This window comes from uncultured Succiniclasticum sp. (genome assembly GCF_902793885.1).
Classification (GTDB): Bacteria; Bacillota; Negativicutes; order Acidaminococcales; family Acidaminococcaceae; genus Succiniclasticum.
Genome location: NZ_CADBFF010000004.1, coordinates 1 through 57,671, shown reverse-complemented (window position 1 = coordinate 57,671; position 57,671 = coordinate 1). Strand labels below are relative to the sequence as shown.

General features: G+C 47.5%; 49 protein-coding genes and 5 tRNA genes (1 of these 54 running past the window's edge). 3 read left to right on the top strand and 51 right to left on the bottom strand.

From position 1 onward, the window contains the following. From nusG to QZV31_RS03015, 27 genes are all read right to left on the bottom strand, one after another. Positions 1-475 carry the 5' portion of a transcription termination/antitermination protein NusG gene (nusG, locus tag QZV31_RS03145; protein WP_295357980.1) on the bottom strand. It extends 134 nt beyond the left edge of the window, so only the first 475 of its 609 coding nucleotides appear in the window; it begins with the start codon at positions 473-475; its stop codon lies off the left edge, out of view. 39 nt (positions 476-514) lie between these two features. Further along, the gene (gene secE, locus QZV31_RS03140) at positions 515-739 is read right to left on the bottom strand and encodes a preprotein translocase subunit SecE (RefSeq protein ID WP_295357978.1); all 225 of its coding nucleotides are present in this window, start codon (positions 737-739) and stop codon (positions 515-517) included. 41 nt (positions 740-780) lie between these two features. Continuing rightward, positions 781-930 (bottom strand): 50S ribosomal protein L33, encoded by a 150-nt coding sequence (gene rpmG / locus QZV31_RS03135; RefSeq protein WP_093729277.1) that lies wholly within the window; start codon positions 928-930, stop codon positions 781-783. Between the two features lie 256 nt (positions 931-1,186). Continuing rightward, positions 1,187-1,263: transfer RNA gene (locus tag QZV31_RS03130), tRNA-Met, on the bottom strand. 6 nt (positions 1,264-1,269) lie between these two features. Beyond that, positions 1,270-1,345: transfer RNA gene (locus QZV31_RS03125), tRNA-Thr, on the bottom strand. Between the two features lie 16 nt (positions 1,346-1,361). After that, positions 1,362-1,437: transfer RNA gene (locus QZV31_RS03120), tRNA-Met, on the bottom strand. Between the two features lie 10 nt (positions 1,438-1,447). Further along, a tRNA-Tyr gene (locus QZV31_RS03115) sits at positions 1,448-1,532 on the bottom strand. A 12-nt stretch (positions 1,533-1,544) separates the two neighbouring features. Then, positions 1,545-1,620: transfer RNA gene (locus QZV31_RS03110), tRNA-Thr, on the bottom strand. Positions 1,621-1,745: 125 nt separating this feature from the next. Next, positions 1,746-2,849: an ATP-dependent 6-phosphofructokinase gene (locus tag QZV31_RS03105; RefSeq protein ID WP_295357973.1), complete on the bottom strand. Its 1,104-nt coding sequence runs from the start codon at positions 2,847-2,849 to the stop codon at positions 1,746-1,748. Positions 2,850-2,864: 15 nt separating this feature from the next. After that, positions 2,865-3,323 (bottom strand): BREX-3 system P-loop-containing protein BrxF, encoded by a 459-nt coding sequence (gene brxF, locus QZV31_RS03100; RefSeq protein WP_093729279.1) that lies wholly within the window; start codon positions 3,321-3,323, stop codon positions 2,865-2,867. Between the two features lie 170 nt (positions 3,324-3,493). Then, the gene (gene sigH / locus QZV31_RS03095; protein ID WP_093729280.1) at positions 3,494-4,222 is read right to left on the bottom strand and encodes an RNA polymerase sporulation sigma factor SigH; all 729 of its coding nucleotides are present in this window, start codon (positions 4,220-4,222) and stop codon (positions 3,494-3,496) included. A 158-nt stretch (positions 4,223-4,380) separates the two neighbouring features. Further along, complete coding sequence (locus QZV31_RS03090; protein ID WP_093729281.1) at positions 4,381-4,893, bottom strand: NYN domain-containing protein; 513 nt, start codon at positions 4,891-4,893, stop codon at positions 4,381-4,383. Beyond that, a complete protein-coding gene (rlmB, locus tag QZV31_RS03085) occupies positions 4,890-5,639 on the bottom strand; it encodes a 23S rRNA (guanosine(2251)-2'-O)-methyltransferase RlmB (protein WP_295357966.1) in 750 nt (249 codons plus the stop codon). The genes QZV31_RS03090 and rlmB overlap by 4 nt, the downstream gene beginning before the upstream one ends. Before the next feature lie 63 nt (positions 5,640-5,702). Next, positions 5,703-6,443: an FAD-dependent thymidylate synthase gene (gene thyX / locus QZV31_RS03080; protein ID WP_295357963.1), complete on the bottom strand. Its 741-nt coding sequence runs from the start codon at positions 6,441-6,443 to the stop codon at positions 5,703-5,705. 158 nt (positions 6,444-6,601) lie between these two features. Next, positions 6,602-7,069 carry a ribonuclease III domain-containing protein gene (locus tag QZV31_RS03075; RefSeq protein WP_295357960.1) on the bottom strand — a complete coding sequence of 156 codons (468 nt, stop codon included), beginning with the start codon at positions 7,067-7,069 and terminating at the stop codon, positions 6,602-6,604. Next, positions 7,066-8,511 carry a cysteine--tRNA ligase gene (cysS, locus tag QZV31_RS03070; protein WP_295357958.1) on the bottom strand — a complete coding sequence of 482 codons (1,446 nt, stop codon included), beginning with the start codon at positions 8,509-8,511 and terminating at the stop codon, positions 7,066-7,068. The genes QZV31_RS03075 and cysS overlap by 4 nt, the downstream gene beginning before the upstream one ends. Before the next feature lie 117 nt (positions 8,512-8,628). Then, positions 8,629-10,101: a glutamate--tRNA ligase gene (gltX, locus tag QZV31_RS03065; RefSeq protein WP_295357956.1), complete on the bottom strand. Its 1,473-nt coding sequence runs from the start codon at positions 10,099-10,101 to the stop codon at positions 8,629-8,631. 129 nt (positions 10,102-10,230) lie between these two features. Beyond that, positions 10,231-10,725 (bottom strand): 2-C-methyl-D-erythritol 2,4-cyclodiphosphate synthase, encoded by a 495-nt coding sequence (gene ispF, locus QZV31_RS03060; RefSeq protein WP_295357954.1) that lies wholly within the window; start codon positions 10,723-10,725, stop codon positions 10,231-10,233. Positions 10,726-10,803: 78 nt separating this feature from the next. Continuing rightward, positions 10,804-11,517 (bottom strand): 2-C-methyl-D-erythritol 4-phosphate cytidylyltransferase, encoded by a 714-nt coding sequence (gene ispD / locus QZV31_RS03055; protein WP_295357952.1) that lies wholly within the window; start codon positions 11,515-11,517, stop codon positions 10,804-10,806. Next, positions 11,514-12,716, bottom strand: coding sequence for a PIN domain-containing protein (locus tag QZV31_RS03050; RefSeq protein WP_295357950.1), 1,203 nt, complete (start codon positions 12,714-12,716; stop codon positions 11,514-11,516). The genes ispD and QZV31_RS03050 overlap by 4 nt, the downstream gene beginning before the upstream one ends. A 200-nt stretch (positions 12,717-12,916) precedes the next feature. Continuing rightward, complete coding sequence (locus QZV31_RS03045) at positions 12,917-13,405, bottom strand: CarD family transcriptional regulator (protein WP_093729287.1); 489 nt, start codon at positions 13,403-13,405, stop codon at positions 12,917-12,919. 166 nt (positions 13,406-13,571) lie between these two features. Then, entirely contained in the window at positions 13,572-14,936 is a 1,365-nt protein-coding gene (radA, locus tag QZV31_RS03040) for a DNA repair protein RadA (protein ID WP_295357944.1), read from the bottom strand. Then, complete coding sequence (locus QZV31_RS03035) at positions 14,929-17,493, bottom strand: ATP-dependent Clp protease ATP-binding subunit (protein ID WP_295357942.1); 2,565 nt, start codon at positions 17,491-17,493, stop codon at positions 14,929-14,931. Before QZV31_RS03035 ends, radA begins: the two co-directional genes overlap by 8 nt. 96 nt (positions 17,494-17,589) lie before the next feature. Further along, a complete protein-coding gene (locus QZV31_RS03030) occupies positions 17,590-17,997 on the bottom strand; it encodes a CtsR family transcriptional regulator (protein WP_093729289.1) in 408 nt (135 codons plus the stop codon). A gap of 468 nt (positions 17,998-18,465) precedes the next feature. After that, positions 18,466-19,908: a glucose-6-phosphate isomerase gene (locus tag QZV31_RS03025; protein WP_295357937.1), complete on the bottom strand. Its 1,443-nt coding sequence runs from the start codon at positions 19,906-19,908 to the stop codon at positions 18,466-18,468. 128 nt (positions 19,909-20,036) lie between these two features. Then, positions 20,037-20,738 carry a hypothetical protein gene (locus QZV31_RS03020; RefSeq protein WP_295357936.1) on the bottom strand — a complete coding sequence of 234 codons (702 nt, stop codon included), beginning with the start codon at positions 20,736-20,738 and terminating at the stop codon, positions 20,037-20,039. A gap of 196 nt (positions 20,739-20,934) precedes the next feature. Next, the gene (locus QZV31_RS03015) at positions 20,935-23,085 is read right to left on the bottom strand and encodes an ATP-dependent RecD-like DNA helicase (RefSeq protein ID WP_295357933.1); all 2,151 of its coding nucleotides are present in this window, start codon (positions 23,083-23,085) and stop codon (positions 20,935-20,937) included. Between the two features lie 225 nt (positions 23,086-23,310). On the opposite strand from QZV31_RS03015, the gene QZV31_RS03010 reads away from it, so the two are divergent. Beyond that, positions 23,311-23,763 carry an S-adenosylmethionine decarboxylase gene (locus tag QZV31_RS03010; RefSeq protein ID WP_295357930.1) on the top strand — a complete coding sequence of 151 codons (453 nt, stop codon included), beginning with the start codon at positions 23,311-23,313 and terminating at the stop codon, positions 23,761-23,763. An 89-nt stretch (positions 23,764-23,852) separates the two neighbouring features. Here the strand turns inward: QZV31_RS03010 and QZV31_RS03005 are convergent, their stop codons facing one another. The 17 genes from QZV31_RS03005 to QZV31_RS02925 form a co-directional block, all read right to left on the bottom strand. Beyond that, the gene (locus QZV31_RS03005) at positions 23,853-24,308 is read right to left on the bottom strand and encodes a hypothetical protein (RefSeq protein WP_295357927.1); all 456 of its coding nucleotides are present in this window, start codon (positions 24,306-24,308) and stop codon (positions 23,853-23,855) included. A 131-nt stretch (positions 24,309-24,439) separates the two neighbouring features. Next, complete coding sequence (pyrR, locus tag QZV31_RS03000) at positions 24,440-24,991, bottom strand: bifunctional pyr operon transcriptional regulator/uracil phosphoribosyltransferase PyrR (RefSeq protein ID WP_295357925.1); 552 nt, start codon at positions 24,989-24,991, stop codon at positions 24,440-24,442. Between the two features lie 138 nt (positions 24,992-25,129). Next, positions 25,130-26,053, bottom strand: coding sequence for an RluA family pseudouridine synthase (locus QZV31_RS02995; protein WP_366508680.1), 924 nt, complete (start codon positions 26,051-26,053; stop codon positions 25,130-25,132). Between the two features lie 74 nt (positions 26,054-26,127). Then, complete coding sequence (lspA, locus tag QZV31_RS02990; protein WP_295357919.1) at positions 26,128-26,571, bottom strand: signal peptidase II; 444 nt, start codon at positions 26,569-26,571, stop codon at positions 26,128-26,130. A 124-nt stretch (positions 26,572-26,695) separates the two neighbouring features. After that, positions 26,696-27,835 (bottom strand): acyl-CoA dehydrogenase family protein, encoded by a 1,140-nt coding sequence (locus QZV31_RS02985; RefSeq protein ID WP_093729297.1) that lies wholly within the window; start codon positions 27,833-27,835, stop codon positions 26,696-26,698. 220 nt (positions 27,836-28,055) lie between these two features. Further along, positions 28,056-29,960, bottom strand: a complete 1,905-nt coding sequence (locus QZV31_RS02980; RefSeq protein ID WP_295357914.1) for a glutamine synthetase — start codon at positions 29,958-29,960, stop codon at positions 28,056-28,058. A 174-nt stretch (positions 29,961-30,134) separates the two neighbouring features. After that, entirely contained in the window at positions 30,135-31,262 is a 1,128-nt protein-coding gene (gene holA / locus QZV31_RS02975; RefSeq protein ID WP_295357911.1) for a DNA polymerase III subunit delta, read from the bottom strand. Positions 31,263-31,617: 355 nt separating this feature from the next. Further along, complete coding sequence (locus QZV31_RS02970) at positions 31,618-34,092, bottom strand: DNA internalization-related competence protein ComEC/Rec2 (protein WP_295357908.1); 2,475 nt, start codon at positions 34,090-34,092, stop codon at positions 31,618-31,620. 40 nt (positions 34,093-34,132) lie between these two features. Then, positions 34,133-34,891, bottom strand: coding sequence for an SLBB domain-containing protein (locus QZV31_RS02965; protein WP_295357905.1), 759 nt, complete (start codon positions 34,889-34,891; stop codon positions 34,133-34,135). 732 nt (positions 34,892-35,623) lie between these two features. Continuing rightward, the gene (gene leuS / locus QZV31_RS02960; RefSeq protein WP_295357903.1) at positions 35,624-38,128 is read right to left on the bottom strand and encodes a leucine--tRNA ligase; all 2,505 of its coding nucleotides are present in this window, start codon (positions 38,126-38,128) and stop codon (positions 35,624-35,626) included. A 430-nt stretch (positions 38,129-38,558) separates the two neighbouring features. Continuing rightward, complete coding sequence (locus QZV31_RS02955; RefSeq protein ID WP_295357900.1) at positions 38,559-40,658, bottom strand: clostripain-related cysteine peptidase; 2,100 nt, start codon at positions 40,656-40,658, stop codon at positions 38,559-38,561. A 37-nt stretch (positions 40,659-40,695) separates the two neighbouring features. Further along, a complete protein-coding gene (locus tag QZV31_RS02950; RefSeq protein ID WP_295357898.1) occupies positions 40,696-41,193 on the bottom strand; it encodes a hypothetical protein in 498 nt (165 codons plus the stop codon). Between the two features lie 87 nt (positions 41,194-41,280). Next, the gene (locus QZV31_RS02945) at positions 41,281-41,967 is read right to left on the bottom strand and encodes a zinc-ribbon domain-containing protein (RefSeq protein ID WP_295357895.1); all 687 of its coding nucleotides are present in this window, start codon (positions 41,965-41,967) and stop codon (positions 41,281-41,283) included. Between the two features lie 204 nt (positions 41,968-42,171). Beyond that, positions 42,172-42,537 (bottom strand): hypothetical protein, encoded by a 366-nt coding sequence (locus QZV31_RS02940; RefSeq protein ID WP_295357893.1) that lies wholly within the window; start codon positions 42,535-42,537, stop codon positions 42,172-42,174. A 241-nt stretch (positions 42,538-42,778) separates the two neighbouring features. Beyond that, positions 42,779-43,501, bottom strand: coding sequence for a hypothetical protein (locus QZV31_RS02935; protein WP_295357890.1), 723 nt, complete (start codon positions 43,499-43,501; stop codon positions 42,779-42,781). A gap of 439 nt (positions 43,502-43,940) precedes the next feature. Beyond that, a complete protein-coding gene (locus QZV31_RS02930; RefSeq protein WP_295357888.1) occupies positions 43,941-44,801 on the bottom strand; it encodes an Rpn family recombination-promoting nuclease/putative transposase in 861 nt (286 codons plus the stop codon). Between the two features lie 651 nt (positions 44,802-45,452). Further along, positions 45,453-46,178: a hypothetical protein gene (locus tag QZV31_RS02925; protein ID WP_295357885.1), complete on the bottom strand. Its 726-nt coding sequence runs from the start codon at positions 46,176-46,178 to the stop codon at positions 45,453-45,455. 425 nt (positions 46,179-46,603) lie between these two features. On the opposite strand from QZV31_RS02925, the gene QZV31_RS02920 reads away from it, so the two are divergent. Together QZV31_RS02920 and QZV31_RS02915 are read left to right on the top strand one after the other, a co-directional pair. Then, positions 46,604-48,106: a phage/plasmid primase, P4 family gene (locus QZV31_RS02920; RefSeq protein ID WP_295357882.1), complete on the top strand. Its 1,503-nt coding sequence runs from the start codon at positions 46,604-46,606 to the stop codon at positions 48,104-48,106. Positions 48,107-48,603: 497 nt separating this feature from the next. Further along, entirely contained in the window at positions 48,604-49,482 is an 879-nt protein-coding gene (locus QZV31_RS02915; protein ID WP_295357879.1) for a hypothetical protein, read from the top strand. 1 nt (position 49,483) lies between these two features. Here the strand turns inward: QZV31_RS02915 and QZV31_RS02910 are convergent, their stop codons facing one another. The 7 genes from QZV31_RS02910 to QZV31_RS02880 all read right to left on the bottom strand — a co-directional run. Next, positions 49,484-50,314: a zinc ribbon domain-containing protein gene (locus tag QZV31_RS02910; protein WP_295357876.1), complete on the bottom strand. Its 831-nt coding sequence runs from the start codon at positions 50,312-50,314 to the stop codon at positions 49,484-49,486. Positions 50,315-50,353: 39 nt separating this feature from the next. After that, positions 50,354-50,758, bottom strand: a complete 405-nt coding sequence (locus QZV31_RS02905) for a winged helix-turn-helix domain-containing protein (protein WP_295357873.1) — start codon at positions 50,756-50,758, stop codon at positions 50,354-50,356. Positions 50,759-50,865: 107 nt separating this feature from the next. Then, entirely contained in the window at positions 50,866-54,168 is a 3,303-nt protein-coding gene (locus tag QZV31_RS02900; RefSeq protein WP_295357870.1) for a DEAD/DEAH box helicase family protein, read from the bottom strand. 94 nt (positions 54,169-54,262) lie between these two features. Then, positions 54,263-55,423: a restriction endonuclease subunit S gene (locus QZV31_RS02895; RefSeq protein ID WP_295357867.1), complete on the bottom strand. Its 1,161-nt coding sequence runs from the start codon at positions 55,421-55,423 to the stop codon at positions 54,263-54,265. Between the two features lie 25 nt (positions 55,424-55,448). Continuing rightward, a complete protein-coding gene (xerA, locus tag QZV31_RS02890; RefSeq protein ID WP_295357863.1) occupies positions 55,449-56,417 on the bottom strand; it encodes a site-specific tyrosine recombinase/integron integrase in 969 nt (322 codons plus the stop codon). A 66-nt stretch (positions 56,418-56,483) separates the two neighbouring features. After that, positions 56,484-57,104, bottom strand: a complete 621-nt coding sequence (locus QZV31_RS02885) for a restriction endonuclease subunit S (RefSeq protein WP_295357860.1) — start codon at positions 57,102-57,104, stop codon at positions 56,484-56,486. Beyond that, positions 57,031-57,671, bottom strand: a 641-nt coding sequence (locus QZV31_RS02880; RefSeq protein ID WP_295357857.1) for a restriction endonuclease subunit S, incomplete at its 5' end; no start/stop codon positions are given. The genes QZV31_RS02885 and QZV31_RS02880, both read right to left, overlap by 74 nt.

The following is a 57,671-nucleotide window of genomic DNA, read 5'->3' as shown; positions in this document are numbered from 1 at the left end:
CTGTCTTTAAGCGGACTCTCTGTTGTAATTGCAAATTAATCTGAGGCTTCGCCTTCGGCTGGGAATCAGAATCTTCCTCTTCCTGCAGCCCCTGACCATTGATGCTGCCGGTCATAATCCGTTTGACTTCTTCATCCGACAATGGAACCGGCTGCTTATTGTCAGGACCCACAAACCCTGTTACGCCGGGAGTATTTCTGACGACATACCAGGTGCGGTCATCAATAATCATCTCAACCAGCACATAACCCGGAAAAACCTTACGGGTTACGATCCGCTTGGTACCATTTTCATCAGCTACGACTTCATTCTCCATCGGAATCATGATATGGAAGATCCTGTCGCTCATCCCCAGAGAATGAACCTTACGTTCCAGATTTGCGCTGACCTTATTCTCATAACCGGAATAAGTATGGATGACATACCAATGCCGTTTTCCTTTTTCCAGCGTTTCAGCATTTTTGTTTTCGTCCATTTTTTCAGCGGGAGTAAACTCCCTTCCTCCTTGTACCTCTTACCGTAAGATGGATCTGATCAGAACAGAGAAGAACGTATCGGCTACCCAGATACAAACTGCTACCAATACTACCGCAATCAATACTACAATAGTATTCATGAACAGTTCCTCTTTTGTTGGCCATGTAACTTTCTGCAGCTCTGCCTTTGATTCTTTTATGAATCCCGTAACCTTTCCCACCGTACTTATTTCATTGGTTGAAGTAGTTTCCGGAACGGTCATTATTTCACATCCTTGCTATCCAGACACCGCCAAATCAAGAATTATTTGGTTTCTTTATGAGTTGTATGCTTTTTGCAGAACTTGCAATACTTTTTAATCTCGATACGGTCGGGATCATTCTTTTTGTTTTTGTTGGTCTGATAATTTCTCTGTTTGCATTCCGTGCAGGCCAAAGTAATTAACGTACGCATTCTTGCCACCTCTTTCCAACTATAAAAATACAGCAAACTAAATTGTCACTGAATGATAATACCACAGTTACCTTTTTCTGTCAATAAATTTACAGATTTTAAAAATAAATAATACAGAATCAGTCAATTTTCTGATTCTGTACCTAACCCATACACATAGTAAATACTCTTTTAAAAGCTGCCTTTACTATTTTTTCTTTCCTCTAACAATTAAAAAGCTCACACAAGATTACCTGTATGAGCCTCTTTTCTGTTTTGGTGGCGGCACACGGATTTGAACCGCGGACACAGCGGGTATGAACCGCTTGCTCTAGCCAACTGAGCTATGCCGCCATATAATGGAGCTGATGACCAGGATTGAACTGGTGACCTCATCCTTACCAAGGATGCGCTCTACCATCTGAGCTACATCAGCATCATTAACAATAATATGGTTGCGGGGGCCGGATTTGAACCAGCGACCTTCGGGTTATGAGCCCGACGAGCTACCAACTGCTCCACCCCGCGATAAAATAAATGGTGGAGAGGGTTGGATTCGAACCAACGAAGCGAAACGCGGCAGATTTACAGTCTGCTCCCTTTAGCCACTCGGGAACCTCTCCATTAAAATCTTCTGGAGCTGACAATAGGAATCGAACCTACAACCTACGGTTTACAAAACCGTTGCTCTGCCAGTTGAGCTATGTCAGCATGATTTCAGTGACAGTAAGTATAATACATGAAATGGAAGAGTTTGTCAACTGTTTTTTATAAGTTTCTTGCAAATTTCTCAAAAACAGGACGCATCCCGTCAAACAGATGCGTCCTGAAGCCATTTAAGCTTCATCGCCAAAGCAAATTCCGATGTCTCTTGCCGCTTTGACAATTTCATTATCCACCGTAACAGACCTGGGTTTTCTTCCGGCATCCTGCAGCGGAACCGTTACAATGGAATCATTATGCAGGGAAACCATAACGTCATAATTTCCTGCAATACATGCCTCAATCGCCGCCACCCCGTACCGGGTACATAACACCCGGTCAAAGGCCGTCGGGGAACCGCCTCTCTGCAGATAGCCCAATACTGTGCAGCGGGCTTCAATTCCGGTCAGCTCCTCCAGCTGCTGTGCCAGCTTATTCCCAACGCCGCCTAACCGGATCGGCTCAAAGCTGTCCTTTACAATGCGGGCCACTGTCATTTCCCCGCCTTCCGGTTTCGCGCCTTCCGCCACAACAACAATGCTGAACATCTTGCCTTCCTGCTGGCGTTTCAGTATCTTCTTGGCAACCGCATCCAGGTGATAGGGGATTTCCGGAATCAAAATAACATCCGCACCGCCCGCCACACCGGAGTGCAGGGCAATCCATCCCGCATACCGGCCCATGACTTCCAAAATCATGATCCGATGATGCGATTCCGCTGTACTGTGCAGCCGGTCAACCGCTTCTGTCGCCACGGCCATAGCCGTATCAAATCCGAAAGTCCGTTCCGTACAGGGCAAATCGTTATCTATCGTTTTGGGCACCCCGATCACCTTGACGCCGCAGTCCCGGGAAAGCTGTGCTCCGATAGCCAGGCTGCCATCCCCGCCGATCACGATCAGGGTTTCTATCCCGCGTTTTGACAGATTTTTTACAATCGTTTCGCTTTCGTCCGTATAAGTAACCGAACCATCCGGTTCCACGTGTGCAAATTTAAACGGATTGTCACGGTTGGTCGTACCCAAAACCGTACCGCCCCGCGGCAAAATACCGGACACATCATCATATGTCAGGAGTTTCATCCGGTTCTTTATCAGGCCGTTAAAACCATTTTCAATACCATAAATCTGATATCCGTGCCCTAACGCAGCCTTGACTACCGCGTTCAGGACCGCATTTAATCCCGGGCAGTCGCCGCCCCCGGTCAGAACGGCTAATGTCCCTTTTACATTTATCATTTGTCCCCTCAAGTCTCAATCAACATTCCAAATCGTAAAACCATCCTGCGGAATCCGGATAGACTCGGTCCCGTCAAATTTATCATAACACAGCATGCCATCTTTCACATATCCGGGCCAGGCCGCAACCAGAACAAATTTCTGTCCCAGCTCTTTAAGCAGCGAAGCCACATCCAAGTTGAATACCGGCACAAACAAAGTCTGTAAACGATCTAATAAGATAACCTCTGAATTATAACTGGCAAGCGCTTCTCCCATCATGGCCGGTGCTTTTTCATTCCGTTCTTCTTTCGGAACAGCCAAAAACTCTTCGCTGATCAGCAAACGACAATCTACATAATCCCATTTCTTGTCTTCGGCCGCTTCGCGTAAAACCTTGCTTTTACCGCTGCCGGGCTTACCAGTTACAAAAATTACTCCCTTGGATTCTTTTGCCGCCTCAACAATCTTTACAAATTCTTCTGTCTGACTCATTTTAATTACCTCCTAAATCTGTTAGCAGATCCTATTTAAAAATGCCGGAACAATTAATTTCTATAACAATATCAATTCGCTGTTTCCGGATAAAATCCTTTAGCGCTACTTATATTTTATACTATTCTTCACTTCAATACAACAGTTTGTTTCACATTTATCAATTTCATTCACTTCTGCGGTTTCTTTTTTCTTTCCCGCTTGCGGGATTCTATCGAAAGGATACAGGAACACACCGTCTGTATTTCCGAATCCCCCATATGGGCCTCTTTATATTTTTCCACCTTCCTTTTAACACGCTGCAGTGCATTGTCGATAGACTTAATATGCCGATGCAGTTCTCTGGCCGTTTCCTGATAGGATTTGCCGTCCAGATAATTCATGAACACTTCCCACTCCAAATCGCTGAGAATCATGTTCATCTTATTCTTAATTTCGATAAACTCTTCCCGCCGGATGATCATCTCTTCCGGATTTACCACTTTTGTCCTGCTGGAGATTACGTCCAGCAGCGTACGATCCGAATCCTGTTCATAAATCGGTTTATTTAAAGAAACATAAGAATTCAACGGAATATGCTTTTGCCGGGTTGCTGTTTTAATAGCCGTAATAATCTGGCGGGTCACACACAATTCCGCAAAAGAACGGAACGAAGTCTGCTTATCCTGTCGAAAGTCACGGATTGCTTTATATAAACCTATCATTCCTTCCTGAATGATATCTTCCCGTTCCGCTCCGATCAGAAAATAGCTTCTTGCCTTTCCACGCACAAAATTACGGTACTTATGCAACAGATATTCCTGCGCCAGCACATTGTTCTCCGTATTGGCCAGCCCAACAATATCTTCATCCGGCATATCAGCAAATCTGGCATAGGGATCGCCGGTTCTGCCGTTCATCTATATTCCACCTTCCAGTAATTTCAATCTGTTTTTCCTCCGGCCGGGCAACCGGTTAAGGATCGGTTAAGGATAATTTATTATACACGACGAGCTGTGATAACGTCAACAGCGCAGGAATACGGATATCTCAGACCCTGAAACAATCTCGCTCCTGCTTATCTCCGCCTCAGTTTCTCCAGGAACAACGCCACCTCGTCATCAATACGTCCGCCCAGCTCCCGCCGGCCTGTACTCCCCGGCAGTTTGTCTATTCTTTCCTCTATTTCTTTTTTGGTCTTATAATATATTTCCCGGAATTCACGGGCCGAAATGCGGTATGCCCCGGAACCGAGCACGCTGTCCTGTTCCGCCTTATCGCTGGTCACGACAAAGACCTTAATCCCCTTTTTGGCAATCTGATAGGTTTCCCGTTCGATCCAGCTGTCGGCGGTTTCCTCTTCAGCGGTATAAACGACCGTGCATCCACGGCTGTGTTCTGTTGCTTCCGGTCCCTTTACATCCATAGCGTCAAACACAACGATCGCTTCATAGCCACGAAAAGCAGAAAACTCCGCCACCTGATCCGTCAGCAGATCACGCGCATGCTCCAGGTCCTTATCCCGTATTCCCGCAAACTCAGGCCAGTTATTGATAACGTTATATCCGTCAACCAGATAATACTCTTTCATGATGTGACCTTTTGCAGTCGCTGCCGTACCACTTCATACAGCAGAATCGCTCCGGCCGCGGAAGCATTCAGGGAGTTAACGCCTCCCTGCATAGGGATCCGGACAAGCATATCACAGTTTTCCTTTACCAGACGCCCCAGGCCTTTTCCTTCCGCCCCGATTACCAGAACCACAGGACGGTCCAGGTCCGCGTCAAAATACAGGCTTTCGCCATCCATGTCTGCACCCACAGCCCAAAAGCCCTGCTCTTGTAAACTGTGAAGCGTCTGAATAATGTTCCCGATCTGAACCACAGGCACATAGTTCACAGCTCCGGCCGATACCTTGGCTACCACCATATTCAAAGGACAGCTTCGCCGCCTGGGCAATAAAACGCCATGCACCCCCGCAGCATCCGCGCTGCGTATCAGCGCTCCCACATTCTGCGGGTCCTGCAGTTCGTCCAATAAAAGCAAAAACGGTGTTTCGTTTCGTGACGCAGCCCGTTGTAAGACATCCTCCAGAGTACTGAACGCAATCGGAGAGGCCAGCGCCACAATTCCCTGATGCCGCATGCCCGGCGCCAGCCTGTCGAGCTTTTCGGCCTGCACATATTCTACCGGAACCGCAGCTTCCTGTGCCGCTGCCACTATCTTCCCCAGGCTCCCACCTTGCAGTCCTGCTTTAATAAAAATCTTATTGATCGGACGTTTGCTTGTCAACGCCTCAAAAACCGCATTGCGCCCGGCAATAATTTCTTCTGTCATAGATGCTCCTTACGTACGCCGGCAACTGAAATGCCGCCGGATAAAAAGACGAGGCCCGATACTCTATTTAATAATTGCAGGTTCCTCCGGCAAAAACAATTCCGCTACTTCTTTGCCTTCAGCCTGATACTGTTTCACCTTTGGCAAAATACCGCAGCTCATCTTTCCTTCTTTACAGGTTCCCTTGGCCACACAGTCCGGGCCCGCTTTTTCGAACAGAACCGGAGCCACTTTCCGGCATTCCATCAGCATCTTCCAGGCCAGTTCGCGGATTTCCCACTGCGCGCGGTTGCAGCAGCGCAAATTGAAGAAATTATAGAGCGAACGGGCATTAAAGGTGCAGACGATTTTCGTTTCCGCCGCATTAGGCAGTACATAGCGCGCATCTTCGTTAGCAATCCCGTAATGATCCGCCAGATCATTATACAGATCCTGCAGATTCTGCATGCATGCCTCAAATTTAGCTTTTGCTTCCGGAATTGCCGCAATAGCCGGAGGCATGATCGATTCAAAATTATGTTCTTTCACATACCGCTGGGACTGCTGCGAATACGAAGCGATCCTGTGACGGACAAGCTGATGTGTCAGAACACGGGAAACACCCTCGATGGCAAAGGTAAAGGTTACATGTTCAATCGGTGAAAAATGACCCATACGGACTAACATACGAACCAGCCGCGCAGCCTCTTCATCGCTCATCTTTTCCTGTAACTCGGTTACCCCCACGGGAGAATAACACAACCTTGCGCTCAAGGCAACCGATTTATCCGGATCCGGAGTATGTCTCAGCAAAACAACTTTCATTACAATTCCTCCCTCTTTCAAACCCTTTTTGTCTTTTCATCATATTATATTCGACATATTGGCAAAATGATTTGACAAATCCGTATCACAAAAAGCCGGTTTAAAAACATCCGCTTATTCTAAAAGCCTGCCGGCCTTTTGTATTCATTTCCTGAAACTTATCTGTCAGACGGTTCCTGCATTTCCCGGGAAATGACCTGAAAAGCCTGTTCCATAAATTCTTCCAGGCGTTTTTCCTGATCTGTCAGAAGCAGCCAGCCGCATAGCGTTTCAAATGCTGTTGCCGCACGATATTCGCTGACGCTGGCGCTTTTGGGTACCATGGACTTGGCATTGCGTCCCCGATGCACGATCGCCGCCTCTTGTTCAGACAGTCCGGTTTCCAAAACGTGCATAGCTTTAGCCTGCATCACAGCAGATACCATTTTGGCAGCAATCGTGTGGATCACCTGCACATGACTGGACACCGGCAGCAGGCGCATGCGGACATAAAACGTAAACACACTGTCTCCGATCAGCGCCAACACGATTGGATTCATCTGACCTGGGTCAGGCAGCGGTCTTCCTTCTTCCTGACAAACTGCCAATGCCTGCTGTTTTAATTGTTGAAAGCGGATAAATTTCACTGCTTTTTCCACCGTGCGCCCTGGGGCGTATCTTCAATCACGATGCCCATCTCGCCCAATTTATTGCGGATGGCATCCGCCTGTGCGTAGTTTTTAGCCTTACGGGCATCCTGGCGCAATTCCAGCAGCAGCTGCATCAGCTGTTCCGTCAGTCCGCCATCACCATCGTTCCCTGCAGCTTCCGCTTCGCCTTCCAACACGCCGATAATGGAGCAGAATTCCGCAAACACTTTGGTCATCATGTCCACTAATTTTCCGTCCGGGGCAACATCGCCGGAATCAGTCTGCGCTTTATACACATTGATTTCTTTTGCCAGCGCGAACATATGGCTGATGGCCAGAGCTGTATTGAAATCATCACGCATGGCTTCCATGAAATCATTACGCAGCTGTTCAACCTTGCCGCGTAACGCCAGACTCTCTTCCGTCGGTCCGCCGCTGATGACTTTGCGCAAGGCAGCCAGGTTTTCTTTTGCGGTACGCAGGCGCTGCAGGCTCGCTTCCGCTTCTTTCAGACGGGCATCGCTGAAGTCCAGCGGGCTGCGGTAATGGGTAGAAACAATAAAGAAGCGTAACGTTTCCGGAGCAAAATGTTCCAGAATATCTTTTACCGTAAAGAAATTGCCAAGGGATTTTGACATTTTTTCTTCATTAACAGTGATAAACCCGTTATGGAGCCAGTAACGCACAAAGGGATGAACACCGGTGGCCCCTTCCGACTGGGCGATCTCATTTTCATGGTGCGGGAAGATCAGATCGCTGCCGCCGCCATGGAAATCAAAGGAAGAACCCAGATATTTCATGCTCATGGTAGAGCATTCAATATGCCAGCCGGGCCGCCCTTTGCCCCAGGGAGAATCCCAGGCCGGTTCGCCGGGTTTGGCCGCTTTCCACAGAGCAAAGTCCATGGGATTCTGTTTCCGGTCGTCCACATCCACCCGGGCCCCTGCCAGCATATCGTTCAGGTCCCGGCCGGAAAGGCAGCCGTAACGCGGGAATTTTTCCACGCTGTAATATACATCGCCGTCCACCACATAGGCGAATCCGTTGTCAATCAGTGCCTGGACCGTATTAATAATGTCCGGAATATGGCGGGATACCCGGGGATAAATCTGTACTCGACGGACATTCAGCTTATCCATCACTTCAAAATACGATTCGATGTAACGGCCGCAGATATCACTCCACTGTACACCCTCTGCATTCGCCGTGTTGATAATCTTATCATCCACGTCAGTAAAATTCTGTACATGCAGCACATCGTACCCTTCGTGTTCCAGGAACCGGTGGATCACATCCCAGGTCACAAAGGGGCGGGCGTTGCCGATATGCGGATGGTTATACGGGGTTACGCCGCAGACATAAATGCTCGCCTTCCCCGGATTCATGGGAACAAATTCTTCTTTTTTGCGTGTCATCGTATTGTAAACTTTAATTGCCATTCTGTGTTACTCCTTTTGCCTGCCATACCCTGCGGCACAGCCTGCAGATTTCTTTTACCATAGCCGACTGAAGTATTTCTTTAATGTCTCATCAGTAATTCATTGCTGAAAATACGGTTATAAAGAAACTCCCGCTTTTTCCAGGCTCTTTAAAATTCTCTTTTCCGTACGCTCCAGACCGAACAGCGGAATCATTTCCGCCAGTTCCGGACCGTGCTGATTCCCTGTCAGTGTTACACGGATCGGCATATACACCTGCTGTCCTTTCAGCTTGTTTGCTTTCTGGACTTTCTTGAAGGCAGCTTTGACCGTGTCACGGTTCAGTTCCGGCAATGATTTCAATTCTTCCAGCAGGGCCTTCATAACCATGGGCGCCGTTTCTTCCTTCAGCACCGCAGCGGCTTCTTCGTTTTCAAAATCAAAGTCATCACTGAAATACATGGAAACCTTTTCCGGTATCTGCGCGCCGTAATCAATCTGGGTCTGGGCGGTAGCTACCACCTTTTTCAGCCATTCCAGCTTTTCGCCTTCTTCATCGCCGGTCATATAGCCGGCCTCTTTCATAAACGGCACAGCCAGTTCCCAGAACGCTTCGGCAGACATTTTGCGGATATGCTGCCCGTTAATCCAGTCCAGTTTTTTGAAATCAAATACGGCCGGATTTTTAGCCACATGATCCAGGGAAAATTCCTGAATCGCTTCTTCCATGGTAAAGATTTCCTTCTCCCCGGAAGGAGCCCACCCCAGCAGCGCAAGGAAATTGTTCAGGCCGGCCGGAATATATCCCTTCTGACGGTACGCATCCAGGGACGTGGCGCCATGCCGTTTGCTCATCTTCGTATGGTCTGTTCCCAAAATCAGGGAAACATGACCGAATACCGGTTTTTCAAAGCCTAACGCATCATAGACCAGCAGCTGCCTGGGCGTATTGGATAAATGTTCCTCCGCACGGATAACATGCGTCACATGCATGAGGCTGTCGTCAATGACCACCGCATAATTATAGGTAGGAATTCCGTCAGATTTGACAATGACAAAATCCCCGATCCCATTGGAATCAAATTCCACGTCGCCCCGGATCAGGTCGTGGACAACGATCTTTTCATTGGGCGGCACACGCAGACGGACCGAAGGCTTGCGGCCTTCCGCTTCATATTTTGCAATCTGTTCCGGCGTCAGTTCCCTGCATTTTCCCATATAGCGGGGCATTTTTCCTTCTTTCAGAAGACCCTGCCGTTCTTCCTCCAGCTCTTCCGGCGTACAGTAGCAGTAATACGCTTTTCCCTCTGCCAGCAGCTGGTCTGTATATTTCTTATAGATGTCCAGCCGCTCCATCTGACGGTACGGACCGTACGGGCCTCCTACATCAACGCCTTCGTCCCAGTCCATGCCCAGCCATCGTAACGAATTTTTTATATTTTCTTCCGATTCCGGCGTAGAACGTTTCCGATCCGTATCTTCAATACGGAGCACCATCTTACCGCCCAGTTTTCTGGCCAGCAGCCAGTTAAACAAAGCACTCCGGGCTCCTCCGATATGAAACGGCCCTGTAGGGCTTGGTGCAAAGCGTACACGAATTTCCTGTGACATTGAAAATCCCTCCAAAAATGATATTCAAACTCTTACTCTATAATAATTAATTATAAACCTTATATTGCCGCCCGCAGCCAAAGCATCCTGTCGGCCGGCATACCACACACTCTTACAGTCACGCAAGCCTCAGGCTTTTATAATACTGGCCACTGCTTCCGCGGCGATGCCTTCGCCCCTTCCGGTAAAGCCAAGTTTTTCCGTGGTCGTCGCTTTAATATTGACCGCATCTTCTCCGATGCACAAATCGCCGGCGACCCGTTCCCGCATGGTTGCAATAAACGGCGCCAATTTGGGCCGCTGCGCAATTATGGTCACGTCCACATTATTAACCTGCCAGCCCTCTTTCTGCAACATTTCCACAACAAAACGCAGAAGACGGCGGCTGTCGGCGCCTTCAAATCTGGCATCGGTATCAGGGAAATGCTTCCCGATGTCGCCCATGCCGGCAGCTCCCAGCAATGCATCCATCAAAGCATGCAGCGCCACATCCGCATCGCTGTGCCCCAGCAGCCCTTTTTCGTAAGGTATCTGCACACCTGCCAGAATCAAAGACCGGTTTTCTACAAGGGCATGTACATCAAAACCGGTTCCTACCCTGAACTGCATAATCGAACACTCCATTCCGCCATCGTCCGACGGCAAAAACAGTGATGAAACAATCAGAACATCAATATCTTACACAACAACAGACACCGAATATTATCCGGAAATGCCTCTCTTTTCCAATAATTTTTCAGCCAACAGGATATCTTCCGGCGTCGTTACCTTAATATTTTCATAAGAACCTTCCGCCACAGCCACCGGATGCCCCGATGCCTCCACCAGAGAAGCATCATCTGTTACCGCAAACGGATGCTCTTTTAAATACTCATATCCTTTGCGCAACACATGAATCTCAAAAATCTGCGGCGTCTGCACAGCGCATAAAGTGGACCTGTCCGGTGTGGATACAACAAAGCCGTGGGTATCCACAATTTTCACGGTATCTTTCAAAGGAACTGCCGCAATGGCAGCGCCACATTCCTTTGCTTTTGCAAACGTGCGGGAGAAAACATCCGTGCCCGCAAAAGGCCGGGCTCCGTCATGCACTGCCACATAACCGCTTTCATCGGTTATCAGCGCCAGACCATTGGCGACAGAATCCTGCCGTTCTTTTCCTCCTGCCGTTACCTGCCAGTCTATACCGGGAAAACAGCGGGGCTGATATTCCTGCAGCATCTTTTCTGTTTCCGCTATCTCCCAGTTCCTCACAACCACAATAATACGTCGCACCATCCGGGTCTCTGCCAGCATTTTAAGGCATAAAACCAGCAACGGCATTCCGCCAACGGTAACAAACGCCTTATTTTTACCAAGTCCCATGCGTCTGCCTGCACCGGCTGCCGGAACGATTACGGTCAGCAACTCTTTCATTTTCCCTCCGCCCCGGCTAACATATCACGGACATCATGGTTTTTGGGAACTTTGGCAAATATCATACGGCCGGCTGATGTCTGCAGCACAGAAGTAACCGCGATACGAATCTTGTTGCCGATATATTTGCGTCCGCCCTCTACAACAATCATCGTGCCGTCCTGCAGATACGCAATAGCCTGTCCGCTTTCCTTGCCTTCCCGAAGCAGATACGCCGTCATTTCTTCCCCGGGAATCACTACCGGTTTCACTGCATTGGCCAGATCGTTAATATTTAACACCCGGATTCCCTGAATGGATACCACCTTATTCAGATTAAAATCATTGGTAACGATGATAGAATTTGTATCCTTCGCAAGGGCGACCAGTTTGCTGTCCACATCCTGGATCATATCGTGTTCCGGATCCTGCACGATGACAACATGATGGAACATTTCCTGCAGTTCATGAATAAAATCCAATCCCCTGCGGCCTTTAGCCCGTTTCAGATTATCCGAAGAATCGGAAAGGCGCTGCAACTCATCCAGCACAAAATGGGGAATCACAAGATTTCCTTCCAAAAAACCGGTTTTCAGGATATCTGCAATGCGCCCGTCTATGATCACACTGGTATCAAGGAGCTTATTGAATGCCGCCAGTTCCGCCGGCATGGAAGCCGCGTCAACCACAACTTCTTCCTGCGGATCCTGCGCCATATCGTCCGGCTTGGCAGGCGATAACTCCCCCGGCGGCCGGGAACGGTAAAACAGCCCCAGAATATCTTTGCTTTTGTGGGATGCGACCTTGGCGCCCGTTAAAGCCAGAACGATACTTAAAATGATCGGAATATAAGAACCGACGATTGGCAGACGGGAAAACGGTGCTCCGATCAGGTTGGCCAAAATCAGGCCCACCAGTACGCCAATCAGCGAAACAATAATATCGGCAGAAGGCGCTTTTGCCAGAACGGAAGCAACCAGTTCCGAATATTTAAGCAGAAATTTAATCAGAAAGGGCGTAATGACCCAGCCTACCCAGCTGAAAAACAGTACGCTTACGATGGCAAACAGCCAGTGGATGTAAGAATAGCCCAGCAGACCTTTGGAATGAATGTTATAGCCGAGAAAATATGAAATTTGAGGAAGCAGCTGTTCCATCAGTATAAGTCCGGTTACAGTTAAAACAACGGCTATCGCTGCAGTGAGTATTCTTCGTAACATGGATTTCCTCCTTTCTTCAAGATTCATAAGCAATTAAAAGATAACACTTATCCATCATACTTATTTTTATATTTTACTACAGATTTAGATTTTATAACAGTGTCAAAAGATGTTTTTCGCAAAAAAAATAAATGCCAGAACATAAATTCTGGCACTGCCTTCCACCAACCATGCAACATTTCCATCTTAATGAAAATCAGTCAGGCTATGTTTAACGAATTATCAATCCACTTTTCAGCCGATTCAATACTGCTGTTTTTTACAATCATAATTTCACTGGCAAGGATCTGTCTCGCGTTTCCCAACAGCCGCCGTTCCCCCGTGGAAAGACGTTTCTGCTTATCCTGCCTGGCCAGAATACTGATCACTTCCGCCAGGTCCAGGACATCTCCGCTTTTCATTTTATCAATATAAATGGTAAAGCGGCGGTTCCAGGTAATACTTTTCAGATTGTTGACCACTTCTGTCGCCAGCACCTTTTTGATTTCTTTCATCTTTTTTTGAGGAATAATCGGACGTAACCCAACCTTTTCCAGATTGCATACCGGAATACGCACTTTCATATTGCCTAAAAACATGGAAAGAACTACATATTGAGTTAGCTGTTCATCGTACACCCGCTCTTCAATGGCTTCTATCTGCCCTGCGCCATGCATCGGATATACTACCTTGTCACCAACTGCGAACATTGGCAACCTCCACACAGAACACCGGAAAATGCTATAAATACTTTACTATAGCAAAGCATATTGAATACATGTATATTATAGCATGATTTTTTACAGCCGTCAAAGTTTTTTATTATACAACAGTGTATGTATGCTGTCAACTATATTTTCTCTGATCGACTAAAAATTATCCAAATACTGCATGGATCGCCTCTTCCACCGTTTTTACCCTGATAACCTTTCCTTTAAAATCTTCCGGCAGACGCAGTTTGGCATCAGGCACTACAAACCGTTCAAAGCCCAGCTTGCCTGCATCCATGATACGGCGTTCCATGGCCGGTACGCGCCGCACTTCACCCGTAAGGCCCACTTCTCCGAAAATCATGGTTCCGGCAACAACCGCGCGGTTCCGGTAACTGGAAAACAGCGCCATCAGTACAGGCAGATCGGCAGCCGGTTCATTGACCCTGATACCGCCTACCACATTGACATAGGCGTCATAGGTTCCAAAATCAAGGCCCATTCTCCGTTCCAATACGGCAATCAGCATGTTGACCCGGTTATAGTCAAATCCCACGGCCGTCCTGCGGGGCATACCGTACGGAGTGCGGGCAGCCAATGCCTGGAATTCTACCATGACAGGACGGTTTCCTTCCAGACAGCCTCCAATCACTGCGCCGGACACCTCCTGTTCCCTCGATTCCAGAAACAACCCTGCCGGATTGGGAACTTCTGTCAGGCCTCCCTGCTCCATGGAAAAAATGCCACACTCTTCCGTGGAACCAAACCGGTTTTTCAGTGCGCGCAGCACACGGTACGCATAACTGCGGTCGCCTTCAAACTGCAGAACAACATCCACCATATGTTCCAACAAACGGGGACCGGCTATATTTCCGTCTTTTGTCATGTGCCCGATGATCAGCACCGACGTTCCGGAAGTTTTGGCATATTTCAGCAGCCGGGCCGTACACTCACGGACCTGCCCCACGCTGCCGGCCGCCGTTTCCAGATCGCCGGTATACATCGTCTGAATGGAATCGATCACAAGCAGACCCGGCTTTTCATGCTCAGCCTGCAACAGGATATTACCGATTTCCGACGCGGTCATGATCAGCAGTGAATCCGTGCAGGTTCCCAGGCGGTTGGCCCGCATGGCGGTCTGTTCTTCCGATTCTTCTCCCGATACATATAAAACTTTTATCTGCTTCTGACTGAAACGCATCGCCGCATCCAAAAGAATCGTTGATTTCCCGATTCCCGGATCTCCGCTCAGCAAAATCAGACTGCCGGGAACAATTCCCCCGCCCAGCACCCTGTCAAATTCATGGATCCCGGTTTCCATACGGCGCACCGGTTTTGCCGCCACACTGCTAACCGTTTTGGGTTTGCTGCTTTCATTAAAATGGACATACCCCTGTTCTTTCACCTTGGTTTCAAACTGTTCGGCGAAAGAATTCCAGGTTCCGCATTCCGGGCATTTTCCCAGCCAGGAAGCTGTCACATAACCGCAATTCTGGCAGACATAGCTTACTTTCGCTTTTGCTTTAGCCATAATTCTGCTCCTCTTGCACCGGTACCATGTTTTCCGTATCGGCCTCCTTCAGACGGGAAAAACTGAAATCTCCGCTCAATACGTCGATCAGAATATGATCCCCGGCGGAAAAGGTCCCTTCCAGGTACAGGTCTGCCAGCTTATCCTCAATTTCCTTTTGCAAAGCGCGCCGCAACGGACGGGCCCCATACCGGACGTCCATTCCCGTCTTCAGCAGTTTATCTCTGGCAGCCGCCGTCATGCGCAGGCTCATGCCAGTATCCTGCAGCCGCTTCTGCAATTCCTCCAGCATTTTATCCACGATCTGCGCCAGCTCTTTTTTACCCAGCGGATCAAATACTATAATCTCATCCAGCCGGTTCAAGAATTCCGGACGGAAAATATCTTTGATCCCCTGCAGAATATTCTGTTTCTGGTTTGCCACAGCGGTATCTGCATCCGCCGCAAAGCCAAGACTCCGCCGGTCGCTCATCATTTCGGCGCAGGCATTGCTGGTCATCAGAATGACACAGTTCCGGAAATCCACCGTCACGCCCTGCCCGTCAGTCAGCCGTCCGTCTTCCATGATCTGCAGCAGCAGGTTGAAAATATCAGGATGGGCTTTTTCAATTTCATCCAGCAGAATAATCGAATAGGGACGCCGTTTCACTGCGGAAGTCAGGCGGCCGCCTTCCTCGTACCCCACATAACCGGGAGGCGCGCCAATCAGACGGGAGGCCGTATGCTTTTCCATATATTCGCTCATATCAAAGCGCAGCAAAGCCCTCTCGTCCCCGAACAGATTTTCTGCCAGCGCTTTGGCCAGTTCGGTTTTGCCCACACCGGTAGGTCCCAGGAACAGGAAAGAGCCCACCGGCCTGCGGGGGTCTTTCAGTCCGGCCCGGGCACGCCGTACCGCCTGGGCCACACCCTTTACCGCCGCATTCTGCCCCACGATACGTTCGTGCAGAGCATTCTCCAGCTGCAGCAGACTGCTGGATTCCGCTGCATTCAGCCGGGTCAGCGGAATGTTGGTCCACTGGGAAATAATATGGCGAACCGTGTCTGCATCTACTACCGGATCCCCCATCTGTCCGGAGTAATCCTTGCTGCTGTGCAGCCTGACAGAAGCGCAGGCTTCGTCCAGGATATCAATCGCCTTATCCGGCAGGTTCCGGTCCGTAAGATAACGGTCCGATAACTTGACCGCCGCTTCCAGCGCTTCTTCCGTTACCTGTACATGATGGTACCTTTCATAACGTCCGCTCAGGCGCTTCAAAATTTTCAGGGCCGCCTCTGTATCCGGCGCATCCACACGGACCGGCTGGAACCGCCGCTCCAGCGCCGCATCTTTTTCCACGCTTTTACGGTAATCTTCCAGCGTGGTGGCTCCGATTACGTGAAGTTCCCCCCTGGCCAGCGCCGGTTTGATAATATTTGCGATATTCATGGTGCCGTCGCCGCCGTTCATCAGCATCTGCAGCTCATCCATAAACAGAATGATTCTGGGGCAATGCTTGACAGCTTCAATAATATTCCGCAGGCGTTCTTCCAGTTCGCCCCGATACTTGGCCCCTGCAACTACATAACCTAATTCCAAAGAAAAAATAATCTTGTCTGACAGAAACTCAGGGACTTCCCGGTTCGCGATCCGCTGAGCCAGTCCCTCTGCAATGGCGGTTTTTCCCACACCGGACTCACCGATCAGGACCGGATTGTTCTTCGTACGCCGACAAAGGATCCGCATCACATGTTCCAATTCCTTTTCCCGGCCCAGCATCGGGTCCAGTTTATCCTGGGCAGCCAGTTCATTCAGATTCCGCCCAAATCCGTTCAGCAGTTTCAGAGCTTTCTGCAGCTCCGCTTCCGCTTTTTCTTTTTTGGCCTGGGATTTAAATTTATTTTTTTCCGGCAGGGCATGCGTCTGGATAAATTCTTCGTGCATCATGACCTGCACCCGGTTCATATCAATCGTAAAACGCGCCAGGACCCGGGAAGCGACACAGCCTTCTTCTGCCAGCAGCCCCAGCAGGATATGCCCGGAACTGATCAGGTAGAGGCCGTCCGCATCCGAAAAGGATTTCGCATACTGCAGGGCCGCAGCCGCTTCTTTAGTATAGGAAGCCGGGTTAGCGCCTTCCACGGTTTTTCCCATCCAGGTTTCCAGTTCCCCTAACAGGGTATATTTATCCACGCCGCACCGCAGCAGCAGATGTGCTGCCTGGCTCTCCGGTTCCTGCAGCATCGCCCACAAAATATGTTCTGTACCAATTTCTTCCTGCTGGCGCTGGACAGCTGTCCGGCGCGCGCCAACCAAAATCTTTTCTGCCAGATCTGTATAAAAATGATCCTTCTGGTTCTGTTCTGCATAGTAATTCTTTTCCGCCAGCCTGCGCAGCGGTTTGAAAAACTCTTCTAATATATTACGGGCATTTTCCCCTTTTTGCCCGGCCATCACGCCTTCCGCCGCGAACTCTTTGGCGCAGGACTCGCAAAGCCATTTGCTGACCCGGGTATCGTTGATAACACAAACCACATTTACTGTGGCTTCCCGTTTGCCGCAACGTTCACATAACATTGTATCCTCCCTGCCGGAAATTACCTGTTGCCGGCCCAAAACTCCATGTTCTTTCTTTAAGGAAACACTGATTACTTCGTCTCCTTTATAGTTCAATCAGCTGGCGTCTACCATGCGTTGTACTGCCTGACGGAGAACCTGGCGTTTTTCCCTTTCCGGGATATCCATGATGCCCATCAGGTAATGCAGCAGTTCAAACTCCCTGTCGGTCAGCATGCGGTTTTCGTGCCAGTAATGCAGGATTTCATCCACAGTCGGTTCTTCCTGCTGTTCTTCCACAGGCAATATCCTGACGATACGGATAAATCCTCCGCTTCCCCGCCGGGACTCTACCAGATACCCCTTTTCCGGTGTAAAGCGGGTGCTCAATACATAACTGATCTGGGACGGCGCACAGGATAACCGGTCCGCCAGTTCGTTGCGCTGCACCAGTACCGTATTCTTGCTCGCCGCCAGTAACTGTCCTACAATAAAGCTTTCTATTGCGTCTGCCATGTTTTTCATAATTCTACCTGCTTTCTGTTCTTACTGTCTGTTTTCATTCTGGCACAGGAATCAAAAAAGATATCTTTTCCATCCAAATATTAAAATATTATTGCCAAATTGACCGTAGCGTGTTATATGGTTATTATATTTGACTTTTTGACTTTACGCAAGAGCCAGTAATATAATTTCACAAACTCTTCCTAAAACTATATTAAATGTTACAGAAATAGCAAATATAAAAGCAGCAGCGGGGAAGAACTTCGCAAAACATCGGGAGCGTTTGCGTAATTTCATGAGACGAAATGAGCCGGCCGTGGCGAGACTGTCTGAGGGGCGAAGCCACGAGTTTCGAAGCCACAGGCGAATAAGTCCATGAAATAGCAAACGGGCACGGTTTTGCAAAGTCTTTCCCGCTGCTAATTTTTAATTTATTACTTCAACTTATTTTTTCAATAAAGCTTGTGCATTAAGTTCTTTCTCTTTATTTTACGCTTTTGCCAGTTCCGCTTTCATAATGCGCTTATAGGCTTCCACGCCGGGCTGGTCATAGGCGTCCACATCTGCCAGTTCCCCTTCGTACGCAATGCTGTACATCAGGAACATCAGCAACTGTCCGACGTAACGCGGCGCCAGTTCCGGCAGAATATACCGGGCGTTCAGCCTGCCGTCTTCCGTCAGAGCCGTTTCATTGGCTTTCAGGGCGGCCTGCAGCAGTACATTCATTTCCTTGCCTGCGTATAAAGCAAAGGCCTTTTCTTTTGGGAACGGATTATTTACCACAATCGTTTCCGCCGGTTTGGCCACTTCCAGGAACTGGATCACCTTATTGCGTTTTCCGTCCTGATGCTGCTGGGTCATGGAATGCATATCGGTGGTGCCGACGGCTACCACGGGTGTCCTGCCATAGAAAGCGGTTTTGCCGTTCCGGTCCAGGCGTTTGCCCAGCGATTCTGCCAGCAGCTGCACATACCATGCGCCCAGGCATTGCAGGGTATCGCCGTAGCCCATCAGCACTTCAATATCCGCTCCCAGTTTTTCTGCTGCCAGATATTTCAGGGACGCATTCAGCAAGGCAGGATTATCCGTACCTTCGGTGGCAAGACAAAGCTCGGACATTTCCCGGGCGCCATCCAGTAAAGCACGGATATCATAGCCCAGTGCGGCGCACATTAAGAGGCCCGGATTGCTTAAGATACAGAACCGCCCGCCGATTCCCTCCGGAATACTGTAAGCCGGCCAGTTATTTTCCTGTGCCAGCCGGTACAGCAGGGACTCTTTCGCGTCCAGACCGGTAACAGCCGTCACATCAACGGTAAACCATTCCGGACGCGCTTTCATATAGTTCAGCAACGCAGCGAAACTGGTCAGCGGTTCCATGGTGGTACCCGATTTGGAAATCGGCACCAGCTGGATATGAAGCGGATGCTTTACATGCTGCGCCTGCAGGGTCAGCTGGCGCATCAGGCCCTGCAGGGCCACGCCGTCCACATTATTGCCTGCAAAATAAATCTGCGGATATCCGTTGCGTTCTTTTTTCGGCAGCTGGTTCCAATAGGGTTTGGCCGCCAGATCAAAAATCACCTTGTCCCCTAAATACGACCCGCCGATGCCGATAAACACCGCCGCATCTACGGTATCTTTCCAGGCAGCGCCCAATGCCTCCAGACGCTTTACCGAAACTTCGTCATTCGGGTTCCCTTCTGCAAGATAAGCCTGACGGGGAAAATAAACATGTTCCGGCGTCCCGTCCTTGGACAGATGCGCTTTGGAAAAACCTTCGCTGCGAATGGCCCGCACCGCTTTTACAGCCTGCTCCATGGCAGGCTGCAGAGCCTGCAGCGCCTCTTCCGTAACCCGGCCCTCTCCGACCAGGTTCTGATACTGAAACTGGAATCCTTCCCTGATTCCGATACAGCCAGTCAACTTCATCCTCTCTCCCTCCAATACGTTTTAAATATTTAATTTAGTAGTTTGTAACATCTAAATCTTAATTCTTCGGTGCTTCCATTCTATGCCGTACAAACACAATTTATACAAGTTTTAGATGTAATAAAATATTAACGTAGATTTTCAATCGAACCACAAAACGCAAGGCCGGCCACCGTCACCGCGCCTGCTTCTTTCAATACAGCTGCCGCCGCGGAAAACGTGGCGCCCGTCGTAAAGATGTCATCCACCAGCATGACAGATTTACCACGGACATTCCCTGTCACCGCAAAACAATCCTGCAGGTTCCGTCTCCGTTCTTCCGGAGACAGGCCGAACATCGGCAACGTTTTCCGGGTACGGCATAAAAGCGGCGCCCATCTTCCTCCAAATTCCTTTGCTCTTTGGGAAAACAGCACCGACGGGATATCAAAACCCCGCTGCCGCAACCGGCCAGGGTCTGTCGGTATCCCGCTCCACAACCATATATCCTTTTGGGCAACGCGGACAGCATTCCGGTCAACTGTCCGCCATGATGTTTTATCTTTACTGTTATTTTCTGCACAAGTGCGAAACATTCCTGCATTGGCAAAAAATTTTGTAATCGCAGCATGTATCTCAGGTTCCGCCAGTAAAATTTCCGTTTCTTCCGATAACAAAACCGTTACATCTTTTTCCCTGCCAAATTTAATTCTGTGAATCGCTTCCTTTATCCGGTTCTCATATGCAAAAAAGAATAGTCCGCCGTCCAACGCGTCTATGGTTGGAAACGCTTTCATCTGCAACAGTCCCTGCCTGCAGTCACGGCACAGGAAGCCCGCTTCGATTTCCACTCCGCAGCCTGCACAGCAGCGCGGAAACACTAATTCTTTCAGTAACTGTAAAAACAGTCTGCTCTCCCTCCTTCCGGCAAACGCACACTTCGGTCGTCAGCCTCACATCAAACACACTCCAGCCGTCAGCCTCACACCACACGGATACCGCCGGCCGGGCTTCGTCTGTCTCTTCACTTAAAACGGAAATGGAATTCTACAAATCGCCGTTCTCCTGCAGCCGTTCCTTTAACAAGGAATACCGGCGGCGGGTACGGTCGTTGGCAACCGCCGTCTGCAACGCTGCTTTCGTCCCTACCAGCTCCACTTTTTCCCTGGCCCGCGTCACGGCCGTATACAGCAGGTTCCGCTGCAGCATGATATAATGCCCCGGCACCAGGGCCAGCACAACGCGGGAGTATTCGCTTCCCTGGGATTTATGCACGCTCATGGCATACGCCAGCTGCAGTTCATCCGTTTCGCCTTCCTCATAGGTCACACATTCGCCGTCCGCCCGGTCCGGATAGCAGACTCTCACCATTTTCCCCGCAATCGTTACAATCTGGCCGATATCCCCGTTATACACGTCCTTTTCATAATTATTACGGATCTGCATCACCTTATCTCCCAGACGGAGAACCGTACCGCCGGGCTGCTGTATTTCCTCTTTTGCGGGAGATGGGGGATTGACACGGGCCTGAAGCAGCCGGTTCAGATTCTGCACGCCGCAGGGGCCTTTATGCATGGGAGACAAAATCTGTAAAGACTGCCACCCTTCGGCTTCCGCCGCATTGGCATACAGATTTGTTATATAATCCGCAGCCAGTTCCTCATCCGCAAACTCTGTCATGGAAAAATCGCTTTCCGGCACACACTCCGGCAGCATACCGCGGTTGATGCGGTGCGCGTTCCGCACAATCGGACTGATTTCCGCCTGCCGGAACACCTCATGCAGACGGACCACCGGCATCTTACCGCATTGGATGATATCCTTCAGCACGGATCCGGGCCCCACGGACGGCAGCTGATCCACGTCGCCCACCAGGATCAGGCGGCAGCCCAGAGGCAGTGCTTCCAGCAAATGATAAAACAGCGTAATATCCAGCATGGAGGCCTCATCCACAATCACAGCCTGGGCTTCCAGCAGTTCATCCGCGTTCTTACCAAACTCTCCCGTCACTGTATATTCCAGCAGACGATGCACGGTCTGTGCTTTGTCCCCCGCAGCCATTTCCAGGCGCCGGGCAGCCCTTCCGGTGGGTGCTGCCAGCAAAACCGTACAGCCTGCCCGCTTCAATACAGAAAGAATGCCTTTGATAATCGTGGTCTTGCCTGTGCCGGGGCCTCCGGTCAGGGCAAAGACGCCGTACTTTAAGGAGGAACGGATTGCCTCCTTCTGGGCATCCGCCAGTTCAATCCCGGCCTCCGCTTCCCATTCCGCGATTACCCGTTCCACGTTTACTCTCCCCAGGCTGTCCGGATAATCGCGCAAAGCCCGAAGCATACGGGCGGTACCGGTTTCTGCCCGGTACAGGTATTCCGGATAGATGAAACGATGCCCGCCCCAATCTTCCGTCCGAAGGAGATCATTGGCAATCATGGTTTGAAAAACCGTTTCCACATCCACATACTCAACCTGCAAAATCTGCCCTGTATACCGCAGCAGTTCCTCTTCCGGCACGCAGGTATGCCCGCCGGATGCCGCCTGCGTCAGCGCATAGCCGATGCCTGCACGGACCCGTTCTTGCGAGGAGGGTTCAAACCCCAGCGACAGACCGATCCGGTCCGCTGTTTTAAACCCGATTCCATCAATGTCCATGATCAGGCGATACGGGTCCGCTTTGATCCGGGTGATCGCCGTGTCACCATAGGCCAGCTGCAGCTTAGCGGCATAATGGCCGCTTACCCCGTTTTCTTCCAGAAAAAGCATAAGCTCCCGTAAATCAGAAATGGCATGATAGGCCTCTCCGATGCTTTTTGCTTTTTTGGTTCCGATGCCGGAAACCTCCGCCAGACGTTCCGGCGACTTTCCCAATATTTCCAGCGTATCCCTGCCAAAATGTTCCACGATACGGGACGCCATCGCTTTGCCTATCCCCTTGACGGCTCCGCTGGCCAAAAAACGTTCCACGCCCTCCGCCGAACCCGGCTTAACCGACCGGTAACCGGCCAGCGTAAACTGGCGGCCGAAACGCGCGTGTTGTGTCCAGCTGCCGGAAGCCTGCACCGTTTCCCCCATAAAAGGGGCCGGTCCCCTGTAGACTGCCGTTACCATACCCAGGGCAGCGCTCCGGATCCGAAAGACACAAAATTGTTTATTCTCACTTTGGAATACGATTGATTCCACAGTTCCTTCAATTATATCCATGCAATACCTCTGCATTAAGGAGACGCTGATAAAATGAGTTTCCTTAATTCTTGTTTTGTTCTATTATAACACAATCTCTGCTCTCCGGCTTTACCTGTAGTCCTGCTTTTGACAACTGTGCCGGCCTCTGTTATAATGAATGCACACGTAAAAAATATTCAATAGTTGTAAAACACAGAACGGGCAGGCGTATCCTGCCGACAGTTTTAAAAAGGAGATCATATTTTGAAAACAGGATTATTAGTTGCCGCAGACCTCTACGGCTGCGCGGAAGACTCACTGACTCAGGAAGCGTTAACACACGTTCTGGAAGAACGTGCAAAAGAAAATAATATGCAGGTGCAGAGCATACGCACAGAACAGGAAAACGAGACTGAGTACGGCATTTACAGTATTTGCAAAGCCGGTCATATTATCTTACATGTTAATTACGAAAAAGGGTTTGTGGCCATCGACGGTTTTTCCTGCAATGAAGAGGCCGATCCGGAAAAGATGGTTCGGGAGCTTTGCAGTTTCCTTGCACCCGATAAAATGAAACTGACCTATGTAGACCGGGGAGACTTCGGCAAAAAAGCCGATATGAAACCGCGGCACCGGAACAAATCCCGCAAAATCACCCAGATGCGCAATATGACCAAACGGTTCGGCAAATTGCTGATGAAACCGAAATCACTGTAATTTTATTTTTTACATTCCCGCATATAAGACAACAGAGCCGGGCAGCCATGCCCGGCTCTTATTATTTCTATCCTCGTCCGATTCGTATATCAGTTTCCACGGTAACTCATAAAAGCCTGTTCACCGTATTTTACAATTACGTTCCACAAAACGGTGCCCTTGCGGATATCCAGCTTGTCAATATTGTTGACCATGGCGCCGCCCTGGATCGGTAATATATTTCTGTTATAAATTACGTGATGGACATAATACAGTTCGGAAGTTTTCACATCAAACTGGATCATGCCTTTTTCATCGGCAACCGCTTCCTGGCCTTTTTCTTTTGTGGTATTATACAGCATGATGACGCCCGGCATGGGCACATTGTCCCGTGTCATAAACTGAAAAACAATTTTGGCCGTACCCTGCTTGCGAATCGCCTGGGCCTCTTTCGTATAATGGTTTTTATACGGATTTTCATCACTGGGCGCAGCGTATGCCACCATAGTCAGCGAAGTTACAAAGACAGTCAATAAACTAACCAGCAGCAGAGAAACTTTTTTCATGAGAAAACCTCCCAAATCATTAAACTTGTTAAAACTTTGTTGATAAAAGTTGCTTACTTCCTATTATCTTTAACATACATTATAACACAAACGCGGCTTCTTTTTACATCATAAACGGAAGATACACGGATTTATTCCGCAATTTCTCCCAAAATCACTTCATCCTCTTTTCCTTCTTCCTGCAGCGCCACTTCAATGGTCTCACGACGGGAAGTCGGAACATTTTTTCCTGCATAATCAGCGCGGATCGGCAGTTCCCGGTGTCCGCGGTCAATGAGGACAGCCAGCTGGATCGAATTCGGTCTTCCCATGTCAATAATGGCATCCAGCGCGGCACGGATCGTGCGTCCAGTATACAGCACGTCATCCACCAGGACAATATGTTTCCCGGTAACATCAAAATCGATTTCCGTTCCGTGGATCACCGGGTTATACCCCATGGTGGTCAGGTCATCCCGATACAGCGTAATATCGAGGGAACCTACCGGAACCTCTACGTTTTCAATTTTCTGAATCTCCTCGGCAATCCTTGCAGCCAGCGGAACGCCCCGGGTACGGATGCCCACCAGGGCCACATTCTCCACACCCCGGTTTTTTTCCGTAATTTCATGGGCGATGCGGATCAGCGCGCGACGGATACCGTCTGCATCCATAATCGAAGTTTTTTTAATAATATTCTTCATCGTTTCCACCTCGTATTTATATTAAACTAAATTTTTGTCTTTTCATAGTCATTTTCTGCAAAATTGCTGTAAATTTTTTTAAAGAGACGCTGATTCAATGAGTTTGTGCGATGACCAATGGCCATACGCACCTGCCGGTCAAAACTGCCCGTTATGCAGACGGGTCATGATTTTCTGCATATCTTCCGGTAAAGGCGCTTCAAAATGCATCGGTTTCCCGGTCCGCGGATGAATAAAATCCAGTGTCTGGGAATGCAGGGCCTGCCCCTTTATGGAAAACGGCGTTTTCATGGGAGAATATTTGGGATCCCCTACCAGCGGATAGCCCAGGTATTCCATGTGCAGGCGGATCTGATGGGTCCGTCCGGTCTTTAAACTGCAACGGACCACCGTAAAACGGCCAAATCGCTCCAACACTTCATATCCTGTAATTGCCTCACGACCGCCTTCCGTCACTACAGCCATCCGTTTCCGGTCATTTCTATCCCTGTCCATCCGGGTTTCAATCAGTCCGTTGTCCGCTTTCACATTGCCACGGACGATGCACAGATAGGTCCGCCTTGCCGTTTTATCCTGAATCTGTTTGGAAAGAGAAACATGGGCTTCGTCATTTTTGGCAACGATCATGATGCCGCTGGTATCCTTATCCAGCCGGTGCACGATGCCGGGGCGGATCACCCCGTTAATGCCCGACAGGTTCTTACAGTGAAACAGCAGCGCATTGACCAGCGTGCCCGTATTATGCCCCGGCGCCGGATGCACCACCATGCCCCGGGGTTTATTGAGCACGATCACATCTTCATCTTCATAGATGATATTCAGCGGAATGTTTTCCGGCTCCGCCTCCAGCGGAACCGGCCTGGGCAATACGACCTGAAATACATCTCCCGCTTTAACTTTATAATTCGGCTTGATCAGCTTGCTTCCTTTACAGACGCGCCCTTCGTTCAATAAAATCTGGACATGGGAACGGGTACTCTCCAGCATATCCGCAAAAAAAACGTCAGCCCGTTTCCCGGAATCGGCGGTATCCGCCGTCACCGTACGTATATCTTCTTCCATGTCCTGCGCTGCAAGGTCCGGTTCCTCTCCGGTATCATTCCAGACAATGGCAGCAGCCGGAGCCTCTGTTTCATTTAATTTTCCAGAAATCCGTTCTGTAGCATGCCCCATAAAATCAGTCCTACCCCTACGCATATGGCGATATCCGCAACATTAAACACCGGCCAGATACGAAAATCAAAAAAGTCGATGACCAGTCCGGTCTGAACCCTGTCCCACAGATTTCCCAGGGTACCTCCCAGAAACAGCGCCGTCCCAATCCGTGTCCGCCAGCCTTCCGCCAGAATATCCTTCCGCATCCACCAGATTGCGATTACAGCTGCCACACCGATTGCCAGGAAAAACATCCTGTTATGCGGCAGCATGCCAAACGCTGCCCCCGGATTCAAAACATACGTTATATGAAAAATATTTTCAAAAACCGGAATGCTGTCCCCTTCCGTCATTTTTGAAACCACCGCCATCTTGGTGATCCGGTCCAGAAACACCACCAACAGCGATACCCATAATAAAATCATAACCGCTCCCAGGAAGTCTGTTCAGAAATTACTGCCAACATTTTTCTGCAGCAAACCCATATACAGTACTATTATAACAAAAACCCCGCTGCCTGTCAGCAGGCAACGGGGCAGCAGCACATCATTAATACATAACCTTATTGGCAATAACCAAACGCTGGATCTGGTTGGTGCCTTCATAAATCTGCATGATCTTGGCGTCACGCATACGTTTTTCAGCAGGATTTTCTTTGGAATAGCCATAACCGCCCATAATCTGCACCGCGTTGGTCGTAACTTCCATGGCAGTATCCGCTGCAAAGCACTTCGCCATGGCAGCTTCTTTGGTAAACACAACGCCTTCGTCCCGCATCGCGCAGGCACGGTACACCAGCAGGCGGGCCGCGTCAACTTTCATGGCCATGTCCGCCACCATTTCCTGCACCATTTCAAAGGAAGCGATGGGCTGACCGAACTGTTTCCGTTCTTTCGCATACGCAACCGCCACATCCAGGGCAGCCTGAGCCAGACCTACGGAAACCGCGCCCACAAACGGACGGGCGGAATCCAGTGTCTGCATGGCGATGCGGAAGCCCTGGCCTTCACGGCCCACACGGTTGCTTTCCGGAATCACCACATTATCCAGAATCAGTTCACAGGTATTGGAAGGACGGATGCCCATCTTATCTTCTTTACGGCCAACCTTGAAGCCGGGAGTTCCCTTCGGAACGATAAACGCGGTCAGGCCGCGGATGCCGCCATCCTTACGGGTATTGGCAAAAATCAGGTAAATGTCCGCAATACCGCCGTTGGTGATAAAGGCTTTCGTCCCGTTCAGCGTGTAGGTTTTCTTTTCCTTATCATGGACAGCGCGGGTAGAAACACCGCCGGCATCCGAACCGGCGCCGGGTTCCGTCAGCGCAAAGGCAGCCAGGCCGCCTTCGTTCAGGATATCGCACCACATACGTTTCTGTTCGTCCGTACCGGCAATCAGAACCGGAGCCGTAGCCAGGGCGTTAGCAGCCATGGAAGTGGCCACGCCGGCACAGCCCTTGCCCAGTTCTTCATACATCATGGCAACCGTTACACTGTCCAGGCCCAATCCACCGTATTCTTCAGGAACAATTACATTCAGCAGTCCCATATCAGCAGCCATTTTAAACAGTTCCGGACGGGTTGCATTTTCCGCGTCCATCTCACCTGCGATAGGGGTAATTTCCTTTTCAACAAACTCGCGCACCATTTCCTGCAATTCGAGCTGTTCTTCCGTAAATCCAAAATTCATTGCGATCCTCCTAAATACGGTATCTATATTTTTCAAATAAAACCTTTTTAAAACAAAATATCCGGTCAATACTTGTTGTATTTTACCACAAGTCTACTTATAAGACAACAAGTCTCTGAAGAAAATTTCACAAAGTTCACAATACAAACAGGTTTTTCAGCCAATTTTTCCGGAAAATGCCGGGCTAAAAACCTGCGGCCGGTTCCCCGCAAGGCTGTCATCAGTCAATAATATTCTGTTTGTAATCGTGATATAACGCGTAAAGACTTTCTTTCAGCTTCTGCATCTCCAGGAATTTGGCAGAGACCGCATCATGATCACCGGCCTCTATCGCTTTTTTGATTTCCGTAAAAATGCAGTCTTCCTTTGCGGAATCTTTAGCCAGTTTATTCCGTACGGCCTGAATCTTTTTCCAGATGGCATTGTCGAAGGCGGTTCCGGTATTGGCGTCATGGAGTTTTTTGGCCGCGATTACATCCGCACGGACTTCGGGGATCAGCCGGTTCAGCAGTTCCGTCTTCCAGCGGATCATGGCGCCTTCCGCGAAGGAACGGAGCACGGTTTCATCAAAGATACCGCCTTCCATGATCACTTTTTTCTTGGCCGGGAATTTTTCCCAGTTCCGGATATTTTCCCACACGGTAGCAGGCGGTTCGCCAAAGAGTTTGCTGCGCTCTTCCGCCGTAAAATCTTCAAACACATCTTCTTCGGTGCGGTATTCCCTGTCTTTTTCCAGATAAAAGCCTTTCTGGCCGGCCTTTTTGGAAATTTCCTTTTCCAGCTGCACCAGCGTTTTTTTGCTCGCCGCACAGGCCTTGATGCCGTCCAGGGCCGCCAGATAGAATGCCGCGATGGCGATATAGGTGTTGGTGTACGGATTCGGGGAACGCATCTCGATACGGGTTGCCAGCGGGTTGTCCAGATCCCGGATCAGACCGGCCAGAATGGTCCGGTTACGGGAAGGAATGTCCGGGGCAAGACCCAGGGACGTCACAATGCAGACCGGCGCTTCAAAGCCCGGTTTCAGCCGGTTGAACGCATCGGTGGTGGCGGAGATGAACGGATTGATGGCTTCATAATTTTTCATGATGCCCATGATGGCGCCGTACCCCACAGCAGACAGGAAATCCTTATACATGTCGGCCGGAGCAAACAGGTTCACGACTTTTCCGTTTTTCAGTTTGGCCGCAATGCCCACATGGGTATGTTCGCCGCTGCCAGCCACGCCGGGAATGGGTTTTGCCTGGAAGGAAATGTCCAGGCCGTTCTGCCGGAAAACTTCCTTGACGATAATGCGGGCCAGAATTTCATTGTCCGCCGTCTGCAGACCCACGTTGTATTTCCAGTCCACTTCCAGCTGTTCATTGATATGAGTCATATGGCCGGAAGAATCAATCTGTCCTTTGACACCGCCGCATTCCTTATGTCCCATCTCCGGCTCCAGCCCGTACAGCTCCAGCATTTCAATGGTCTGTTCCAACGCCGTGCGCACATTGCCCCGGGTCCGCTGCCAGTACATTTCCTGCATGACCTGGGAGGAGGACAATGCTTCAATGGGAGAATTTTCCCGGGGGGATTTTACCCAGAATTCCAATTCGGTGGCCGTCGTGAAAATCAAGTGGGCAATTTCATTGACATCGATATTTTCCAGCCCCGGCATATGCGGATACTTTTTCAGCAGCGCCAGCAGCTCGTCTTCCACATACCGCAGGGATTTCTTCAAAAGGGAACGGGAGTCCACGTACTCCCCGTTATGGGTCAGGAAGCAGGGCATGCGCAGAGTGCCTACCATGCGCCCCTTTTCATCAAAGTGTTCGTAGTTATAATCCACGTACCAGTTTACATCTTTATCTACTTCCATGTCCACACGGGCATCGTTCAGGGTGGCGATACCGGGCAGCACCACGGAAGAACCGTCGGTCTGGGCCGCGCTGCCGGTCAGGAATTTGTCGATATCATGCAGAAAGATATTGACAGGAATTTTTTCGTCCGTATCATTTCCTGCCAGATCCACGCCCATCAGAGAAACAAACTGCACCTCTTTATGATCGGCTAATAACTGCAGTAAGGTTTCTTTTGTCTGCTGCGAAGGTTTAATGACATAAAGCAATTCACTTTTCCCCATAATATTCCGGCACCGGGCCGTTTCCCCTCCTTTTATGCTCTCTGTAAAGAACAGAAATTTTAACATTATTTTTTATTTTAACAAATCCGTTCTTAAATGTCTATAAAAGCTGACTGGAACGAAATGTATACATTTTTGTTATGCGCTAAACTGTTTCAAATATCGCAACTATCGTCAAACGGAGCATTCACGTTTTACAACTTTCTTTGCACAAAGCACGGCAATAATCTCTTCCAGGCGGTCGTACTGCCGGCCGCCCAGACTGATTTCTTCCACCAGCGTGTCCAGCGCCTGGATCCCGTTCCGCAGACGGGCCTCCGTAAATTTTGTTCCTTCCTTCTGCCACATGCTGATCAGGAAAGGCGCCTTGTGGGATTCCGCTGCAATTTGGCTGGCAGAACGTCCCAGCCGTTCCCCTTCTTTTACCATCAGGATACTGCGAAGATGGGTCAGCAGCTTGGCCGCCAGCAAAGGCAAATACGTATTTTTCTTTTGTTCCTCTGCCAGCAGCTGCAACGCCAGCACCGTATTTTTGGCCGTGATGGCATTATTCAGGGCAAACACGCCGATTTCCGGCAACGCGGAAAACAGCATATCCACATCCGCCGCGGTCCAGTTCTTCCGGTCTCCTGCATACACGGCAATCTTTTCCACTTCCGCCGCCAGCAGCTGCAAAGGCGGATTGTCCACGGTTGCCAGGTATTCCTGAATGCGCTGTACCGCGCCCCGGTCCAGATGCCCGCCCCGCTGTTCCGCCTGCCGGGCCAGCCAGGACGGCAGATACCGGGAGTCTACAGGGGAACAGTCCACAAACACCGTTTCCTTCTGCAAAAACTTGGTAAATTTCTGCCGCCCGTCCATCTTTTCTGCCTGCAGGATCACCGTACAAAAATCCGGCACATCGCCCAGCAAATTCTGAAACTGCTCCTGCTTTGAAAGGCTCGTTTCCTTTGTCTTTTCTTTCGCTTTCCCTTTCCCGCCGGTTTTGGGTTTTTTCCCTTCCGCTTCCGCCTTGAGGTTTAGCAGTTCTTTATCCGTAATGAAAATGACCGTCCTGCCGCTGAAAAAGGGATAGGTATTGATCAGCGTATCCAGCTTTTTCATGTCCGTTTTTTCTTCGAATACAGAAATATCGCGGCTGTCGGTCGGCGTATCCGTAAAGATAGCATCCAGCAGGGTGCGGCGGACCAAATCCCGGTAATAGGGTTCTTCCCCCACGATGCAAACTACGGTGGGGATGTTTCCGTTTTCAATTTGTTTGATAAATACATCCGGGGCCAGGCCGGAGGATTTTGGTTTCATGGCAATAATCTCCAATGAATAATACCGTATGGCAAAGACATCGCAAACCCGTCAACATTTGCTATTCCGTGGATTCATGCGCCTGCGGCTTCGGAACTCGAAATCGCGTTAAGGGGCAACCCGCCTCCCACTTCCTCACTGCGCACGCTCACTCTGTTCGCGTTGCTCGGTATCGTCAGACTGGGCCCCTTCCGGGTTGTCCCTCAACGCTCAATGAGTGACGCACTCGTTTCAGGCGTTTTGCTTATCTCTTCGCTATACCGTATTATTTTGCACACATAAAATACGATACTGATTTGGTTGGGCAATAGCCAGACATACAAACTTAATTTATTATATCATGAACCCTGCTGAATTAAAATTGGTTTTCCTGATAGCGGTAGCTGTACCAGCGCAGCTTGTCTGTGCCAAAAACGATCTTGATCGCGCCCAGCTGATCTGTCCGCAGGGGAATGATATGCCGGGCGGCCAGACGTTCCAGTGTGTCCTGTGCCGGATGACCGTACCGGTTGTGTTTTCCGCAGGAGATTACGCCGAAGCGGGGCTGGATGTGTGAAAGAAAATGGGGGGACGAAGAAGTTTCCGAACCATGATGGCTGACTTTCAGTACGTCCGCCTGACGCAGCAATGGCATGGCGTTTTCTTCCGTTTCCATATCCGCATCGCCGGTAAACACAAGGGAATGTCCCTGACAAAACAGCTGCAGGACTAACGAAGAAGCATTGGTGTCCGAAACTCCGGAAGCGGAAGATGTTTTTGCAGATGCAGAAGCGACTACGATTTTGCAGTCTCCCACATTCCACTGTTCTCCTTTTTGCAGTCTGTACACGTTTGCCTTATGTTCCACAACCCTCAGCAGCGCCTGCACGTCCGTGGATGTTTCCGCACCGGCGCCCAGAAACACATTTTTTACAGGCAGCCGGTCCGCTACACCGGCGGCGCCCCCGGCATGGTCGTGGTCGCCATGGCTCAGGCAAAGCACATCGATCTGTTTTACGCCCAGGTAACGAAGATACGGCAGCAGCACCATGCGGGAAATATCTGCCTCCCCCTGCAGACCGCCCGTATCGATTAAAATATTCTTGCCCGCCGGTGTTCGGATCAGAGCGGCATCGCCTTGCCCCACATCGATAAAGTGAACCGTTAAATCCTGAGGCAAAAGATAACGTACAAGATTGATCAGAATGAAGATGCAAACCATCGTTCCAAGGCAGAATTTTCTCTGCCGGGAGGACAAACGACTGAGCGGACCCAAATCAAATAAGGAAGCTATAAACCCTATGTAGCAGAAATACTGCACCTTGCGCCACCCGGCAACATCCAAGGTTGCAAAAGGTAAATCAGCCAGCAGTTTTCCCGCCGCAACCGCACCCTGCAGCATGCGTTCCCCGGCAGCAAAGGGTACGCTGCCGATAACAGAAAAGATACCGTTGCCCGACTGTATGTCGCCGGCAAAAGGAAAAAGAAGACCGCAAAGCATGCCTCCGACAGAGGCCAAAAATAAAAAACAGAGTCCTGTCAGAAATAACAGCACGGCCAGTTCCAGCGCCGGAAGCAAAAGCAGATTGCTGGCCAGCCCGATCAGGGAGACCCGGTGAAAGTAATACACGGAAAACGGAAAAGAAAATATCTGTGCCGTCAGCGTCACGCCCAGCACCGTCCGCAGCCAGTCCGGTAATTTCTGCGGAATGTATGCGGTCACTTTCGGTCCCGCCAGCAGCAATCCCGCCGTAGTCACAAAGGAAAGCTGAAAGCTGATGTCAAACAGCCAGAAAGGATTTGCCAGCAGCAAAGCCCAGGCGGTCAACAATAGCAAACGGGCACTGTCCGCTTTCAGCTTCCGGCTACGGCCCCAGAGCAGCACACAGGCCATGGCCACGGAGCGAAGCACCGCCGGCTGCAGACCGCAGAGCAACGCATACAGGACTAAAAACAGCTGCACAAAAATGTTTCCTTTTTTCCCGGCCGGACGCAGCAACGCCTGCAGTATCAGCGCCAGTACCGCCACATGGGTACCGGATACAGCCAACAAATGCGCTATGCCGTTGTCCCGGAATACGTCCGCCTCTTCCGGCGCCACGCCCTGATACCCGCCCAGCACCATGCCCGGCAGGATGGCCCCCGTGCCGGTGTGCAGCTGCGCCAGCGCGTTTTCCCTCACCTTCTGCGCAAGAGCCGTAAAGCGGAACCGCAGCGGGAGCGGTTCTCCCGATTCCTGTAACTGAGCGGGCGAAACTGTTATGTTTCCGTAAATTCCTTTTATTTTATTAAAATGATAGCCGTCGTATGTTCCCGGGTTTCGCAGAAAAACCGGTTCCTTCAATACGCCCCCTATCCGGATTTTTCCGGACAGCAGCTTCCGCACGGTCAGGTCAGCATTTTTGGAATCGGTTTTCACAAAAATCCTCACCTTACCGTGCAGCGGCCACTCTGCCGCAAACACGGCGCTGATTCCCTGTTCCTTTCTGCGTATGCTGTCCGGTTCTACGGCGCCCTGGAGAATCAGCTGTTTCCCCGTCAATCCCTGCCAGTTTTTCTGCATTTTTATCTTTCCGTCCGCGGCCATGAACCCGCCTATAAATATGACAAGAGAAAACAACACGCAGGCCAGACGGTGTATGTTGTCCCTGTCCAGTAACGCCGCTTTGCCGCCCCGCCGGATTTGCACCAGGCAGTACAGCACGCATGCCGCGAAAACCGTAGAGAGTGACAACTGAAAAAGATGTGACCGCTCGTAAAACCCGAGCAAATCGCCTGCGCAATAACAAAAGAACAGAAGGCACAACCACTTGATAAACAAATCTACATTTCCCTCTTTCTTAAAATCCATAAACTAAAGCATCTTAAAAAATGCACTAAAAGACAGATACTTACAGCGCCAGACAGCGTTTCATCCTGGCGAATTTTGCCGGGCCGATGCCTGGTACCTGCATAATATCTTCTATACGGTGAAACCCATGCTTATTTCTGAAAGCAATGATCCGACGGGCCGTAGCATTCCCCACCCCGGGTAGTTGTATCAGGTCAGTTTCCGTCGCGGAATTCAGGTGCACAAGAACCGCATTGGCAGCGTTACTTTCGGTTTTCTCTTCACGTCTGTTTCCGTCAGGTTGCATTTCGGGCCAGCCTGTTGCCGCAGATTGGCTGCCATCCGCAGTTTCCCATTTTTCTTGCGCCCTCTTTTGAGAATGATTTTGCGCAGCATCATCATAGTGCGTGTTCCCCGTTATTTCTCCGGAAATACCAGTTTCCTTTGCTGATTTTCGTTCCTGCATTTTCTGTTTCAGCCTCGCCTTTGACAATCTCGGCACTTTGATATGTCCGCCGTCTTTGCATAACTGGGCCAGGTTTACCCTGTCCATGTCTGCTTCGTCCGTCACGCCGCCTGCCAGTTCGATGACCTGCTGCGCCCGGCTGCCTTTTGTCACTTCGTAAAGTCCCGGCTTGGCCACTGCGCCGCTGACACACACTGTGATTTTTATTTCCTGCACTTGTTCCGCCACCGGTTGCTCCACAATCTTCTGCACCTGCCGGTCTGCTTCGTCGTTGCCGCTCCACCAGGAAGCCGCGCTGCATAAGGCGACGCTGGCACAAAGAAGGCCCAGCTTCTGGATTGTTCGTTTTTCCATTGTAATTTGTCCTTTCCTAAGAAATGTTTCGTTTTCTATGGTCAGGGAAAGAATCAGCAAAACCGTACACGATTACTATTCCATGGATTCATTCGCCTGTGGCTTCGAAACTCGAAGTTGCGTTGAAGGGCAACCCGCCTCCCACTTCCTCACTGCGCACGCTCACTCTGTTCGCGTTGCTCGGTGTCGTCAAACTGGGACCCTTCCGGGTTGCCCTGTCAACGCTCAACGAAATAGCGTAATCATTTCCGATGTTTTGCTTATTTCTTTTCCGAAACTACTTACTACATTTCCTAAAACAAAAAGACGAACAGATTTCTTCCAAGCATACCATTTCCGATATACAAAAAAGAAATCTATTCGTCTTAATTTATTTGCGATAATTCTATTCCAAAACACTACGTGCCTCTTTTTCCCTTTACCCATCCTGCTCACAATGAAAATGTCCGTCGGCTCCGCGCAACTGTTTGCGCAGGGACCGGATAACCCTTTCCAGTCATCAGCAAAATCGGTAAAGAACAAAAGTGTGCAGGCCTGCAACAAAAGAAACCGCAAAAATGTTTCAAACAGTTTCTAATCAGTTGCTTCAAAACCTGCGAAAATTTGCAGGGAGACGCTGCACGACCAGCATCTCCCTTATTCAATTTTAATTTACGGAAGAGACACTGACGCAGTCAGTCACAAAAAGCACCGGTCAGCGCACAAACTCATTTAATCAGCGTCTCTTTAAAACTATTTTACTACAATATTTACCAGTCTTCCGGGAACCGCTATTACTTTGCGTACGGTTCCGTCACCGATCAGGGATTTGATCCGTTCATCGGCCAGGGCAACTTTTTCCAGTTCTTCTTTGGACGCTTCGGACGGAACCACCAGACGGCCCCGCACTTTGCCGTTGATCTGCAGAACGATTTCCACATTGTCAACTTTCAGCGCCGATTCATCGTAAGCCGGCCAGGACTGATCGTGAACGCTGCTGTTCTCATCGATTACACTGTGCCAAAGCTCTTCCGCCACATGGGGAACAAAGGGGGCCAGCAACAGCAACAGGTCTTTCACGGTTTCATGGACCAGACCGCAGGTATAGACTCCTGCATCCTTGTATGCATACATAGCATTTACCAGTTCCATGAGGGAGCTGATAGCCGTGTTGAAGTTGAAACGTTGTTCAATATCTTCCGTAACTTTTTTAATAGTAGCATTTAAAGCACGCCGCAATTCTTTATCCGGCTCCGTTAACAGGGCTTCTTCATAATGGGCGCCATTATTACCTTTGTAATACTGCCCTAATGCTACTGATTCTCTGTAATGCCAGATGATACGCCATACGCGGTTAATGAAACGGAAGCTGCCTTCCACGCCCTGGTCGCTCCACTCCAGCTCGCGTTCCGGAGGAGCGGCGAACAGAATGAAGAGGCGGGCCGTGTCGGCGCCGTATTTTTCCAGGATTTCTTCCGGGGAAACCACGTTGCCCAGGGATTTGCTCATCTTGGCTCCGTCTTTGATTACCATGCCCTGGGTCAGCAGGTTGGTAAAGGGTTCATCGTAGTCCACCATGCCGGCGTCCCGCAGCACTTTCAGGAAGAAGCGGGAATACAGCAGATGGAGGATGGCGTGTTCGATACCGCCGATGTACTGGTCAACCGGGCCCCAGTAGGCATTGGCTTCCTTGGCAAAGGGAGCCTTGTCGTTCTTCGGGTCGGTGTAACGCAGGAAGTACCAGGAAGAACACAGGAAGGTGTCCATGGTGTCCGTCTCACGGGTAGCGTCCGCGCCGCATTTCGGGCACTTGCAATGCAGGAAGCTCTCGCTGGTAGCCAGCGGGGACTTGGCGCCTGCATCAAATTTTACGTCTTCCGGCAGCAGCACCGGCAGATCTTCTTCCGGTACCAGCACTTCGCCGCAGTTGGGGCAGTAAATAATGGGAATGGGAGCGCCCCAGTAACGCTGACGGGAAATCAGCCAGTCGCGGAGACGGTAGTTAACGCGGCGTTTGCCTGCGCCGATGCGCTCGATCTCATCGCTGACGGCGGACATGGCTTCGATGTTGGTCATGCCGTCGAACTTGCCGCTGTTTACCATGATGCCGTCTTCTTCATAGGCATCCGTCATATCTTCCAGCTTCAGTTCTTTGTCCTTGGGCTGGATAACCAGAATCTTGGGAATATTATATTTGGTAGCAAACTGCCAGTCACGGGAATCGTGGGTGGGCACGCCCATAACCGCGCCGGTACCGTAATCAAACAGTACGTAGTTGGTGATCCAGATCTGTACCTTGTGCCCTGTCAGGGGATGCACGCAGTCAAAGCCCGTGTACATGCCCAGCTTTTCACTGGTGCTGGAGGTACGCTCGATATCGCTGGTGTTGCGTACTTTATCGCAGAACTCACGCAGCTCTGCCTCACGGGGATTGCCCTGCAGCATTTTTTCCACAATGGGATGCTCCGGCGGAACGACCACAAAGGTAACGCCCTGGATCGTGTCCGGACGGGTGGTGTAAACCGGCAGCTTTTCGTTCAGCGCCGGCACGTCAAAGCTGAATTCCAGACCTTCGCTGCGGCCGATCCAGTTTTCCTGCATCACCTTCACGCGTTCCGGCCAGCCGGGAATCTTTTCCAGATCCTTCAGCAGCTCGTCCGCGTAATCGGTAATCTTGAAGAACCACTGGCTCAGCTGTTTCTTGTGTACTTCATGCTTGCAGCGCCAGCATTTTCCGTCTTCAACTTGCTCGTTGGCCAGCACCGTGTTGCAGTGGTCGCACCAGTTTACGGAAGAATTCTTCTTCACCGCCAGGCCGCGTTTGTAGAACAGTTCGAAGAACCATTCCGTCCATTTGTAATAATCAGGCTTACAGGTAATGGCTTCCCGGTTCCAGTCATAGGAAAGACCCAGCTGTTTTAACTGGCGGGTCATGTTTTCAATATTCTCCAGCGTCCATTTCTTGGGAGGGATCCCATGCTCGATAGCCGCATTTTCCGCTGGCATGCCAAAGGAGTCAAAGCCCATGGGATGCAACACATTAAAGCCCCGCATGGTGCGGAAACGGGCAACCACGTCGCCAATGGAATAGTTGCGCACGTGGCCCATATGCAGATTGCCGGAGGGATACGGGAACATCTCCAATACATAGGATTTGGGTTTGGCCGTATCAATCTCGCGTTTAAAGGTGTCGTGCTCTTCCCAGTACTGCTGCCATTTCTTTTCTATGGCATGGGGAGCATATTTTTCTTCCATCATATTTATAACCTCCCGGGTTTAAGTAACTAATATAATATATTTTTGGACTCGTTGCTTTGCACATCATATTCTGAGGAATACTCCTGAACATTGCTGTAACTATTAAATTATACAACTCTACAATGTATTCGTCAATTTTAATAAGAAAATATTATTTCTATAAAATAAGAAAAGCAATGGCGGTAAAGACTTCGCAAAACCATTCCCGTTTGCTATTTTATGGACTCATTCGCCTGCGTCTTCGAAACTCGGGGCTTCGCCCCTCAGACAGTCTCGACGTGGTCGGCTCATTTCGTCTCATAAAATCGCGCAAACGCTCACTATGTTTTGCTGCAGTTCTTTCCCGCCATTACTTATTTCGTTTCTCTTTGTTCCAACCGGAAACAGGGCTTACTTTCTTTTACTTTCTTTTACTTTCTTTTACTTTCTTTTACTTTCTTCTCATTTCCAGTTTTTGTGTATAGTAATTGCTGATTTTCATATCCGCATTCATTTCCTTGATCCAGAATGTGGCCAGATACAGTTCTTTACCTACCGCTTTCTTCTTCAGTGTCAGGCTGTCGCCCACGGTAAGCTCTTTGCCTTTTACCCATTTGTGTGTGGGCTGCCCGGCATATTTTGCCTCATCGCCCGGTTTGGTCCACAGGTTCGCCCAGTAACGGAACTGCAGTTTGTCGCCTTTCTTAACTTGCATAATGTCTTTGGACGAAACCCTGCTTCCTTGCGGACCGTTTACCCGCAGGGCGCCGACAATTTTGCCGTCCTTATTTTTCGCATCTTTGCGGATCAGCACCCGTACCTTAATACCGTTCAGATACGCCGGAGAATCATAGGTAACGACTCCGGTCTTTTCGTTTCTGTCTTTTTCACGGACATAGATAAACTCATCCTGGAAACTCATCAGCTTCCCGTCGAATTTGGCATTGTATTTGCCGCCCTCGCTCTCTACATCCTTGTCCACCAGCAAGCGCACAAAGTAATCGCTGCCGGGCTCCAGCTCACGCCACAGCACAAACTTTGCTTCAATGGCCTGCGCCTCATCTTCAGCGGGCAGAACTACCTCTACGCCGCCCTTGGCTGCTTTTGTGCCGGCCCGTTTTTTATGTTGGCCGGCAGCAGGATTGTCCGGTATCAGGCACTGGCAGAAACGGGTCAGGAACGAAGTGTGTCCGGCAATGGCGCTTACGTTTTTGTACAGGCTGGCGTAAACAGGCCACGTACCCTGCGCCTCATTGAACGAAGCATTGTATGGGAAGTAGGTTGTCAGGCCGGTCGCATGGGAAACGCTGCTGGAATTCTTTGTATAAACCACTGCGTCTGCAACCGCTTTCCGCAATGTTTCGGCCTGGTTTGGAAACGCCTTGTGCAATTTTTCGGCATAATCGCCCAGATCCACCAGGTCAAAGTTCCCGTCATCCCCCAGGTCGCCGAAACTTTTTGTTTTGGCACGGCCTTTTTCAAAGGTAATCGCTTTCTTGTGACTGGAAAAGATACCGTTCGCTTCCTTCCCCATGTCATTCAGGGCAGCGGCAACCGGACCAATCTTACGCAAATCGGTAACAGAAAGCGTACCGTCAAAATCACCGAAGAACCAGCTGCTGTTATCTTCACAGAAGGCAACAAAACGATCCACTGTCTCCTTCAGGGAAATCAAAGCGTCCTTATCCGTGTTTTCGCTTAACGTCCTCAGCCAGCGCCAGTCCCAGCCAAATCCGGGCTCCACTTCCTCGGATGCCACCATATACTTAGCAAAGTCCTGCAATTGCTGCGCCGTCTCCACCGTTGCCATCAGGCAGGCATCAAAGCCGATAAACTCAGCTTTTTTCTGCGCCAGGGCAGAATTCGCCAAAGCCGCTTTCAGTTCCGGAACAAACAGACTGTTCTTTTCCGGCTTGGCCATGCCGTCCACACCATAGCCCCAGACCGGGCCGCCGCCGTGATCCCAGAATACCAGCGCATATTTATCCGACGGATAAATCGTGGTTGCATAGTTTACAAACGTGGTCAGGGTTCGGGGATCGCTCAGCAACTGACGCCCGAACGTCGCCTGACGTATCAGGTTTTCCCCTTCCAGCGTATAAATGTTAGTGGTATTTCGCTCAATATCTTTAATATTCCACTTTTTCGTTCCGCCGGTCAGAATCACAACGTTCAGCTTATCGCCTTTGAATTTGGACGCGGCCATCTCAATAATATCGTTGGACGCGGCCGCCGTTTCTTCTTCCAGATCCGTACCGCACATATAAACCATCAGCGTAAACGGTTTTTTCGCTACAGGCTGAGCGCCGCGGAAATTGCGCGGATTCTGATTGTTCAGCGTAACGACTTTGCCTTCCCTGACCTTAATTTTCACTTCTTCCAGCTCTTTCATCCCCTTATTGCTGAAGGAAGCAGAGCTGCCCGAATTCGAAGAGGCCGGTTCCTTTTCATCGTCATCATCAAAGCAACCCGTCACGGACAGTGACAGTACGAACATCATAACCACACATAACAACTTAAAAAACTTATTCATTTTAAATGACTTTTCCATTTACTGCCTCTTTTCATGATTACACAATTAAAAAGCGTTAATCGTCGTCGTCGTCATCGTCATCATCGTCGTCGTCATCGTCGTCATCGTCATCATCGTCGTCGTCATCGTCGTCATCGTCGTCATCATCGTCGTCATCATCGTCGTCGTCATCATCGAAGATACTGGAGAAGAAACCTTTGCCGTCATCGTCTTCCGAATCATCTTCGTCAAACTCCGACTCCTGATTTTCCCGATCGGATTCCTTTGTATCAAATTCTATTTTCTCATCGTCATCATCGTCGAAAAGACTGGAGAAAAATCCTTTGCCGTCATCATCCTCCGAATCATCTTCGTCAAACTTCGACTCCTGATTCTCCCGGTCCGATTCTTTCGTATCAAATTCTATTTTTTCATCATCGTCATCATCAAAGATACTGGAAAAGAAACCCTTGTCATCGTCAGAGTCATCTTCTTTATGCTTTCTTTTTTTCTTCTGTTTCTTTTCTTTTTTATCCTCATCCTCATCGCTGAACAAATCATCAAAGAAACCCATGTTAACAAGTCACCTCCATGTATTTTCAAACTCCATACCCACGATGCCGCTTATCTTCATGTCTTTCTCCATCACTCTTATCTTCGTTTACTCATCCTCATCCAATAAATCTTTATCGATGGGAGGATAGATGCCCTTTTGCGCATTCCGTATAAAAGTTACTACTTCCTTTTCATCCATCACGCCGATGGTTCTGGAGGAAATCTCTCCTTTATAGGTAAAATCCATAGATCCGAAGAAATAGCTTAAGTCTGTCATTTTGCGGAAAAGCCAGATTTCTTTCGAACCGTCTTTTTTATGGCAGGTCATGGAGTCTTTGCGAAGTTCCATAATTGTATAGTCGTCAAACATTTTTGACTTCAGATAAACGTAATTCAGAATTCTGACTTTGGCCAGCCTTTCTTTTGCTTCTGCATGATCCGGATCCAGCTCTAACACCTTTTTATAACATTGCAACGCACTTTCCGTATCACACTTTTTTTCAAATTTTTTAGCATCGTCCATCAGGGTTTCGATTTCAGCAGCGTTTTGCATCGCTTCTTCCATGCTGTCGTCCATGTTTAATACAAAACGGCTGTTGCAATACGGACAAACTGCGGTATTTGTTTTTACATTAATATTCAGATGTCCGCTGCAATTGGGGCAGATAGTGGAAGCAAAACTTATGCCATTTTTATTCTCCGGAGCAGGAGAAGGCACCGACTGCCTGGCTCCGCAATAATTACAGAAAACCGATTCATCTGCTATTTCCTTACCGCAACGTGAACAGAACATATTTCATCCTCCTGACTGCTATAACATGAATGGAAATAAAAGGCCTCCTATGATTAAATTTTTCTCATAGAAGACCTTTAGGCTTATCAGTCTCTCTTCCACTGACAATTATTATTTTATCACCTTTTTATTACTGTCACAAGATATTGCACAAGAAAACTTTAGGAACAGTAACAATGCCTTGCAGCCTCGTTACGAGGCGTATCACTTTTTCATCTTTAACGAAGCAAGCAGATTCCGGAACGCCTGCTCCAGCTTTTCAAAAAGCGGTTCCTCCGCGGCATACCAGTAAAAACGCTTGTTGAACAGTTCTGCAGTGTGGAGGACGGAAGCTTTGTTCAGATTATTTTTGTCAAAATACTCGGACTCGGGCAACTTACAGTAATCAGAAACGGCTTCCAAAAACTTTTTGACAGCTTTCGCCGGAATTTTACCGCTCTTTCTGTCCGTAGTACCTGAACCGGAATCAAACGTATCAAGATAAAACGTCTGATGCAAAAGGTCAAACTCAAACCTGCCTATACTGTGACCATGATTGTCTCCGTTACGATATTCTTCCACATGCCTCATATACTGTCTCTGATTCTTTTTATCTCTGTCTGCTTCAGCGTTCGTTCGTATTCATGGTCTTTTCCGTTTTTGTTTTCCATTTGTTGTTAAAATTATAATAGAAACCGATGTACAATTTTTTGCACATAAAACAGCGTCTGCCAATTATTTGGACAGACGCCGTAAAAATAACCCTTATTGTTTTCTATATCATAAACATATCAGCCGAAATTTGAAATGCAATCAAACACAATAAACCTGCTCATGCGACGGTTTTCGCCTGCGCCCCCTGGCTCCGTTCCCCTTGCGTGAAATAGCCTTCGGCAGCAATCCCCGCCACAAAGATAACATCCTCGTCCGCTTCTTCGCCAACCAGCACGTCATACACGGTTTCGAAAATGCCGGCGGACTTTACGCCGGTCACTGTCACAGCAGTGCCGCCCCGTTTCAGCGCCGTTTTCCCAAGCGCCTCTCTCACAGTGCAGCTCTTCCCGTGTCCAAAATAAAGTGTCTGGCTTCCCGTGGCGTGCCAAACGGTTCCATCAGAGAAGGTAACCTCAAAAATTTCCTCTTCCTGTGGCGGCATGACTTCCGTAACTACGCCGACAGTTTCATTCCCCTCCGCATCCAGCGTAATCACTTTGTCACCAACCTGTAAATCTTTTATGAGCTTAATACCACCTGGCACAGCCACCTCTGAATCGCCCGTGAAGCAATGGATCCGGGCAGGATTGTCGGTGTTACGGACATGAGCAGCATTGGTTTCGTTCTCATCACAACTTTGGCCCCAACATACTCCCCCTGCCACTTGCTCAAGCATTTCCCCGTCCAGTTCCACGTCTTCCATTTCAGACACATACGCTTCGGCCTCTTCTTTGGTCAGGCTAATGCCTTCGGACTCGGCCAGTGCCATCAGCTCTTCAGCATTCTTACAATGCATGGCTTTTTCAATTAATTCTTTTTTCAATACCTGCATATTCTTCATTTGGCTTGGCCCTCCTTTTACGTTTATATATAGCACGGGCGTTATTTGTTGTCAAATGTTTCTCTCCCGTGCGGTGTGTTAACTGACATTACTACTGATTTCACTGATAATGGTATCTTAATCCCACTAAAACTTCTACTGCTTATTTACACGGAAAACTGTAAACCTTTTCCACTTTTTTTGTAACATTTTAAAAATTTTGGAAAAACCACTTCAGATTTGGGTACCTCTTCGGGAGTATACAAGTAGATGGATAATTTTTGTTTCACATTTGCAGTGGTTTCGATTTTTGTCCTTTGGTATTATGCAAACAAAAAGCGCCTGCATGGTTACAGGCGCTGCGAAAGAATCGTGCAGTCTAACATTTATACAAAATTAAAGTCAATCATTTAGAGCAAAAATATTGCTCTTGCAAACAGAAAACCACAAAAACAAACTGTTACTTCATCGTTTCCTTTTTTTCAGGAAGTCCCGTTACTTCAGCAATTTCTGCTTCGGACATACCTTTTTTGCGTAACGCTTCAGCAACTTCCAAAGCCATTTCTTTTTTTCCTTTTTCATGCGCCCTTTTTTCCATAATCCGCAAATCCATTTCCCAGGTCACGATGCGTTCCCTCCATTTCTTGTCATTCCTCACACGTTTTGTTTCTTCGTCAATCTCCTGCGTAAATTTATTCTGCGCCAATCCGCTGTTCACATACCGTAAAAACGCAGCCAGTTCCTTATCTTCCGTATTATCCGCAGCCTTGGCGTTCAGGAAAATATTCTCCGTCAGGTCGCCCATCTGCAATGCATTATATTCTTTGCAGCGATACGTGAAATGATACACCGGCAGACCTTTTCCATACGGATCAAACGTGCAGATAAAAACTACAAAAGATTTACGCAGTTCCGGGTAATTCATCCCCCTACGCAGCATGTCCATACTGATCAGGCTCTGGTAATACCGCGTGCGCAACGGAAGCTCGTTTTCCACTTGATCTTCCTCTGCATCACGGTAAATGGTGCTGCCCTTCCCTGTCACCTGCATCTCCAAATCTATAACTGTTCCGTCCAGAATTTCCACATACACATCAAGGCGAATGCTTTTACTGCTGATTCGCGGACTGTTCGTGTGGCGCTCCGCAACAATGTGCAGAATCCTCTTAATAGGTATGTGCAAAACCTTCTCTATCAGGTACTGGCAGCGCTTTTTGTTGTTCATCACCTCCAGAAAAATGTAATTGTTGGCGAAGGTTAAAGAATCCCAATCAATCTTTTCAAAATCTTTCAAATCGACACCTGTCTTTCCGACCGACACGATTCCTTCCGCAGTTGTATTATAGCATAGATTGCATGCGTTTTCTATGAAGTTTTGATGAAAAGAAAGCTTAATAAAAAAGCAACACCCTGATATATGATAAGAGCATCACAGCTACATTATGAAATAAGCCACGCCTATATTTGATTTGCAAACCGGCATTGTTTTTTTGCAAAAACCACTTTAGATTTGGGTACCCCTTCGGGAGTATACAAGTAGAGAGAAAAATTTTTTGTGAATCGACTTGCATTTTAATACCCATTCCTGTTTATACAAGTGAGGGAAAATTTTTCCAACAGATTTCGGCGCCTTGCCGGAGTATATAAGTGAGAGCAAAAATATTTTTGCTTTACCGGTTCCGTTTTTTCACCCTCACGGGATTATAAGAGTGAAGTAATAAATTTTTTCAATTTTTGGTTGCGTTTTTTTGTCCTCGCCGGATTATATAAGTGAAACGAAAAAAATTCTCGGATTGTTGGTTGCGGTTTCGATACCCAAATTGTTTATAGTAGTGGGGGGATACTGTACCGTTCGAAACGCCGGAAAACAATGGAACGGAACTGATTACGGGAAAAGAAAAACGCCCGCTTGTTAGCAGGCGCTGTGTAAACAACCAATGGTTCCTTAAAAACGTATTTAATCCATGTCTTCTTACTTTCCTTTCGGCTTTCTGCTTTTTAAATTATGCCGTAAGCTCGCTGAAAAATCTGCCATGATGCCTGTAAGAACTTCTTTCGGTTTAACGTTGGAGATGCCCGGGTCCGCAACCTTTTCCCGCGCATCCTCCCAGGTCCAGACATTTTGGTTCGTCTTTGTGTTGATCACATCAAACCGGGCCTTCACAAATGCGGCAGGATATTCTCCCGCAGGAATATTGTAAACCTGTTGTTCCTGAATAGTGATGGTCTGCATATGGCCGGTTACGTCTAACATGGTTGTGGTAACCGGAACCATTACCGTTTCCGTATGGGCTTCCACATGCTTTTTCCCGGTATCATATTGCGAAACCGTGCATCTGACCACTAAATCATAATCGCCGGAAGCGAGCCGGGGATTTTCGGCAGACTGGGCTGCCACAGCTTTTGTGTTTGCCGCTTCTTTGCCTGCTGCGTTCCCTTTGGCTTTGTCCGTAAGCCCGACATTGTATTTTGCTTTGATAAGTTTATCGACAATATCCGCTTTGGCCCGCTCAAAAAACACAGCCTGCGCATCCTTATCCCGGATTCCGTCCGCAATTTCAGGGGCGGCCGCGTAGTCAATACAAATACTTTTGGCTTTCGTAAAGTCATAACCCGGATCGATCCATTCGGATTTCTCCGCAAAAGTCGTCGCGGATAACGCTAACAGGCAACATAAGAAGAAGAATAACTTTTTCATTGTAAGAATACCCCCTTTAAAAATAACCGGACCCAGTTCAAATTACCCTGTGTTCGGAGCCAAACGCAGCCTGACGCAGTGTATGCTTCCCTTTGTAATGGTTATCTCAGTTACCAAAATTTTTCCTGCTTTCACAACTCATTGTATCGCATATCCACTTAAACTTCCAGTACTAATTTGCACAGAAAACTGTAAACCCTTTTCACTTTTTTTGTAACATTTTAAATTTTTTATAAAAACAATCTCATATTTCGACCCCCTTGCCGGAATAGATAAGTAGAGGGAAAAATTTTTTTCAAGATGTGGTTGAATTTTTTGGAGCTAAAGCGATTATACAAGTAGAGGGATTATTTTAAATACCGGTTGCATTTTGACCATCTAAATTGTTTATACAAGTAGAGTAATAAAATTCAAGGAGGATACCCATGAACCAAACCCAAATTCAGTACCTCATGAACCTGCCCTACACCGATCCGGGCAACGCGGAACGGCTGCACGTCATGATTGGAAGCGACTGGAAGTTCGTGCCGCAAATCAACCGGTGGGTGCACTGGAACGGCAAGCGCTGGCAGGAAGAAACCAACGCCGTGCTCCGCAACGTTGCCGTAACTGCCTACCGCAAACTGGCTTCCGCCATTCGCAGCCTGCCCCAGACGCTGGACCAGACGGAACAAAAACGTCGCGCTAACGTTTTGGACTGGCTGCGAAAATCGGAATCCCTGCATCATTTCAAAGACGCCGTGAACTACTGGCAGGGTTGCAACGCCACAGACTTTGCCGCCTTTGATGCGAATCCGTTTCTGCTGAATGTACAGAACGGCACGCTGAACCTGGCTACCGGCACGTTGCAGCCCTTTGACAAAAAGGACCTGCTGACAAAAATCTGCGCGGCAGGTTTTGAGGAAACTGTTGCCACCCAAAAGCCGCTTTCCTGTGCCAGCGCAAAAGAAATGCCTGCAAAAAAGGACGCAACGGCGGGTAACGTTTCTGCCGGTCACAGTGAAAACAATGGGAAAAACGCCACACCGTTGGCGCAAAATCTCTGGCTGCAAACCGTCCACACCATTCTTCCCGACCCTGCCGTCCGCCGCTGGATGCAGAAGTTTATGGGCTACTGCCTCACCGGCAGCACCGAGGAAGAAAAGTTTGTTATCGCCTACGGCCCAGGCGGCAGCGGCAAAGGCACTTTCTTTGAAACCATTGCAGCGGCCATCAGCGACTACAAGGCCACCCTTTCCATCGACACGCTGTTGGCCACGGCTTACGTGACCGACGGACAACGTCCCACGCCGGAGTTCGCCAAGCTGCCCGGCAAACGCTACGTGCTGTCCAGCGAAAGCAACCCCAACCGCCGTCTGGACGAAGCAAAGGTCAAACTCCTCACCGGCGGCGATACGCTGACCGCCCGGCATCTGAACGCCGAACCGTTTGAGTTCTGCCCTTCCTTCAAACTGATTTTGCAGACCAACCACCTGCCCGCGATATCCGATGCCATGGACAAAGGCATCCGCCGCCGTCTGGTGATTGTTCCTTTTACAGCACAAATCGAAAACCGGGATACCAAGTTAAAACAAAAACTGCTGCAGCCGGAAAATCTGAACGCCTGCCTGGCCTGGTGCGTGGAAGGGGCAAAACTCTGGTTCGCGGAAGGATTGGGCAACGATGTGCCGGACGAAGTAGCCAAAGCCGCTTCCGCATTTTATGAAGAAAGCGATTTGCTGCAACAGTGGCTGGACGAACGGACGGAACCCAGCCTGGGCTTTTTGAAATTCAGCAAAGCGCTGGAAGATTTCAATAACTGGCTTTTCAAAAACGGAAACCACGGCTGGCAGCGCAAAAGTTTTGCCGAAGCCATGCAGCTGCACGGGAAGATTAAGGTGCGCCGGGAAACAGGTTACTGCTATGGAGGATTGTGTTTACGATTATAATTTCACCATTTCTTAACTTTTATTTCAAAACAGTTTCCCCTCTTTTCAAAAAACAGCCTGTACTTTTTTCACCATTCCTGAACTTTTTAACAGCGTCCTGCACTTTTTCTGAAAAAAGTACAGGAGAGCAAATCCAGTATCTGTGCCGGTTTCAAAACTTTCCTGCACTTCCTGCACTTTTTTTCCTGCTCTATTTCATATGAATTTTTTTATTATGAAACAGATATATAAAAAAGTACAGGAAGTACAGCCAATCAGAGAAAATCCTGTAGCCATGCCTGTTCAGGCACCTGCACTTTTTCTGCACTTCCTGTATTTCCTGCATTTTTTGAAAAAACGATAACCAAAGACACTGGCCGAAAACCAGCACTGACAAACACGAAACGCCAGCCCCGTGCTATTCATTTCAATTAGCACGTAGGACTGCTACAACAAACCATTTCTCTCAGCTCCCCCTCCAACACTGCTTTCTTTTTGCAAATTCAGAAAGGAAAATTATGATTACACAAGAAACAAAAATTATAGAAGTAAACCCGGAAGGCATCCCGGATTTTTTGAAAGTTCTGCCCTATTGGATCAACTGGAAGCCCGTCTTTGTTGACGGCAAAGCGAAAAAACTACCGACGTATGGGGAAACCGTTTTGCGCGGGCAGTATTGGGAAACGGAAGGACGACCTTTTGCAGATGCGCTACGTACCGTGCCTGCCAACGGTGGACTGAGTCTGCTTCTCTCCCGGCAAAGCGACCTGGCCTGCATCGACATCGACGACTGCCTGCCCAATTCTCTCCGGCTTAACAAAATTTTGCAGCTTGCCCCTGAAGCCTGGTGCGACCTTTCCCCTTCCGGAAACGGCGTGCACGTGTGGGGCATTCTGCCAAATAAAAATTCTTACCTTTTGCCCGGACGCAAGACCATCGGCTACCACGGGAAAGAGTACGAATGGTACGGTTCCTGCCGGGGCATCACGGTGACAGGGCATACCATCTGCGGCAACCGTCTGGCAGATTTGACGCCCGCAATAAACTACTGTGAAAGCCTGCGCCCGAAACGTATAGAAGCGCCCGCCGTCAACAATTCATTGACAACGAACGCCCCTTCTGTTGATTTCATTTTGCAAAAAGCCTTTGACGCCGACCCGGAACTACAGCGGATGTACTATCATGGGCACCGCTGGCAGGACAAAAGCCGGGAAGACTTCCGCTTCTGCCAGCGTATGTGGTTCTGGCTGGGCGGATTCGGCCAACAGACCATTGAAGATGTATTCCAACACTCCGCGCTGTACCGAAAATCCAAAGGCCCCCACTACGTTCCGCTTACCGTTCGCAACGCCGGGAAACGCTGGAACGGGAATTATTACCGCATTAAAAAAGCCTGAGCTATTTTTTAAACTGAGCGCCGCATTCCGGGCAAAAGTTCGGGATGTTATAGGGATCCTGGGGCTTCCATCCGCACTTGCTGCATTTAACAACAGGCGCTTCCATATCCGCAGGTCTCCGGATTCCGCAATTGGTACAGAATTGTCCCTCGTGGTTCAGGGTACCGCAGTTGCCGCACATCCATTCGCCGGGAACAGGTGGAATCGGATTATGTTGCTTCGGTTTTACCTGTTCTTCTTTTGCCGGATTATGGGAAGGTTGTTTCTTCTCCTCCGCCTTGGGCGGTTCCACTTTAAACTCCAACACCCGGCTGCCGATGGCTCCTGTTACCGGATTGATCTTAAGGTCTACCGTAAACCGCTGCGTTTCCAGCTGCGCTTCATAATAGGTGAGGTTTCCCTCGTACTTTTGCTCAATTGATTTAATTTTGCCGTCCGGATACTCCAAGCTAATGATTTCTTCGACATCTTCGACTGTCTTATTAACAGTCGTGCTGCCGGGAATACTGCTTCCTCCGATTTTAACAGTTTTCACCTTATTTATCTCTTTTATCACGGTGACTTCATAGGCACGGAGCGTGCTGTTATCGAAAAACGAAAAGGCAATCGTCTTATCGGTTTCCTTTTCAATTAACATGCCCTGATATTCGGCTGTTGCCGGAACTTCTGATCTTGCGGCAAGAATCGCCTTTTCATAAGCCCGTGGATATTGACTGTGTTCCGCCTTGGAAATCGGTCCCGCCTCCGCACCTGCTTTTTCTGCGGCAAAGCTCACCTGTACTCCAGCCAGAAGCGACAAGGCCAACAAACAAGTTATGATTCTTTTCAACATGGTTGGTTTCCTCCTTCATTCTGAAATATCTCATTATATTCACGCTGTTCTTCCGCGTGCAAGCTCTTCTACGGTAGCAAGTGGAAGTTCAACACATTTTGCGATGTCTTCCAGCGGAAGATTTGTATTATCTATGCAATTTTTAGCAGTCCTCATCTTAACCTGCATTTCTCTTTCTTCTGCATATCTTTTAGCTCTCTTTTCTGCGTATTCTTCTACCAATTCACACATCTCCGCATTCCCTCCTTTTGTTTCTTTCAGCTTCTTCAGGATTCGCTCAGCCTGCCGTTGTGAAATTCCCAGCGTTGAAGCCAGCACTTTGGAAGTAAGACGGGAATCCTGTTGCAAAAGTAATAAAACTTTTTCTTCCGTTGCCTTACCGTTTATACCGACATTTTTACCGACTTTTACACCGACATCCTGACGGCAAACAATTTCCTCCAACCATCTCGCCGATTTCTATCACAAGATTGGTTATTTCTTCCGTCATGGTAAAGGGAGGCTGATACACGTCTTTCACACTTTCTTTGTCTTATATCATTATCGCAGCTTCAATGTGCATTCTCATTTATACTGACAATGGTATTCTGGATATCTTTCAATATTCCCAAATTATTGGCAAATAGTTTTGTAATAGCTCCATATCTGTTGAACGGTGCTTTATTGAATACTGTAAAGTCCTTTAACATGCCATTTTTAGAAATGTAGCCAATAATCATATTGACAAAATCAATTTGCTTTGCATTTAAATTGTCATCATTAATGAACTTGGAAAACGCTTGGACTGTGGCTTCTCTGTCCAAGCCAATGATGGATCTGACAAATTCGCCTAATGGAACATTGCCATACTCATTTTTGAACTGGCCCTCAGTACCTAAGTCTTTCCACATCAGTTTCTCCAAATCAAGCATATCCTGTGGCGATAATGGTTGATTGGTTTTCAATTTTGCAATCACCGGGATATCCTGATGCTGAAGCACATACTGTTCCATTTTCTTTTTATAATTCTCAAGTTCAGGTTGATATATAGGCCCTCTTTCGGCAACACTAAGAATTTCATCAGTGAAATTAGTATAAAAGATGGGTTGTTTGCCCCGGGGGATATATTTAATCAAATCACGGATTCTGATCCGGATGGCCTCCCACTCTTCCATACCTGCTTTATCTAAATACCCTTCCTTGAGAACTTGATAAATAAAGTCTCCTTGCTTTTTTACGTCAGGTATTGTACCGAGTTTGGTCAGTGCTTCTAACTTTTGAACCAGATCTCGCTTATGTCTCTTAGCCTTTTGGCCAGTAAGAGTCGCGAGTTCAATCTGATACATCAATGCGTCAAATCTGCAGGCGTTGAACTCGTCTTTTTCAGGCAATAACAAGGGTGCAATATTCTCTTTTAATTCCAACACCTGTTCATAGGTCAATGCTGTGTAATTGTCTTTTACTGAATAGTAATCCACATATTTCAAAGCTAATTTAACAGTAAAGTTATCTCTGTTTAATTCACATACCTTATCGACCAGTGTTTTGACCAATGCAGCACGCATCTTTACCAACTCATCCGTCTGATAGATTAAATCCTGTAATTTATAGGCTATTTCGGCTCTTAAATTAAACAAAACCTCCTGCAATGTTAATGCCTCAGTTCCTTCGACACCTTTTGGATTCACATCAAAAAAGTCAAAAATTCCGCAGAAGTCAAAGATGAAGAATCTTTCTTTGTCCCCGGTATCCAACAGGTTTTTGCATAGGCGTGTACCACGACCAATCATCTGCCAAAACTTTGCTTTGCTGAATACACTCTTGAAAAAGACAAGGTTCAGGATTTCGGGCACATCAATACCCGTGTCAAGCATGTCAACAGATATGGCTATTTGCGGGAGTTTTTTCTTGTCAGAAAAACTGTCTATGACACTTTGTGCATAATTGGTGTAATTGTCAATGACAGTGCAATACCCATCCGGATAAGAAGGGAACTCTTTATTCCATATTTCCAGTATTTTCTCGGCATGCCTGTGACTTTTTGCAAAGATTATCGTCTTGCCAATGTCATTGCTATAATTCACACGCAAGCCCATCATAAGCAAGGTATTCAGGACTTTTTTAATAGTATCTTCATTGAATACCCAGGAATTTAAGGCTTCACTGCTAATGTTATCGATCAGTTCACCGTCTTCATCTACAAACGTCTTTTCATATTCATCTTTTTCTTCTTCCGGCAAGTCATTATATTTGATTCCGGCCTGCAAGAATTTTAACTTGCAGTCAACCACATTGTAGTCAACCAGGAATTTATCTTCAACAGCTTTACTTAGCTCATAGTTATAGGTTGGCACCCCACTCTCCAAATCAAATACCTCATAGGTGTTTTTGTCAATATCATCTCTTGGCGTAGCAGTAAGACCGATCAGCAGGGCATCAAAATATTCAAATATTGCTTTGTATTTTTTATAGAGACTGCGATGGGCTTCATCAACAATGATCAGGTCAAAATGGCCACTGGTATACAGTTTCTCGCCATGTTCATCTTTACTGGAATCAATACAGCCCATCATGGTCTGGTAGGTTGAAAAGACACCTCTTGCTTTGGGATTATCCTTATCTTCAACCAAATTGGTTACACTTACATTAGGTAAGCAATTGACAAAAGCCCTCTTAGCCTGAGTAACCAAACTGTTCCTGTCAGCCAAAAACAAGAAGTTTTCAATCCAGTTATGCCTTTGGAGAACATCAACCAAAGAAATAACTGTACGAGTCTTACCACTCCCGGTTGCCATAACAAGCAAGGCTTTTCTTCTGTTGCCATTACCAAAAGACTCGCAAACAGCCTTGATTGCTTCTTTCTGATAATAACGTTCAGATATTTTATCGTCGATAACAGCATTAACCAGAGGAACCTTGTTTTCAATTTTGAAAAATTCTTTTTGTAAATCTTTCTTTGAATAGATAAAACTGATTCTACGTTCAGGATAACCATTCGGCTGATCTGCTATGATACGAGTATCAAAGCCATTTGTTAAAAAGATAATGGGTCTGCGTCCAAATCTACGCTCAATGTCATCTGCATATAGTTTGGCCTGTGTCCGACCAACAGCAACATCCTTGCTGGTCTTTTTGGCTTCAATAACTGCCAAAGGAATATGGGCGTCATCAAATAAAACATAATCAGCTGCGCCATAACCTGATTTATTAGGCATATTTTCAATGAAAAATTCATCTTCCCAATCTTGACCCCTGGTCCAGCCTGCATCGGTAAGCATCACATCAATGTATGCTTTTCTTGTTGCTTCTTCAGTAAAGTTAACATGAGGCTGATATTCATGGGCTTTCTGAGAACGAATAGTGGTTAACTGGAGTTTCAGATTTTCATTTTCCTGCTTCAGCTTTGCAAAATCTACTTCACTGATAACGGGTATGGTCTTTTCTGTTATATTTTCAATCAAAGACAGATCATATTCTAAGTCGTCAAATTCAATTAAGCTATAGCTGTATGCAACAAATTTCAGGAATGTATGTAGATATTTTAATGATAAGGCGACAGTATCTTTGGTGACATTTTTTGGTTGGTGTGCAGCACTGTTTCCAACTTTTCGAATAAAATCCAAGCATTTGAGAATGTCCTTGCCTACAATACCACGAAATTCGTCTGTGTTGATAAGAGTGACAAAATTATCCTGGTAAGGCATCACCAAATCCCGGTCAACCGAATACATCCATTTCACAGCAAATTCAGCAGCCCGTCTGCAATTGATAGCAGAACTGGATAAATCAATATGGAAAACTCGCTCTGCAGCTATGGCTGTATCTGCAAACGCTTCAAAGTTCTTTTCTTTTTTCAAAAACTCAAAGTTTCCCACGTTATCACTCCCAGTTTAGTTTGGAATTAGCTCTCGAAAAAACAGTTACACTACTTTTATTATATCAGAAAACAAATATTTTCTTGGAATGCAGTTATCTATCAACAAAAAGAAAATGTGCTAATCGTAAGCGCTTCATAACTTTTGATTTGTCGACTTGTTTTACAAACACTTCAAATCGATTTTGTGCTTCAATATTTGGGAAATAGTATTCAAAATTTCTTATTTTTTCCATATTTATTGAGGCTTGTGCAACCTGCGATGCAAAAGACATAATGTAGTCATGAGTATACATAAATAAATGAATTAAATATACTGGATTGAAATTCTCTTTATCTTCAATGGTTATTTTCCCAACGTTTGGAGCCAGATGATATTTATTATCAGCGTCTACCATAGCAACATCGCCAATTGTTCCGGCATATGTCATTAATATGTCTCCATAATAAAGCTTAGACCTAGGGAGTAAGTCGGATGTTTTTTGATCAATCCATTTTATATCGTCAAGCACTAGATGACCCTTTTTACAATTTAATCCACGAAGCATTATTATATCGCCTGAATCTTTATACTTTATGTATTTTGTAAATTCAAACCCTGCCAACTTAGTCACAGACGCAAAATCACCAATTTTATGCTTATTATCCTTAATTCTATCCCCTACAACTGGATTCCCAAACATCTCGACAAATCGGGCTTTGATAAGTTCATCAAAAAGGTGTAATTGCTTTTTTCTTAAAGTAATTATGGATTTAGATTGATTTAACAGACTTACAATTATATCCCGTTTTAATTTTACTGGCCAATTAATAACTAGATTGTCAATATGTTCATTTCGAATGTTGTTAATATTCGCTCCAAGAGCAGATGCAGCTATTTCACGTCTGTATTTTGGGCTTTGAAAAAACACCGAAATATAATCAGCATCATCAATGTTTTTTGGTCTGACAACTTTACAAAAAGCACCAAATGTATATTCTCCGTCACAATTAAACGAAGCAGCTTTTCCTACCAAGTCTTTACTACCACTAGAAGCACAAACCAAAATGTCTCCACGACGAAGTATTTGACTGGACGATACTCGTTTTCGATCAACATAGATTACGTCTGAAAATTCAATACTACCATCAAAAATATTGTTTGCTCTTAACAATGCTATTGACAAATCGTTTAGAGTATCATGAATATCTTTAGGTTTATACGATACGCCACGCACTTGATCAACAAGAGCAGATAAAGATTTATTGTTCATCATAACATCCCTACAAACCCGAATTGTATCAGGCGATGTACTTTTGGTGGGATGTTTTTACATTTGTCTGATTCACAATGGCATATTGCATTGTTGTATCAATTTGTGAATGACCAAGAATCTTTTGCACCTGTTCAATTGGCATTCCTCTATCAATGGCCCGTGTCGCCATCGTTCTCCGGAATTTATGGGGGTGAATCCTTTCTAAATTTACACTTCTTCCTAACTCCCTAATCCTAATCTCTACTCCACTAATCCGCAAACGGTCAAAAGGCGCATCTAACGTAACAAACAAAGCCGGATTGGAATCCGTACGTTTTTTCAAATAATCTTGCAAATGTAGCTTCGCCTTTGCATCAAAATAAACCTTGCGCTCTTTATCTCCTTTTCCAAAAACTACACACTCACGTTCTTCAAAATTGATATCTGAAATATTTAAATTCACCAGTTCTCCTACACGAATACCAGTGGAATATAATAAATCAATCATTGCCAGATCTCGGTCACATTTACAATGATCGCGAAGGCGTTCTATCGCTTCATCAGTAATAACACCTTTTACTTGCTGTTTGGTTTTTATTTTATGTATACGACGCATAGGGCTTTTTAAAATATAATCCTCTTCTTCCAGCCAGGAAAAGAAACTGGATATATTACGGCGGACATTATCAACCGTAACTTTACTGCAATTATTAATCCGCTGGTAATTAACCAAATATTCCCTTATTTCATCCGTAGTGATTTTCCGTATTGGCATTAACACATGTCGTAATAAGTGTTCCACTGTAACACGGTAATATTGCAAAGTCCTTTCCGAACAACCTTCTATACTCTTGGCTGCCAAAAACAATTTTAGATATTCCGAATTCGAAATATCTTTTTGTTTGGCTTTGTCATCTGATAAATTCTTCAACAAAACTTCCTGCAACTTTTTCATTTGCGTTATGCTGAGGTAACCAGCCATTTCGTTTAAAATATTCACAAGCTTATCGTCCATTATTGGTAATCTCCTTTCAAAGAATACCAATATTGTAACGCACATAAGGTTAAGTTTTGCCAAAGTTTATCCAAAATACTGCTGCATTAAACTGTCAAACAACATTTGTGTTTGTTCTAATGATTTCTGTACGGCAACTTTTGATTTGTCGATTTGTTTTACAAAAGATAAAAACTGCTCCTGCAATTCCTTTGGTGGAACTACAGCTAATAGTTTTCTGATTTTTCCTTGAAATAAATTTGCTTGTGAGGATTGACTTTTTGAAGAGTCAATTTGTTTTTGGATAAATGGCATTGTAATCTGATGTTCCATAAAAATAGGATTAATAGTCTTCTTAAAGCGAATAAGTGCAACACTCCTTACAAATTGAAACTTTAATCCTTCTGGTACCGTACAGGTACGTCCTATAGTTCCTGAGCAAGAAATCAAAACATCTCCCTCCTGAGGGATAATTCTTTTTGAAATTCTGTCATATTCAACTTGATCAATATAGTCAATCTTATCGAAAGACAATGCATGATTCAACACGTTTCTTGCAGAAAGTAGATAAATCCCTTGATTAAATCTTTTCGGTGTAGCATGCTCGCCATCTGTAATCAGATCACTGATTTCTTCAAATGTGTATTTTGGCCATCCCAGAGGATTTATATCTGAACATCTCGACAAATCGGGCTTTGATAAGGTCATCTGATTTAACAAGCTCTTTCTTTTTATAAGCTATTATTCTGCTAATTTTATCTAAAACATCCGCAATTTTAACTTGTTCATCTTTACCGGGTATAGGTACATCTACACCACGTACCATTTCACTATTTAAATTATTAACTACACCACCTACTGCCATCATCTTGAATTTTTGATACGTTGGTTTTGAGCTTAGGTAATAATACAAAAAACGTTTATCAAATACATTCTCTTTATCCCTTAGGACAAGCCAACCATCATGAATACAACCGTCAATTTTAAGGATATATGGACGGCCAAAACTCATAGAATTTGACAGTAAAAAATCACCTGGACGCACATAACGTGACTTTTTCATTCCTTCAGGAAGTATTTTCTGTGCTGTTTGTGTAATAAACATAGACTCATCATTCGTATCGCCTATTTTTATCCAGTTAATTCCTGCTGGATTGTCAGTAATATAATCATCAATTGGCCTAGGAGATCCACCCCGTTCGACAGTACAAACATCTCCAAGTTTTTTATAGTTCCATTTTTTATTCACGACATTCATCCCTACAAACCCGAATT

Bases quoted from the DNA above. Each gene is read 5' to 3' on its own strand.
- secE (WP_295357978.1), bottom strand. From the start codon at position 739: ATGACCGTTCCGGAAACTACTTCAACCAATGAAATAAGTACGGTGGGA.
- rpmG (WP_093729277.1), bottom strand. From the start codon at position 930: ATGCGTACGTTAATTACTTTGGCCTGCACGGAATGCAAACAGAGAAAT.
- QZV31_RS03105 (WP_295357973.1), bottom strand. From the start codon at position 2,849: ATGATAAATGTAAAAGGGACATTAGCCGTTCTGACCGGGGGCGGCGAC.
- brxF (WP_093729279.1), bottom strand. From the start codon at position 3,323: ATGAGTCAGACAGAAGAATTTGTAAAGATTGTTGAGGCGGCAAAAGAA.
- sigH (WP_093729280.1), bottom strand. From the start codon at position 4,222: ATGAACGGCAGAACCGGCGATCCCTATGCCAGATTTGCTGATATGCCG.
- QZV31_RS03090 (WP_093729281.1), bottom strand. From the start codon at position 4,893: ATGAAAGAGTATTATCTGGTTGACGGATATAACGTTATCAATAACTGG.
- rlmB (WP_295357966.1), bottom strand. From the start codon at position 5,639: ATGACAGAAGAAATTATTGCCGGGCGCAATGCGGTTTTTGAGGCGTTG.
- thyX (WP_295357963.1), bottom strand. From the start codon at position 6,443: ATGAAAGTTGTTTTGCTGAGACATACTCCGGATCCGGATAAATCGGTT.
- cysS (WP_295357958.1), bottom strand. From the start codon at position 8,511: ATGGCAATTAAAGTTTACAATACGATGACACGCAAAAAAGAAGAATTT.
- gltX (WP_295357956.1), bottom strand. From the start codon at position 10,101: ATGTCACAGGAAATTCGTGTACGCTTTGCACCAAGCCCTACAGGGCCG.
- ispF (WP_295357954.1), bottom strand. From the start codon at position 10,725: ATGGAGTGTTCGATTATGCAGTTCAGGGTAGGAACCGGTTTTGATGTA.
- ispD (WP_295357952.1), bottom strand. From the start codon at position 11,517: ATGAAAGAGTTGCTGACCGTAATCGTTCCGGCAGCCGGTGCAGGCAGA.
- QZV31_RS03050 (WP_295357950.1), bottom strand. From the start codon at position 12,716: ATGTTACGAAGAATACTCACTGCAGCGATAGCCGTTGTTTTAACTGTA.
- QZV31_RS03045 (WP_093729287.1), bottom strand. From the start codon at position 13,405: ATGTTCGCAGTTGGTGACAAGGTAGTATATCCGATGCATGGCGCAGGG.
- radA (WP_295357944.1), bottom strand. From the start codon at position 14,936: ATGGCTAAAGCAAAAGCGAAAGTAAGCTATGTCTGCCAGAATTGCGGT.
- QZV31_RS03035 (WP_295357942.1), bottom strand. From the start codon at position 17,493: ATGTTATGTGAACGTTGCGGCAAACGGGAAGCCACAGTAAATGTGGTT.
- QZV31_RS03030 (WP_093729289.1), bottom strand. From the start codon at position 17,997: ATGAAAAACATGGCAGACGCAATAGAAAGCTTTATTGTAGGACAGTTA.
- QZV31_RS03025 (WP_295357937.1), bottom strand. From the start codon at position 19,908: ATGAAGTTGACTGGCTGTATCGGAATCAGGGAAGGATTCCAGTTTCAG.
- QZV31_RS03015 (WP_295357933.1), bottom strand. From the start codon at position 23,085: ATGGATATAATTGAAGGAACTGTGGAATCAATCGTATTCCAAAGTGAG.
- QZV31_RS03005 (WP_295357927.1), bottom strand. From the start codon at position 24,308: ATGAAAAAAGTTTCTCTGCTGCTGGTTAGTTTATTGACTGTCTTTGTA.
- pyrR (WP_295357925.1), bottom strand. From the start codon at position 24,991: ATGAAGAATATTATTAAAAAAACTTCGATTATGGATGCAGACGGTATC.
- QZV31_RS02995 (WP_366508680.1), bottom strand. From the start codon at position 26,053: ATGGAAGAAGATATACGTACGGTGACGGCGGATACCGCCGATTCCGGG.
- lspA (WP_295357919.1), bottom strand. From the start codon at position 26,571: ATGATTTTATTATGGGTATCGCTGTTGGTGGTGTTTCTGGACCGGATC.
- QZV31_RS02985 (WP_093729297.1), bottom strand. From the start codon at position 27,835: ATGAATTTTGGATTTACGGAAGAACAGCTCGAATTGCAGGAAATGGTG.
- QZV31_RS02980 (WP_295357914.1), bottom strand. From the start codon at position 29,960: ATGGGGAAAAGTGAATTGCTTTATGTCATTAAACCTTCGCAGCAGACA.
- holA (WP_295357911.1), bottom strand. From the start codon at position 31,262: ATGAAACCAAAATCCTCCGGCCTGGCCCCGGATGTATTTATCAAACAA.
- QZV31_RS02970 (WP_295357908.1), bottom strand. From the start codon at position 34,092: ATGGATTTTAAGAAAGAGGGAAATGTAGATTTGTTTATCAAGTGGTTG.
- QZV31_RS02965 (WP_295357905.1), bottom strand. From the start codon at position 34,891: ATGGAAAAACGAACAATCCAGAAGCTGGGCCTTCTTTGTGCCAGCGTC.
- leuS (WP_295357903.1), bottom strand. From the start codon at position 38,128: ATGATGGAAGAAAAATATGCTCCCCATGCCATAGAAAAGAAATGGCAG.
- QZV31_RS02955 (WP_295357900.1), bottom strand. From the start codon at position 40,658: ATGGAAAAGTCATTTAAAATGAATAAGTTTTTTAAGTTGTTATGTGTG.
- QZV31_RS02950 (WP_295357898.1), bottom strand. From the start codon at position 41,193: ATGGGTTTCTTTGATGATTTGTTCAGCGATGAGGATGAGGATAAAAAA.
- QZV31_RS02945 (WP_295357895.1), bottom strand. From the start codon at position 41,967: ATGTTCTGTTCACGTTGCGGTAAGGAAATAGCAGATGAATCGGTTTTC.
- QZV31_RS02940 (WP_295357893.1), bottom strand. From the start codon at position 42,537: ATGAGGCATGTGGAAGAATATCGTAACGGAGACAATCATGGTCACAGT.
- QZV31_RS02935 (WP_295357890.1), bottom strand. From the start codon at position 43,501: ATGAAGAATATGCAGGTATTGAAAAAAGAATTAATTGAAAAAGCCATG.
- QZV31_RS02925 (WP_295357885.1), bottom strand. From the start codon at position 46,178: ATGAAAAAGTTATTCTTCTTCTTATGTTGCCTGTTAGCGTTATCCGCG.
- QZV31_RS02920 (WP_295357882.1), top strand. From the start codon at position 46,604: ATGAACCAAACCCAAATTCAGTACCTCATGAACCTGCCCTACACCGAT.
- QZV31_RS02915 (WP_295357879.1), top strand. From the start codon at position 48,604: ATGATTACACAAGAAACAAAAATTATAGAAGTAAACCCGGAAGGCATC.
- QZV31_RS02910 (WP_295357876.1), bottom strand. From the start codon at position 50,314: ATGTTGAAAAGAATCATAACTTGTTTGTTGGCCTTGTCGCTTCTGGCT.
- QZV31_RS02895 (WP_295357867.1), bottom strand. From the start codon at position 55,423: ATGATGAACAATAAATCTTTATCTGCTCTTGTTGATCAAGTGCGTGGC.
- xerA (WP_295357863.1), bottom strand. From the start codon at position 56,417: ATGGACGATAAGCTTGTGAATATTTTAAACGAAATGGCTGGTTACCTC.
- QZV31_RS02885 (WP_295357860.1), bottom strand. From the start codon at position 57,104: ATGACCTTATCAAAGCCCGATTTGTCGAGATGTTCAGATATAAATCCT.